At 35.2% G+C, this 57,671-nt stretch carries 49 protein-coding genes (1 of these 49 running past the window's edge); 26 read left to right on the top strand and 23 right to left on the bottom strand.

The annotated features are described in order from the left end of the window. The 6 genes from IRZ80_RS18610 to IRZ80_RS18585 all read left to right on the top strand — a co-directional run. Positions 1 to 714: the 3' portion of a TolC family protein gene (locus IRZ80_RS18610; protein WP_194643483.1), read on the top strand. 534 nt of this gene lie to the left of the window's left edge; 714 of the gene's 1,248 nt are visible here — the last part of the coding sequence; its start codon lies off the left edge, out of view; it ends in the stop codon at positions 712 to 714. Between the two features lie 12 nt (positions 715 to 726). Further along, positions 727 to 1,812, top strand: coding sequence for an efflux RND transporter periplasmic adaptor subunit (locus tag IRZ80_RS18605; protein WP_194643481.1), 1,086 nt, complete (start codon positions 727 to 729; stop codon positions 1,810 to 1,812). A 3-nt stretch (positions 1,813 to 1,815) separates the two neighbouring features. After that, entirely contained in the window at positions 1,816 to 4,914 is a 3,099-nt protein-coding gene (locus IRZ80_RS18600) for an efflux RND transporter permease subunit (RefSeq protein WP_194643479.1), read from the top strand. A gap of 234 nt (positions 4,915 to 5,148) precedes the next feature. Continuing rightward, positions 5,149 to 6,501, top strand: coding sequence for a cytochrome ubiquinol oxidase subunit I (locus IRZ80_RS18595; protein WP_194643477.1), 1,353 nt, complete (start codon positions 5,149 to 5,151; stop codon positions 6,499 to 6,501). An 11-nt stretch (positions 6,502 to 6,512) separates the two neighbouring features. Then, positions 6,513 to 7,550 carry a cytochrome d ubiquinol oxidase subunit II gene (gene cydB / locus IRZ80_RS18590; RefSeq protein WP_194643475.1) on the top strand — a complete coding sequence of 346 codons (1,038 nt, stop codon included), beginning with the start codon at positions 6,513 to 6,515 and terminating at the stop codon, positions 7,548 to 7,550. A 22-nt stretch (positions 7,551 to 7,572) separates the two neighbouring features. Continuing rightward, positions 7,573 to 8,169, top strand: coding sequence for a DUF2238 domain-containing protein (locus IRZ80_RS18585; RefSeq protein WP_194643473.1), 597 nt, complete (start codon positions 7,573 to 7,575; stop codon positions 8,167 to 8,169). 85 nt (positions 8,170 to 8,254) lie between these two features. On the opposite strand, the gene IRZ80_RS18580 is transcribed toward IRZ80_RS18585, so the two are convergent. From IRZ80_RS18580 to IRZ80_RS18540, 9 genes are all read right to left on the bottom strand, one after another. After that, positions 8,255 to 8,791 carry a hypothetical protein gene (locus IRZ80_RS18580; protein ID WP_194643471.1) on the bottom strand — a complete coding sequence of 179 codons (537 nt, stop codon included), beginning with the start codon at positions 8,789 to 8,791 and terminating at the stop codon, positions 8,255 to 8,257. A gap of 71 nt (positions 8,792 to 8,862) precedes the next feature. After that, entirely contained in the window at positions 8,863 to 9,243 is a 381-nt protein-coding gene (locus IRZ80_RS18575; protein WP_194643469.1) for an ankyrin repeat domain-containing protein, read from the bottom strand. Between the two features lie 338 nt (positions 9,244 to 9,581). Beyond that, positions 9,582 to 11,492 carry an acetate--CoA ligase gene (gene acs / locus IRZ80_RS18570; protein WP_194643467.1) on the bottom strand — a complete coding sequence of 637 codons (1,911 nt, stop codon included), beginning with the start codon at positions 11,490 to 11,492 and terminating at the stop codon, positions 9,582 to 9,584. A gap of 427 nt (positions 11,493 to 11,919) precedes the next feature. Next, positions 11,920 to 13,392, bottom strand: a complete 1,473-nt coding sequence (gene ilvC / locus IRZ80_RS18565) for a ketol-acid reductoisomerase (RefSeq protein WP_194643465.1) — start codon at positions 13,390 to 13,392, stop codon at positions 11,920 to 11,922. Positions 13,393 to 13,478: 86 nt separating this feature from the next. Next, complete coding sequence (gene ilvN, locus IRZ80_RS18560; protein WP_194643463.1) at positions 13,479 to 14,000, bottom strand: acetolactate synthase small subunit; 522 nt, start codon at positions 13,998 to 14,000, stop codon at positions 13,479 to 13,481. Positions 14,001 to 14,006: 6 nt separating this feature from the next. Further along, positions 14,007 to 15,704 carry a biosynthetic-type acetolactate synthase large subunit gene (gene ilvB / locus IRZ80_RS18555; protein WP_194643461.1) on the bottom strand — a complete coding sequence of 566 codons (1,698 nt, stop codon included), beginning with the start codon at positions 15,702 to 15,704 and terminating at the stop codon, positions 14,007 to 14,009. A gap of 83 nt (positions 15,705 to 15,787) precedes the next feature. Next, positions 15,788 to 17,461, bottom strand: coding sequence for a dihydroxy-acid dehydratase (ilvD, locus tag IRZ80_RS18550; RefSeq protein WP_194643459.1), 1,674 nt, complete (start codon positions 17,459 to 17,461; stop codon positions 15,788 to 15,790). Between the two features lie 276 nt (positions 17,462 to 17,737). Then, positions 17,738 to 18,853, bottom strand: a complete 1,116-nt coding sequence (gene leuB / locus IRZ80_RS18545) for a 3-isopropylmalate dehydrogenase (protein WP_194643457.1) — start codon at positions 18,851 to 18,853, stop codon at positions 17,738 to 17,740. Positions 18,854 to 18,888: 35 nt separating this feature from the next. Next, a complete protein-coding gene (locus tag IRZ80_RS18540) occupies positions 18,889 to 20,052 on the bottom strand; it encodes a 2-isopropylmalate synthase (RefSeq protein WP_194643455.1) in 1,164 nt (387 codons plus the stop codon). Between the two features lie 154 nt (positions 20,053 to 20,206). Here IRZ80_RS18540 and IRZ80_RS18535 point away from each other — a divergent pair, with 154 nt between their 5' ends. Continuing rightward, positions 20,207 to 21,751, top strand: coding sequence for a hypothetical protein (locus IRZ80_RS18535; RefSeq protein WP_194643453.1), 1,545 nt, complete (start codon positions 20,207 to 20,209; stop codon positions 21,749 to 21,751). Between the two features lie 53 nt (positions 21,752 to 21,804). Then, positions 21,805 to 23,904 carry an LTA synthase family protein gene (locus IRZ80_RS18530; protein ID WP_194643451.1) on the top strand — a complete coding sequence of 700 codons (2,100 nt, stop codon included), beginning with the start codon at positions 21,805 to 21,807 and terminating at the stop codon, positions 23,902 to 23,904. 269 nt (positions 23,905 to 24,173) lie between these two features. Here the strand turns inward: IRZ80_RS18530 and IRZ80_RS18525 are convergent, their stop codons facing one another. Next, positions 24,174 to 25,175 (bottom strand): zinc dependent phospholipase C family protein, encoded by a 1,002-nt coding sequence (locus IRZ80_RS18525; protein WP_194643450.1) that lies wholly within the window; start codon positions 25,173 to 25,175, stop codon positions 24,174 to 24,176. A 97-nt stretch (positions 25,176 to 25,272) separates the two neighbouring features. Between IRZ80_RS18525 and IRZ80_RS18520 the strand changes: the two genes are divergently transcribed. Then, the gene (locus IRZ80_RS18520; protein WP_194643448.1) at positions 25,273 to 26,004 is read left to right on the top strand and encodes a YoaK family protein; all 732 of its coding nucleotides are present in this window, start codon (positions 25,273 to 25,275) and stop codon (positions 26,002 to 26,004) included. Here IRZ80_RS18520 and IRZ80_RS18515 read toward each other — a convergent pair. From IRZ80_RS18515 to fabG, 5 genes are all read right to left on the bottom strand, one after another. After that, entirely contained in the window at positions 26,001 to 26,963 is a 963-nt protein-coding gene (locus tag IRZ80_RS18515; RefSeq protein ID WP_194643446.1) for a YeiH family protein, read from the bottom strand. The two genes, IRZ80_RS18520 and IRZ80_RS18515, sit on opposite strands and share 4 nt — an antisense overlap. Before the next feature lie 72 nt (positions 26,964 to 27,035). Then, on the bottom strand, positions 27,036 to 27,932 hold the full coding sequence (locus tag IRZ80_RS18510; RefSeq protein ID WP_194643444.1) for a LysR family transcriptional regulator: 897 nt from the start codon (positions 27,930 to 27,932) through the stop codon (positions 27,036 to 27,038). Positions 27,933 to 28,295: 363 nt separating this feature from the next. After that, entirely contained in the window at positions 28,296 to 29,984 is a 1,689-nt protein-coding gene (gene ilvD, locus IRZ80_RS18505) for a dihydroxy-acid dehydratase (protein ID WP_194643442.1), read from the bottom strand. A gap of 71 nt (positions 29,985 to 30,055) precedes the next feature. Then, positions 30,056 to 32,083 carry a hypothetical protein gene (locus tag IRZ80_RS18500; protein WP_194643440.1) on the bottom strand — a complete coding sequence of 676 codons (2,028 nt, stop codon included), beginning with the start codon at positions 32,081 to 32,083 and terminating at the stop codon, positions 30,056 to 30,058. Between the two features lie 78 nt (positions 32,084 to 32,161). Beyond that, positions 32,162 to 32,908: a 3-oxoacyl-[acyl-carrier-protein] reductase gene (fabG, locus tag IRZ80_RS18495; RefSeq protein ID WP_194643438.1), complete on the bottom strand. Its 747-nt coding sequence runs from the start codon at positions 32,906 to 32,908 to the stop codon at positions 32,162 to 32,164. A gap of 288 nt (positions 32,909 to 33,196) precedes the next feature. Here fabG and IRZ80_RS18490 point away from each other — a divergent pair, with 288 nt between their 5' ends. Both IRZ80_RS18490 and IRZ80_RS18485 read left to right on the top strand, forming a co-directional pair. Further along, a complete protein-coding gene (locus tag IRZ80_RS18490) occupies positions 33,197 to 33,631 on the top strand; it encodes a MarR family winged helix-turn-helix transcriptional regulator (RefSeq protein WP_194643436.1) in 435 nt (144 codons plus the stop codon). A gap of 1 nt (position 33,632) precedes the next feature. After that, the gene (locus IRZ80_RS18485) at positions 33,633 to 34,961 is read left to right on the top strand and encodes a serine hydrolase (RefSeq protein WP_194643434.1); all 1,329 of its coding nucleotides are present in this window, start codon (positions 33,633 to 33,635) and stop codon (positions 34,959 to 34,961) included. 52 nt (positions 34,962 to 35,013) lie between these two features. On the opposite strand, the gene IRZ80_RS18480 is transcribed toward IRZ80_RS18485, so the two are convergent. Beyond that, positions 35,014 to 35,868: an EamA family transporter gene (locus tag IRZ80_RS18480; protein WP_194643433.1), complete on the bottom strand. Its 855-nt coding sequence runs from the start codon at positions 35,866 to 35,868 to the stop codon at positions 35,014 to 35,016. 170 nt (positions 35,869 to 36,038) lie between these two features. Here IRZ80_RS18480 and IRZ80_RS18475 point away from each other — a divergent pair, with 170 nt between their 5' ends. The 5 genes from IRZ80_RS18475 to IRZ80_RS18455 all read left to right on the top strand — a co-directional run bounded on the left by IRZ80_RS18475 (position 36,039) and on the right by IRZ80_RS18455 (position 40,407). Then, positions 36,039 to 37,592 (top strand): bifunctional response regulator/alkaline phosphatase family protein, encoded by a 1,554-nt coding sequence (locus tag IRZ80_RS18475; protein WP_194643431.1) that lies wholly within the window; start codon positions 36,039 to 36,041, stop codon positions 37,590 to 37,592. 140 nt (positions 37,593 to 37,732) lie between these two features. After that, complete coding sequence (tsaE, locus tag IRZ80_RS18470) at positions 37,733 to 38,140, top strand: tRNA (adenosine(37)-N6)-threonylcarbamoyltransferase complex ATPase subunit type 1 TsaE (protein WP_194643429.1); 408 nt, start codon at positions 37,733 to 37,735, stop codon at positions 38,138 to 38,140. 8 nt (positions 38,141 to 38,148) lie between these two features. Beyond that, positions 38,149 to 38,625 (top strand): GNAT family N-acetyltransferase, encoded by a 477-nt coding sequence (locus IRZ80_RS18465; RefSeq protein ID WP_194643427.1) that lies wholly within the window; start codon positions 38,149 to 38,151, stop codon positions 38,623 to 38,625. An 89-nt stretch (positions 38,626 to 38,714) separates the two neighbouring features. Beyond that, on the top strand, positions 38,715 to 39,908 hold the full coding sequence (locus tag IRZ80_RS18460; RefSeq protein WP_194643492.1) for an alanine dehydrogenase: 1,194 nt from the start codon (positions 38,715 to 38,717) through the stop codon (positions 39,906 to 39,908). 124 nt (positions 39,909 to 40,032) lie between these two features. After that, positions 40,033 to 40,407, top strand: a complete 375-nt coding sequence (locus IRZ80_RS18455; RefSeq protein ID WP_194643426.1) for a DUF4258 domain-containing protein — start codon at positions 40,033 to 40,035, stop codon at positions 40,405 to 40,407. Positions 40,408 to 40,755: 348 nt separating this feature from the next. Here IRZ80_RS18455 and IRZ80_RS18450 read toward each other — a convergent pair whose 3' ends face one another. The 4 genes from IRZ80_RS18450 to IRZ80_RS18435 form a co-directional block, all read right to left on the bottom strand. Continuing rightward, positions 40,756 to 41,709: a phosphoribosylaminoimidazolesuccinocarboxamide synthase gene (locus IRZ80_RS18450; RefSeq protein WP_194643424.1), complete on the bottom strand. Its 954-nt coding sequence runs from the start codon at positions 41,707 to 41,709 to the stop codon at positions 40,756 to 40,758. A gap of 98 nt (positions 41,710 to 41,807) precedes the next feature. After that, positions 41,808 to 42,647 carry a Cof-type HAD-IIB family hydrolase gene (locus IRZ80_RS18445; protein ID WP_194643422.1) on the bottom strand — a complete coding sequence of 280 codons (840 nt, stop codon included), beginning with the start codon at positions 42,645 to 42,647 and terminating at the stop codon, positions 41,808 to 41,810. Positions 42,648 to 42,847: 200 nt separating this feature from the next. After that, entirely contained in the window at positions 42,848 to 43,801 is a 954-nt protein-coding gene (locus IRZ80_RS18440; RefSeq protein ID WP_194643420.1) for a PhoH family protein, read from the bottom strand. A 145-nt stretch (positions 43,802 to 43,946) separates the two neighbouring features. Beyond that, the gene (locus IRZ80_RS18435; RefSeq protein WP_194643418.1) at positions 43,947 to 44,204 is read right to left on the bottom strand and encodes a hypothetical protein; all 258 of its coding nucleotides are present in this window, start codon (positions 44,202 to 44,204) and stop codon (positions 43,947 to 43,949) included. Positions 44,205 to 44,331: 127 nt separating this feature from the next. On the opposite strand from IRZ80_RS18435, the gene IRZ80_RS18430 reads away from it, so the two are divergent. The 5 genes from IRZ80_RS18430 (at position 44,332) to dnaN (ending at position 49,394) form a co-directional block, all read left to right on the top strand. Beyond that, complete coding sequence (locus IRZ80_RS18430; RefSeq protein WP_194643416.1) at positions 44,332 to 45,162, top strand: S-adenosyl-l-methionine hydroxide adenosyltransferase family protein; 831 nt, start codon at positions 44,332 to 44,334, stop codon at positions 45,160 to 45,162. A gap of 178 nt (positions 45,163 to 45,340) precedes the next feature. Beyond that, positions 45,341 to 45,637, top strand: coding sequence for a putative quinol monooxygenase (locus IRZ80_RS18425; protein WP_194643414.1), 297 nt, complete (start codon positions 45,341 to 45,343; stop codon positions 45,635 to 45,637). Between the two features lie 120 nt (positions 45,638 to 45,757). After that, positions 45,758 to 46,483 carry a gliding motility-associated ABC transporter permease subunit GldF gene (gene gldF, locus IRZ80_RS18420; protein ID WP_194643412.1) on the top strand — a complete coding sequence of 242 codons (726 nt, stop codon included), beginning with the start codon at positions 45,758 to 45,760 and terminating at the stop codon, positions 46,481 to 46,483. Beyond that, a complete protein-coding gene (gene gldG, locus IRZ80_RS18415) occupies positions 46,483 to 48,168 on the top strand; it encodes a gliding motility-associated ABC transporter substrate-binding protein GldG (protein WP_194643410.1) in 1,686 nt (561 codons plus the stop codon). The genes gldF and gldG overlap by 1 nt, the downstream gene beginning before the upstream one ends. A gap of 107 nt (positions 48,169 to 48,275) precedes the next feature. Continuing rightward, positions 48,276 to 49,394 carry a DNA polymerase III subunit beta gene (gene dnaN / locus IRZ80_RS18410; protein WP_194643408.1) on the top strand — a complete coding sequence of 373 codons (1,119 nt, stop codon included), beginning with the start codon at positions 48,276 to 48,278 and terminating at the stop codon, positions 49,392 to 49,394. 220 nt (positions 49,395 to 49,614) lie between these two features. Here the strand turns inward: dnaN and IRZ80_RS18405 are convergent, their stop codons facing one another. From IRZ80_RS18405 to IRZ80_RS18395, 3 genes are all read right to left on the bottom strand, one after another. After that, complete coding sequence (locus IRZ80_RS18405) at positions 49,615 to 51,387, bottom strand: MutS-related protein (RefSeq protein WP_194643406.1); 1,773 nt, start codon at positions 51,385 to 51,387, stop codon at positions 49,615 to 49,617. Positions 51,388 to 51,540: 153 nt separating this feature from the next. Then, positions 51,541 to 52,380, bottom strand: coding sequence for a universal stress protein (locus IRZ80_RS18400; RefSeq protein ID WP_194643404.1), 840 nt, complete (start codon positions 52,378 to 52,380; stop codon positions 51,541 to 51,543). Between the two features lie 231 nt (positions 52,381 to 52,611). After that, a complete protein-coding gene (locus tag IRZ80_RS18395) occupies positions 52,612 to 53,439 on the bottom strand; it encodes a universal stress protein (RefSeq protein WP_194643402.1) in 828 nt (275 codons plus the stop codon). 201 nt (positions 53,440 to 53,640) lie between these two features. On the opposite strand from IRZ80_RS18395, the gene mnmE reads away from it, so the two are divergent. The 5 genes from mnmE (at position 53,641) to IRZ80_RS18370 (ending at position 57,583) form a co-directional block, all read left to right on the top strand. After that, the gene (mnmE, locus tag IRZ80_RS18390; protein WP_194643400.1) at positions 53,641 to 55,053 is read left to right on the top strand and encodes a tRNA uridine-5-carboxymethylaminomethyl(34) synthesis GTPase MnmE; all 1,413 of its coding nucleotides are present in this window, start codon (positions 53,641 to 53,643) and stop codon (positions 55,051 to 55,053) included. A 974-nt stretch (positions 55,054 to 56,027) separates the two neighbouring features. After that, positions 56,028 to 56,783: a hypothetical protein gene (locus IRZ80_RS18385; protein WP_194643398.1), complete on the top strand. Its 756-nt coding sequence runs from the start codon at positions 56,028 to 56,030 to the stop codon at positions 56,781 to 56,783. 1 nt (position 56,784) lies between these two features. After that, entirely contained in the window at positions 56,785 to 57,180 is a 396-nt protein-coding gene (locus IRZ80_RS18380) for a DUF5675 family protein (protein ID WP_194643396.1), read from the top strand. Positions 57,181 to 57,191: 11 nt separating this feature from the next. Then, positions 57,192 to 57,407, top strand: coding sequence for a hypothetical protein (locus tag IRZ80_RS18375; protein WP_194643394.1), 216 nt, complete (start codon positions 57,192 to 57,194; stop codon positions 57,405 to 57,407). Then, complete coding sequence (locus IRZ80_RS18370; RefSeq protein WP_194643392.1) at positions 57,407 to 57,583, top strand: hypothetical protein; 177 nt, start codon at positions 57,407 to 57,409, stop codon at positions 57,581 to 57,583. The genes IRZ80_RS18375 and IRZ80_RS18370 overlap by 1 nt, the downstream gene beginning before the upstream one ends. The last annotated feature ends 88 nt before the right edge of the window (positions 57,584 to 57,671 follow it).

Genomic DNA, 57,671 nt, shown 5'->3' with positions numbered 1-57,671 from the left:
CAATCCCTATATCTGAATTTTAAAAACGAGCGAATGGAAGTTGTAAATAATAATATTGAAGAGCAAGGCAATTTAAGACTACTGCTTAATTCTACTGAGAATGTGATCCCGGAAGTTTCAAAAGCGGAGTTCAATAAATACCTAAAAACTATTGATTTTAATTTAAAATCATTTGAAGAGGAAGCTATTGCCAACAGACCTGATTATTTAGCTAAACAAAAAGAAATCGAAGCAAATGAACTAAATGTAAAATGGCAAAAATCACTTGCTGTTCCCGATCTTACGCTGGGAGCAAATTACGATCAAAGAAGTGGTGCTTTTGAAAAAGAAGCAAATGTAACCATTGGAATTCCGCTGCCTCTTTGGAACAAAAACAAAGGAAATATCAAATATGCCAAAACCATTCTGGAACAATCTAAAGTTGAAAAGCAAAATTTTGAACTTCAATTACAAACCGAAATTACTTCGGCTTGGAATAAATGGGATGAATCCCGCAAAAACTATACGGTCATAAAACCAACCGTTAATGCAGATTTTGAAGCCGTCTACAATGGAATGCTGACGAATTTCCAAAAAAGAAATGTCAGTTTATTAGAATTCACCGATTTCATGGAAAGCTACAATCAGGCAACTATTCAGGTTAATGAGCTAAAGAAAAAGCTGGCACTTTCTGCCGAAGAATTCAATAGTACAATCAGTAAAGACTTATTTTAAAACTAAATACTAATGAAACATACACTAATTATAGGAATTGCACTTGTAAGTTTAACTGTTACAAGCTGTAAAAAGGAAGCCGAAAATCCTCAGACCAATACTTCCTTTGCTTTAAGCGATACGATGCTAAAAACCACTACAACCGCCATAGCACAAACTCAAAAAGTAAAAAACGAATTGAGTTTTTACGGAAAAATTACGGCCGATAACAACAAAATGATTGACGTGTACCCTCTTGTGGGCGGAAACGTTGTCAAGGTAAATGTCGAACTTGGCGATTATGTAAAAAAAGGACAGGTTTTAGCTACCATAAAAAGCACTGATATTGCCGATTTTGAAAAACAATCGCTCGACGCAAAAAGTGATTTACTGGTTGCCAAAAACAATCTGAAAGTTGCTCAGGAATTATTTGACGGAAAATTAAATTCTGAAAGCGATGTACTTCAGGCAAAATCGGAGGTAGCAAAAGCGCAGTCTCAATTGAGCAAAATTCAGGAGACTTATAAAATCTACAATATCAAAGCGGGATCTATTTATGAAGTGACGGCGCCAATCAGCGGTTTTATTATCCAAAAAAGTATTAATCAGGATATGCTTCTGCGCTCGGACCGTTCAGAAAACATATTCGATATTGCCGAAATCAGCGAAGTTTGGGCCATGGCAAACATCAACGAAATTGATATTAATAAAGTAAAATTAGGAATCGATGCCGATGTAACAACTTTGAGTTATCCCGATAAAATTTTTAAAGGGAAAGTCGATAAAATCTTTAATGTAATCGATCCCGAAACCAAAGCCATGCAGGCAAGAATTAAACTGCAAAATCCAGGATATCTATTGAAACCCGACATGAATGCAAATATTAAACTGTCCTATAACGAAGACAAATCGATGATAGCTATTCCGAGCAATGCCATTGTTTTTGATAAAAGCAAAAACTTTGTAATGATTTTTAAAGACCGTCATAATATAGAAACCAGAGAAGTTGAAGTCTATAGCGTTGTAGGCGACACCACCTATATTTCGAGCGGTTTAAAAGAAAATGAAAAAGTTATTACCAACAATCAGCTATTTATTTATCGCTCTTTAAACGATTAAACCATGAACAAATTCATCAGAAACATTATTGCTTTTTCGCTTAAGAATAAAGCATTTACCTTTTTTTGGGTCGGAATACTGGCTGTTGCAGGATTTCTTTCTTTCAAAAATATGCCAATTGATGCCTTTCCGGATGTCACCAATACTCAAATCATCATTATTACACAGTGGAATGGTAAAAGTGCTGAGGAAGTAGAACGATTTGTAACATCACCGATCGAAATTTCGATGAACTCGGTGCAGAAAAAAACCAGTGTTCGCAGTATTACAATGTTTGGACTATCGGTTATCAAAATTATTTTTGATGACGGTGTCGATGATACTTTTGCCCGCTTGCAGGTTAATAATTTATTAAAAAATGTCTCTCTTCCCGATGATGTCGAACCCGATGTACAGCCTCCTTATGGACCAACTGGGGAAATTTTCAGATATATTGTAAAAAGTAACAGCAGAGACAGCAGAGAATTATTAACCTACCAAAACTGGGTAATCGACAAACAGCTTCGTGCCGTTCCCGGTGTTGCCGATTTGAATGTTTTTGGCGGTCAGACAAAAACGTATGAAGTAGGTGTTGATCCTATTAAATTAGCCAAATACAACATCACTCCTTTGCAGGTTTACAATGCCGTAAATGCCGGAAACTTAAATGTTGGCGGTGATATTATCGAAAAAAACGGTCAGGCCTTTGTTGTTCGAGGTGTAGGGCTCTTAAAATCGATTCCGGATATTGAAAACATTATTGTTGATGATGCCGGAGGAAATCCGATTTTGGTCAAAAATGTAGCCTCGGTTTATGAAAGTTCAATGCCAAGAGTCGGGCAGACAGGAATTGGAAAAAATGATGATGCCGTTGAAGGAATTGTCGTAATGCGCAAGGGCGAAAATGCTCAGGAAACATTGGCTTTAATCAAAGATAAAATCAAAGACTTAAATGAAAATGTTCTTCCAAAAGATATAAAAATTGAAACTTTCTATGATCGTGATAATCTGATGAATTTCACGACCGAAACAGTAATGCATAATTTGTTCGAAGGAATTATTCTGGTTACCTGCGTAGTTTTTCTTTTCATGGCCGACTGGAGAACAACTTTTACGGTTTCAATTGTTATTCCGCTTTCGTTATTGTTTGCTTTTCTGTGTTTGAAACTAATGGGAATGAGCGCCAATCTGCTGAGTTTGGGTGCAGTCGATTTTGGAATCATCATCGACGGCGCTGTAGTCATGGTCGAAGGATTATTTGTCGTATTGGATCATCGGGCGCATCAGCTGGGAATGACAGCATACAACAAAATTGCAAAAGGCAGTCTGATTAAAAAAACGGGAACTGAAATGGGAAAAGCCATTTTCTTTTCTAAATTAATCATCATAACTGCTTTGCTGCCAATATTCGCATTCCAGAAAGTAGAAGGTAAAATGTTTTCGCCCCTCGCCTATACACTTGGCTTTGCATTAATTGGAGCTTTGCTTTTTACTTTAACATTAGTTCCGGTTTTATCGCACATTCTTTTGAATAAAAATGTAAAAGAAAAAAACAATCCGTTTGTAAACTTTTGGGACCGAATAATAAGTAAAGGTTTTGCCTGGACATTTAAACATAAAATAAAAACATTAATTGCTTCGGTTGCGATATTAGTTACCGTTTTCTTTTCGGCAACATTTTTAGGAACGGAGTTTTTACCACAATTAAATGAAGGGGCTTTGTGGGTAACAGCAGAATTGCCAATGAGTACCTCCCTGCCCGAAAGTGTACAGACTGCATCAATAATCCGAAAAGATCTGGAAAGTTTTCCCGAAGTAAAAAAGGTGCTGTCACAAACCGGCCGAAGTAATGACGGAACAGACCCGAACGGATTTGGGTTTATTCAGCTTCAGGTTGATTTAAAACCAAAATCAGACTGGACCCGAAAAATTTCGATGAATGATTTAATTAATGAAATGGATACCAAATTAAAAGTACATCAGGGAATTACTTATAATTATTCACAGCCTGTTATTGATAATGTAGCCGAATCGGTAGCTGGGTTTAAAGCTTCAAATGCGGTAAAAATTTATGGTGACGATTTAGACAAACTAGATGAACTTTCGAATGAAGTTTTAGCAAAAATAAAAAATATCCCTGGTATCAAAGATGCCGGAATTCTTAGAAATGTTGGACAGCCGGAAATCAGTGTAATTTTAGACAGAGAAAAAATGGCCGCTTATGGCGTAACATTAAGCGATGCACAGGCTGTTTTAGAACTGGCTTTTGGAGGAAAAACAGCCACTCAAAAGTATGAAGATGAAAAGAAATTTGATGTAAGAGTTCGTTTCTCCAAAGAATACCGCAAAGATGAAGAAGATTTGGCAGAGCTAAAAGTTCCAACAATCAGTGGTGCCAAAATTCCGCTAAAAGAAATTTGCGACCTTAAAACAGTTACTGGGCCGGCTTTTATTTACAGAGATAATACCAAACGCTTCATTGGGGTAAAATTCTCTGTCCGCGATCGTGATTTAGGAAGTACAATAGCCGAAGCACAACAAAAAGTGGCAGAAATCAAAATGCCGGCTGGCTACACAACAGGATGGACAGGAGAATTTGAAAATCAGGTTCGTGCCAGTGCCCGACTAGCTCAGGTTGTACCGATAAGCTTACTGGGAATATTTGTTTTGTTGTTTATTTTATTCGGAAACATTAAAGATTCTTTGCTTGTTTTAGCAAATGTACCTTTTGCGATCATCGGCGGAATTTTGGCTTTGCATATTACAGGAATGAATTTTGGAATTTCGGCTGGTGTAGGTTTTATTGCTCTTTTGGGAATTTGTATTCAAAATGGAGTAATCCTGATATCAGAATTTCATCATAATCTGAAGGCAAAATTCTCGCTCGAGGAATCGATTTTCATGGGAGTAAAAGCCAGAACAAGAGCTGTAATTATGACCGCTTTAATGGCATCTATAGGTTTGATGCCTGCAGCAATTTCAACAGGAATTGGTTCTGAGTCTCAAAAACCTTTGGCAATCGTGATAATTGGAGGTTTAGTTACCGCAACTATACTAACATTATTAGTTTTCCCGATTATATTCTGGGTATTCAACCGTAAAAAACACGCTAGAATTGAATAATGGTTTTGAAATAAGTTAATTGGTTAAATATTTTTTCGACAAAAGCATCATTTTTTTAATGGTGCTTTTTTTTGTAATCTTTTTAAATATTGTGATTCTTTTTTACATAAAAACATTTTCTTTTAAAGGAATAAAAGAATATCAAAAAACAGAAATAAAATTAATTTTTAAGCCTAATAAAGTTAGCTTTCTGTCGTAAATTTACACATACTTTTTAAACAAAATACTTTCCTCATGGATGTAGAAATACTAGCCCGCATACAATTTGCCTTCACAATCGCCTTTCATTATATCTATCCTCCATTAAGTATCGGCATCGGCTTAATAATGGTAATCATGGAAGGACTTTATCTCAAAACCGGAAATAAAGATTATGAAATCCTGACTCGTTTTTGGATCAAGATATTTGCTATAACTTTTGGAATCGGGGTTGCTACCGGAATTATAATGGAGTTTGAATTTGGAACCAACTGGGCAGTTTATTCGCGTTATGTTGGTGATATTTTTGGAAGTGCATTAGCCGCCGAAGGTTTGTTTGCTTTTGGTCTGGAGAGCACTTTTCTGGGAGTACTGCTTTTTGGATGGAATCGCGTAAAACCTTGGGTACATTTTGTATCGGCATTGGGTGTTTTTTTAGGATCAATGTTTTCTGCGGTTTGGATTGTAGTTGCCAATTCCTGGCAGCAGACGCCTGCAGGTTATCATATTGTTGGAACAGGTTTACATGCCCGGGCTGAAGTGACCGATTTTTGGGCCATGGTTTTCAATCCGTCTAGTGTGGACAGAATTATTCATACTTGGCAGGGGGCAATTTTGGCAGGAGCTTTTTTAGTTTTAAGTGTTCATGCTTATTACATTAGGAAAGGCCGTTATGTCGAAATATCAAAAAAGGCATTCAAAATTTCTTTAGCAGTTGCTGCAATTTTTTCGCTTACCCAATTGATTTCTGGCCACAGCACAGCTGATGGAGTTGCGGTAAATCAGCCTGCAAAACTCGCTGCTATGGAAGGACATTTTGAAAAAGATAAACCTGCCGATTTATATCTTGTTGGCTGGGTTGATAAAGAACAGCAAAAAGTTACCGGAATAGGAATTCCCGGCGGATTGTCTTTCCTTGTACATCAGGATTTTGATGCCCAAATAAAAGGCTTGAATAATTTCCCAGCTGAGGACAGACCGAGCCAGATAAACGCTGTTTTTCAATTCTACCATATTATGGTTGTAATTGGAATGTTTTTAATTGGACTCACATTGTACTCCAGTTTTTTATGGTGGCGTGGCAGATTATTTGAAAAAAAATGGCTTTTGTGGATTTTTTCTTTTTCCGTTATTTTGCCTCAAATAGCCAATCAGGTTGGATGGTTCACTGCCGAAATGGGAAGACAGCCTTGGGTTGTTTACGGGCAGTTAAGAACCAGCAAAGCTTTTTCTCAAGAAGTTTCTTCACAGCAGATTGTTTTTTCTTTGGTTATGTTCACTGTAGTTTATTCATTATTGCTAGCTTTATTTCTATATACTGTAAATAAAAAAATAAAGCACGGCCCTTATGACGAATCAGAAAAAGCAGTAACATTCAAATCCTTTTAATCTTTATAGTTATGGAAACTTTTTTAGGGATTGATTATCCAACATTGTGGTATTTAGTAATAGGATTACTGTTCTCTGGTTATGCAATATTAGAAGGTTTTGATTTTGGCGCCGGTGCCTGGCATTTATTTTTCAGAAAAGATTTAAGCCGCAGAATTGCAATCAATGCAATTGCTCCCGTTTGGGATGCCAATCAGGTCTGGCTCATTATTGGAGGCGGTGCATTATTTGCTGGATTTCCTATAATGTATGCGGCTATGCTGTCAGCAATGTATGTTCCGTTTATGCTTTTTTTGATGCTAAATGTACTTCGTGCTGCTGCCATTAAATTTAGAAGTGTCGAAGAAATGACGTGGTGGAGAAAAAGCTGGGACATAATCTACAGTATTTCCAGCATATCGATTGCTTTCCTGCTGGGTGTTGTTTTAGCTAATATTTTACAGGGATTTGCATTGGGGCCTAATTTCAGTTACCAGGGCGGTGTGTTTTTTTCTTTTTTAAATCCATACGCCATAATGGTTGGTTTTACTACACTATCTATTTTTATGACACAGGGTGCTATTTATCTATTACTGAAAACTGAAGGCAGACTTCACGCCAGACTTACATTTTTACTAAAAAAAGGAATGATATTCTTCATCATCAGTTTTGGAATTACAACTCTTTATACTTTGATTTTTATTCCTGAAGTTACTGCTAATTTCAGAGCCAATCCTATTTATTTTATTGTTCCTGTAATATCATTTTTGGCTGTAGCCAATGTTCCTCGTCTGGTTTCAAAAAAACAATACATGAGGGCATTGATCTTTTCGTCATTGACAATGGCTTTTTTACTGATTCTTGTTGCGCTGCAATTGTATCCGACGCTTTTAATTTCTACAATTGACCCAAAATTTAGCGTAACCATTTACAATGCTGCTTCTTCACAAAAATCTTTAGGGATAATGCTGACTATTGTTGCCATTGGTGCACCGTTATTAGGAGCTTATTTTTTCTTTTTGTACAGAACATTTAACGGGAAAGTAAAACTAGATGACACCAGCTATTAAATTATGCTTTAATTTCCAAAAAATGAAATACATATACTTATTACTTGCTATATTCAGCATCGTTTTACTTTGGTCAGTCATAAATCCAAAAGAAGGCTTTACCTGTTTCCTTGAAATTATTCCGGCGATAATTGGGATTACCATCTTGGCTTTAACTTTTAAAAAATTTCGTTTTACGAATTTTACTTATACTCTGATTTTAATTCATTGTATTATTCTCTTCATTGGCGGTCATTACACCTATGCTGAAGTTCCTTTTTTTGATTATATCAAAGAGGTATTTCATCAAAGCCGTAATAATTATGATAAAATTGGCCATTTTGCACAAGGTTTTGTGCCTGCAATGATTATTCGGGAACTCTTTATCCGAAAGAAAGTAATTTCAAACCAAAGCTTTTTCAAATTCATAATTGTTTCCATTTGTCTGGCAATCAGTGCTGCTTATGAATGGATTGAGTGGTTTGTTTCAATTGCTTCTGGGGACGGCGGAGATGCTTTCTTGGGAACACAAGGATATGTTTGGGATACACAGTCGGATATGCTGTTTGCTGCAATTGGTGCTGTTACTGCTTTATTATCACTTTCTAAAACACAGGACAGACAGCTCATTACAATGTAACTTCTGTTCACAAAAAAAAGCATCCTTATACTCTTTATAACGGTGCTTTTTTTTATAACCTCACTAAGTTTTACTGCATTTAACATTAATTCATTCCGATAATTTTTTTAGAATTAAATGAATTTATCAATACTGGTATTCTGTTGATTTTTTTAAAGTCTAAATCTCTAACTTCATTATTTTCTTTACTTTCAATAATTAGTTCTAATTCAGCTATTTCATCTTCCATTGTTCTTTCAACAAAAAGTGGACATCTCACATCCGATACCTTACTTTCTATTATTAAATCTGATTGTGCTATTATTTCTTTCATTGATGCTTCAAGAGCTAGAAATTCCGCTTCCTCTGTGTTAGAATTCTCTGTGATCTTATCTCCTTCTGCAATAATCTCATTCACTGTTTTACGATTAAAAGCAATGACTGTTTCAGGATTAAAAACTTCTCCTTCATCCTTTAAAGAAGGTTTTGCTAATTGTGTATCATCATTTTGTTTTTCAATATCATTATCCGACAAAATGATATTTTGAAATAAACTGCTTGATTTATTACCTCTATTTTCTGCATTACAAATATTTGAAAATAAAACTAATACTATTCCTGAAAGTAAAACTGATTTTTTCATGATTATATTTTTTTGATTGATTTAATTTAAATGAGACTCCATCAAGTATGAAGTCTCATTTTTATTTTTTATTATTTTTTTAAAAGCTGAATAGCCTCACTTGCATTTGATAATTCAGCATGTTTCAAAGCAGTGAATCCGTTTTCATCTTTTTCTTTAAGACGAGCACCTTTTTCCAATAAAATTTTGATAATTTCCACTTTATTGTAACGAGCTGCAAACATTAACGGAGTCATGCCATTTGATTTCTCATTTACATTCGCGCCATATTCAATAAACTTCTTCACAGATTCTACATCTCCTTTGCTTATAGCGATACAAAAAGGAGAAACTGTTATTTCATTAAATTCAACACTGTCTTTGAATACTGGAAATGAATTCAAATTTGAAGCCAAAGAAACACTTGAAAAAGCTACTAAAGCTACCCCTAAATAAACGATTGATTTTTTCATAATAATTGATTTTTGATTGATGATTATAATTAAACTTGGATCATATAATAATATCCTATGCAAATATATATCTTTTAAAAGGTATTATGTATTACAAAGTATTAAATATTAACATAAAATTAACACATGAAACGTTTCTATTGATAAAAAAACTGAAGAAATATCTTAATAGAACTATCATACAATTTAATTTTATTAAACCAAGTAATCAATAGACTTAATTTAAAAAGTAATGTTACTGCATTATTCATGAATTAACATTTATTTAATTTTTGGGCAAAAAAAAACTGCTTCATAATTTGAAGCAGTTTTATTGAAAACTTAAGTTTTCTGCTTATTTAAATGATCTTACCATTTACTATTTCATCAACAATTTCGGGATTTAGTAAAGTTGTGGTATCACCAAAATTAGAATAATCGCCTTCAGCAATTTTTCTTAAAATTCTACGCATAATTTTTCCAGATCTTGTTTTTGGCAATCCAGTTACATATTGAATTTTATCTAATTTAGCAATTGGACCAATGTGATCTGCAATATGCTGGTTAATCTCTTTCGACAAGTTATCCCTGTCTCTGTATTCACCAGACTCTTTAAGAATAACATATCCATATAATGCATTTCCTTTAATATCGTGCGGGAATCCAACAATTGCTGATTCAGCAACAGCTGGATGCTCATTAATTGCATCTTCAATTGGTGCAGTACCTAAATTATGTCCTGAAACAATTACAACATCGTCAACACGTCCTGTAATTCTATAATATCCTACTTCGTCACGCAGAGCTCCGTCTCCTGTAAAATATTTACCTGGAAAAGTAGAAAAATAGGTGTCTTTATATCTTTGATGATCTCCCCAAATAGTTCTTGCAATACCTGGCCACGGAAATTTAATACACAAACTGCCTACTACCTGATTACCTTCAATTTCATTGCGTTTGTCATCCATCAGCACTGGCTGAATTCCAGGTAACGGCAATGTAGCATAAGTTGGTTTTGTTGGGGTTGTAAATGCTAACGGAGCAATCATAATTCCGCCCGTTTCAGTCTGCCACCAGGTATCAACTACCGGACAGCGCTTCCCTCCTACGTGGTCATTATACCAATGCCATGCTTCCTCATTAATTGGTTCTCCAACTGAACCAATCACTTTTAATGATTTAAGCGGAAATCTTTGAACATAAGATAAATTTTCTTTTGCCAAAGCACGGATAGCCGTTGGTGCTGTATAAAATTGAGTTACTTTGTGTTTTTCAATTGTTTCCCAAAAACGGCTAAAATCCGGATAAGAAGGAATTCCTTCATAAATTACAGTTGTTGCACCATTCAATAATGGACCGTATAAAATATAGGAGTGACCTGTAATCCAGCCAATATCTGCGGTACACCAAAATATATCATTCTCTTCATAATTGAAGACATTCTTAAAAGTATAAGCAGTATAAACCATATATCCTGCTGTAGTATGAACCATTCCTTTAGGTTTTCCAGTAGATCCTGATGTATACAATATAAACAAAGGATCTTCGGCATCCATAATTTCGGCAACACTATTGTTAATTGCATTATCAAGTAGCGGTGCTAACCATTGGTCACGACCAGCTTTCATCTGAATTTCTGCATTCGTTCTTTTAGCAACTAAAACAGAGGTAACACTAGGACAATTCTGCAAAGCATCGTCAACAATTCCTTTCAGGTCTATGGTTTTATTCCCGCGGTATCCGCCATCAGATGTTATTACCATTTTGCATTGGCTGTCATTTATTCTTGAAGCAACTGCCGATGATGAGAAACCTGCAAAAATAACCGAATGTATAGCACCAATTCTAGCACAAGCTAAAACAGCTACTGCCAGTTCTGGTATCATTGGAAGATAAATACAAACACGGTCACCTTTCGTAATTCCCTGTTCTCTCAAAACGTTAGCCATTTTTGATACACGCTCGTAAAGCTCATTATAGCTTATGTGCAATGCTTCTTCAGAAGGATCATTTGGTTCAAAGATTATTGCCGTTTTATCACCTTTTTTTGCTAAGTGTCTATCAATACAGTTCTTAGTAATGTTAACTTTTGCATCAACAAACCATTTAACTTCGGCATCAGCCATATTAAAATCGACAACTTTGTCCCAGTATTGATACCATGTGAAGTTTTCTTCAGCTATTTTCCCCCAAAACTTTCGAGGCTCGCGTATCGATTTATTATAATGTTTAAAGTATTGTTCTAGACTATCAATTTTAAAATAACTCATCTTTTTAAATTTTTTATAAAAGTATTAAATCTCTTCGGTTTTAAAAACTATTAATTTGTAAAATACACTAAAAAAATAATAAAAAAACGCAGTTCTCCAAATTTTAATGTTTTTTTCATAACGTTTTAGATTTATTACCAAATTTAAAACAAGAAAAGGGCATATCTACAAAGTAAAATGCCCTTTTATTAACAATATTAAATAACAATTTTTTTCTTCTTTATTCAAAAACAAAAAAATCCAAAATAACTAGGATTACTTCACTTAACTTACAGCTCATTTGAAGTTAAGTGAATGTAACTATGCATAAATATCTTTCAATTGTCCAATAAGTGCTTACTAATTCAAAATATTTAAACCTTTATGATATTTTATGCAAATCCCAGCACACCCTCATGGTGTGGTAATCCCTAATTTATTATTTTTATTATACAATTTTTTTCATTGCAGTCATTGATTCTCTCAACCATGCTCCAACTTCTTCAACAGGGTGATTTCTGATAACTGCATTAATTTCAATTAACTCTTTATTATCAACTCCGTTATTTCCGTTATTAAAAGGACGCCCAACTAAATTGCTTGGTGCATTTTTCACGTACTCAGCGATTAATGGCTTACAAGCGTGATCAAATAAATAACAGCCGTACTCAGCAGTATCAGAAATAACGCGGTTCATTTCGAATAATTTCTTTCTTGCAATTGTATTAGCAATAAGCGGTGTTTCGTGTAATGACTCATAGTATGCAGACTCTTCGATAATTCCTGAATCTGTCATTGCTTCAAAAGCTAATTCAACACCAGCTCTTACCATTGCAACCATTAATACTCCGTTATCAAAATATTCCTGCTCAGAAATTTCAACATTTCCAGCTGGAGTTTTTTCGAAATTAGTCTCTCCTGTTGCTGCTCTCCAAGTTAACAAATTAACATCATTGTTTGCCCAGTCTTCCATCATTGTTTTAGAGAAGTGACCTGAGATGATATCATCCATGTGTTTTCTGAATAATGGACGCATAATATCTTTTAATTCTTCAGAAACTTTATATGCTTCAATTTTTGCTGGATTAGACAATCTATCCATCATATTAGTAATACCACCGTATTTCAACGCTTCAGTAATAGTTTCCCATCCGTATTGGATTAATTTAGAAGCATATCCTGCATCTACACCTTCAGCTACCATTTTGTCAAAACACAAGATAGAACCTGTTTGTAATAAACCGCAAAGAATAGTCTGCTCACCCATTAAATCTGATTTTACTTCAGCTACGAAAGAAGAACGCAATACACCTGCTCTGTTTCCTCCAGTTGCAACAGCATAAGCTTTTGCCTGATCTAAACCTAAACCATTAGGATCATTTTCTGGGTGAACCGCAATAAGAGTCGGTACACCAAAACCTCTTTTATATTCTTCACGAACCTCAGATCCAGGGCATTTTGGAGCACACATAATAACTGTTAAGTCTTTACGAATCTGCATCCCTTCTTCAACGATGTTGAAACCGTGAGAGTAAGCCAAAGTAGCTCCTTGTTTCATTAATGGCATTATTGCTGTAACTACAGCAGTGTGCTGTTTGTCTGGCGTAAGGTTACAAACTAAATCAGCTGTTGGAATTAATTCTTCATAAGTTCCAACTTTGAATCCATTATCATTAGCATTTTTAAAAGAAGCTCTCTTTTCAGCAATAGCTTCTGCACGTAATGCATAAGAAATATCTAAACCTGAATCTCTCATGTTAAGACCTTGATTCAAACCTTGAGCTCCACAACCTACAATAACTACTTTTTTTCCTGCTAATGCATCTATTCCATTTGCAAATTCTGATTGATCCATGAATTCGCAAACTCCTAATTGTTCTAATTGTAATCTAAGTGGTAATGAATTGAAATAATTTGCCATTTTTTTTAATATTTAATGAATGTAAAATTTATAATTGAAAATTGTAATCTGCATTCCTCTTATCCAATTGCAGATTGATTTTATTTTTATTTAAATGCTTCCAGTATTGCTGAAATTTCCATTTTTTCTTTCGAAATAGATATTCTTCCTGAACGAACAAACTGCATGATTCCATAAGGTTTCAGTTTTGCGTATAATTCCTCAATTTCAGATCTTTTTCCAGATTTTGAAATCACAAAAAACTCTCTAGATACCGTAACAATTTCAGATTTACTGTCTTTTATGATATTCTGAATCTGTCTTTCGTCAAAAAGCAGACTAGACGCAATCTTGAAGATGGCGCTTTCCAAAAAGATAGTCTCTTCATCAACATGATAGAAAGCTTTAATAACCTCAATTTGTCTCTCTATTTGGCCTACGATGTTTTGTACCCACTTTTCAGTGGTATTTACAACTATCACAAATCTTGAAACATTTTCAATTTCAGATTCAGAAACATTAAGGCTTAATATATTTATATGGCGTTTCAAGAATATACCCGATATCCTGTTTAATAAGCCAACGTTATTTTCTGAGTAAACAGAAATGGTGAACATTTTATTTTCCATAATTTTTTAGCTTAATCTCATGTCAGAAACCGAAGCTCCTGTCGGAATCATTGGGAATACATTATTTTCTTTCTCTACCATAACTTCTAAGAAATAAGAGTCTTTTGAAGCCATCATTTCTGCAACGGCTGCATCCAAATCTTGTCTTTGAGTTACTTTTTTAGATTTAATATGATATCCTTCAGCGATGGCAATGAAATTTGGATTAATCATTTTAGTTGAAGCATAACGATTATCAAAAAACAATTCCTGCCATTGACGTACCATTCCTAAAAACTCATTGTTCAGCACTACTATTTTTACTGGAACCTGTGATTGAAAGATAGTTCCTAACTCCTGAATGTTCATTTGAAAACCGCCGTCTCCAATAATAGCTACAACTTCACGGTCTGGTCTTCCCATTTTGGCACCGATAGCGGCTGGCAAAGCAAACCCCATTGTTCCTAAACCTCCAGAAGTAACATTACTTTTGGTTGAATTGAATTTAGCATAACGGCAGGCAAACATTTGATGCTGACCAACATCTGAAACAATAATTGCATCACCTTTTGAATGCTTATTAATCATTTCCATGGTTTCGCCCATTGAAATTCCTTTTCCATTTGATGGAGAAAGCTCTTCTTTTATAACGGCATCTAATTCAATTTTGTATTTATCTTTGAACTCATTATGCCAAGAATCATGTACTTTCTTGTCAATTAATGGAATCAAAGCTGTCAATGCTTCTTTAACATCGCCCAAAATAGCAATATCTGTTTTTACGTTTTTATCCACTTCTGCAGGATCAATTTCGAAATGAATTACTTTGGCTTGTTTAGCATAAGTTGCCAAATTCCCTGTAACCCTGTCATCAAAACGCATACCTAAAGCAATCAGTACATCACATTCATTAGTCAAAAGATTTGGACCGTAATTACCGTGCATACCTACCATACCTACATTTAAGCGATGATCCGTAGGCAATGCTGAAAGACCTAAAATAGTCCAAGCAGCAGGAATTCCAGATTTTTCTACTAATCTTTTCAATTGTTCTTCTGCCTGACTTAGTATAATCCCCTGACCAAAAATAATGTATGGCTTTTTGGCATTATTAATCAAATCTGCAGCATCTTGTACTTTTTTAAGATCTAATACAGGTTTTGGATGATAACTTCTAATTCCAGTACATTTTTCATAACTAAAATCTAATTCATCAAACTGGGCATTTTTAGTAATATCAATTAAAACTGGACCTGGACGGCCAGATTTAGCAATATAAAACGCCTTGGCAATAATTTCTGGAATTTCATGAGCTTCTGTAATCTGGTAATTCCATTTTGTTACCGGAGTTGAAATTCCGATAATGTCAGTTTCCTGAAAAGCATCAGAACCAAGCAAATGTTTTCCAACCTGCCCTGTAATACAAACTAAAGGCGTTGAATCGATTTGAGCATCTGCTATACCAGTTACTAAATTTGTTGCTCCTGGTCCTGAGGTAGCAATTGCAACCCCAACTTTACCTGTAGCTCTTGCAAAACCTTGTGCTGCGTGAGCTGCACCTTGTTCGTGACGCACCAAAACATGATGCAATTGATCTTGAAATTTATATAATTCATCATAAACCGGCATAATTGCTCCGCCCGGATAACCGTAAACCAAGTCTACACCTTCTGCCAATAAACATCTAATAACGGCTTCTGCCCCTGATATTTTATTATTTTCCATTTTATATTTTTTTAGCTTTTTGCAATTTCTGTTTGCTATAGCCTTTTTTGTCTCTGTTTTATTACCACCAAAGTGGATTTTTATTATTTATCGGTAACACATCCTGTTGATGCGCTTGACACAGATCTTGCATATTTTAAAAGAACACCTTTAGTTGCTTTTAAAGGTGGCTGCACCCAATTGGCACGTCTTTCTGCAAATTCTTCTTCACTAATTTTTAAATCGATGGTATTCTTAACTGCATCAATAGTAATTACATCACCATTTTTAACTAACGCAATTCCTCCGCCATCATAAGCCTCTGGTGTAACGTGGCCAACCACGAATCCATGTGAACCTCCAGAGAATCTGCCATCTGTAATTAAAGCAACACTGCTGCCTAAACCGGCGCCAATAATGGCTGATGTAGGTTTTAGCATTTCAGGCATCCCTGGACCACCTTTTGGTCCACAATACCTAATGACGACTACATTACCAGGTTTTACTAATCCTTTTTCTATACCTGGAATCACTTCGAATTCACTTTCGAAAACGACAGCTATACCTTCAAAATATTCTCCTTCTTTTCCGCTAATTTTAGCAACAGCACCTTCTTCTGCAAGATTACCGTATAAAACTTGGATATTTCCAGTAGATTTTAATGCTTTTTGAATTTCAAATACTACCTCTTGCCCATCTTGCAGATCAGGAACGTTAGCTAAGTTTTCAGCAATTGTTTTTCCAGTCACAGTTAAGCAATCGCCATGAATGAGACCAACTTTCAGTAAATATTTCATTACAGCTGGAACACCACCAACAGCATGCAGATCCTCCATCATATATTTACCGCTTGGTTTCAAGTCAGCAAGTACGGGTGTTCTATCATTTATTGCCTGAAAATCATCTAATGTGATTTCAATATCTACTGAATGAGCCATAGCAATCAAATGCATAACCGCATTCGTTGAACCTCCAAGAACGGCAACAATTGTAATCGCATTTTCAAAAGCCTTACGAGTCATAATATCTCTAGGCTTGATATCTTTTTCCAGCAATATTCGGATGGCTTTTCCAGCATCATCACATTCTTTTCTTTTTTCTTCGCTCAAGGCAGGGTTTGACGAACTGTATGGCAGACTCATTCCCAAAGCTTCAATAGCTGAAGACATGGTATTAGCAGTATACATTCCCCCACAGGCCCCAGGACCAGGACAGGAATTTTTAATCACTCCAGTAAAATCTTCGTCTGAAATTGTATTTTGGAACTTTTTTCCTAATGCCTCAAAAGCAGAAACAATATTTAAACTTTCTCCTTTCCACTTTCCAGAATGAATAGTACCTCCATAAACCATAAGAGCTGGGCGATTTACTCTTCCCATAGCAATTAAGGCACCAGGCATATTTTTGTCACAGCCAGGAATAGCAATCAAACTATCATACCATTGCGCTCCCATAACCGTTTCAATAGAATCGGCAATTACATCACGGGAAACCAATGAATAGCGCATTCCTTCAGTTCCATTTGAAATTCCATCACTTACACCTACAGTATTAAATATCAATCCAACAAGATCAGCATCCCAGACTCCTTTCTTTACATCTTTAGCCAAATCATTCAAGTGCATATTACAAGTATTTCCTTCATATCCCATACTTACAATTCCAACTTGTGCCTTTTTCAAATCCTCCTCAGTCAAGCCGATTCCGTACAGCATAGCCTGAGCCGCTGGCTGCGTTACATCTTGCGTAATTGTCTTGCTGTATTTATTTAATTCCATTCTGTATTAATTAGTGTATTTAATTTTTTATTTAAAAAAAAGCCTCCCAAAATTATTTGGGAGGCTTCACATATTTTTACATATATATCTATACCAATCCCTTTTCATATGTGATAATCACAATGACACTTAATACTAAAAGGACGTTGATAATGTGTTTCATTTTTGTTTTTTTGACTTTGCAAAAGTACAAAACAATTCCAAAATAAAAAACTTTTTTACCAACAAACTAACAGCAATTAGTGATAAAACGCAACCTTTTATGATTTTTATTAATTAAACGATAGTTGACTGTCCTATTTGAACATTATCATTTTTAAAATATAAATCATCTTTACTTAATATGACATTTGAAATAAAATCTCCAACATCATTAGTACCAAATCTTGAATCTGGATTCAGATCAATAGTAACTACTTTATATTCAATAGCTTTTTCAACAGCTTCGTAAACTTTTCTCGCTTCTTTCTGCAGACCAAAATGTTCTAACAGCATTGCAGCAGATAAAATTGAAGCAATCGGGTTAGCAATATTTTTCCCTTTTGCCTGCGGGTAAGAACCGTGTATTGGTTCAAAAAGAGCTTTGCTTTCTCCAACTGATGCAGATGCCATCAAACCTATAGATCCCATAATCGCACAAGCTTCATCTGATAATATATCACCAAATAAATTTTCTGTTAAGATTACGTCATATTGTTTAGGATCAGTAATAATCTGCATCGCAACATTATCAATGTATTGACATTCTAATTTTACATCTGGATACTGCTTAGCAATTTCTTTAACTAATTTTCTCCACAATCTAGATGTTTCCAGCACATTAGCCTTATCAACTAATGTTACTTTTTTTCTTCTGCTCTGAGCCGCTTTAAAAGCCTGGTGTGTAATGCGGTTAATTTCATTTTCTGAGTACTCACATATATCAGAAGCAAAAGTTCCTTCGTCATTTATGACTTTATCGCCATAATACGATCCACCCGTTAATTCTCTGTAAATCACAAAATCAACGTTTTCGATTACTTCTTTTTTTATTGGAGAAGCATCCAGAAGATTTTTAAACGGTCTTATAGGCCGAATATTTGCAAAAAGCCCCAATTCCTGTCTTAACTTCAATAATCCCTGCTCCGGACGTACTTTAGCTTCGGGATTGTTATCATATTTAGGATTTCCAATAGCACCGAACAATACCGCATCTGTGTTCAGACAAAGATTTAAAGTCTGCTCAGGCAAAGGATTTCTGGTCTTTTCTATAGCAACAGCGCCAATTAAAGCATCTTCAAAAATAAATTCATGATCATAGGCAACACTTATAGCATAAAGCGCTTTCTTAGCTTGTAAGATAACCTCTGGACCGACACCATCACCTGAAAGTACTGCTATTTTTAAGTTCATAATTATTTATTTTTAAGTATTATTTCTGCTAAAATTTAATTAACATATATATTGCTGGCTTCAATAATCTGATGAATATCACTATCCAATACTTCTTTTTTAATATCAGCAAATTTTAAAAACTCAATATATACGATATCTAATTGTGTTTTTGTAAGCTCATAACCAACTTTTTTAGCTCTGTATGCCAAAGCTGCTCTTCCGCTTCTTGCAGTAAGAATAATAGACGACTCATTGACACCAACATCCAATGGATCCATGATTTCATAAGTGGCTCTATTTTTAATCACACCGTCCTGATGAATCCCAGAACTGTGAGCAAAAGCATTAGCTCCAACGATTGCTTTATTCGGCTGAACGATCATCCCCATACTTTCAGAAACCAATCGGCTCATTTCGTTCAGTTGCTTACTGTCAATATCTGTATATAAATTCAAATAAGGATGCTGTTTAAAAATCATAACCACTTCTTCAAGTGCTGTATTTCCAGCTCTCTCCCCTATTCCGTTAATAGTACACTCAATTTGGCGGGCACCATTTACAGCTCCTGCAATAGAATTTGCAGTTGCCATTCCCAAATCATTATGACAATGACAAGAAATAGTAACATTATCAATTCCTTTTACATTTTCTTTAAGGTATTTTATTTTTGCACCGTACTCTTCTGGCAGACAATATCCTGTAGTATCCGGGATATTAAGAACTGTAGCTCCAGATTTGATTACTTCTTCACAAACTTTAGCCAAAAATGCATTATCAGTTCTACCTGCATCTTCTGCATAAAACTCTACATCTTCAACATACTTTTTTGCGTGGGCAACAGCGTGTTTTGCTCTGGCAATCACATCCTCTGGCGTAGTCTGCAGTTTATGGATAATATGTGAATCAGAAGTTCCTATTCCTGTATGGATTCTAGGTCTAACTGCATGTTTTAAAGCCTGAGCCGCTACATCAATATCATTTTCTACTGCTCTGGTAAGACCACAGACAGTTGCGTTTTTTACAATTTTACATATCTCTGAAACAGATAAAAAATCACCTGGACTAGAAACAGGAAAACCAGCTTCTATGATGTCTACTCCCATTTCGTCAAGGCGGTTGGCTATAACGAGTTTTTGATTGGTGTCTAATTTACATCCTGGGACCTGTTCACCGTCTCTTAAAGTGGTATCAAAAATTTGGACTTTCTCTCTATTCATTTTAATTTATTTAATGTAATTTCACATCTTAAAACAAAAATAGTTTTCATTTACTCAAAACTAAACCTACTTTTAAGTAAATATACTATTTGTAACGCAAAAAATAACAAATCATTAATCTGATAATCAACAAGTTAAACACTTTTATAATACAATGGCTAACCATCAAAAAGATTTTTTATTTGTATTAATAAAATCCCTTTCCAAATCTGAAAAAAGACAATTTAAAATTTTTGCCAGCCGCTTAGAGACAAGTTCAAACACTAAGTTTATCGAATTATTTAATATTCTGGACAAATCGGAAACATATGATGAAAAACTGATATTAAAGAATGGCTTGATTAAAAAAGTACAGCTGTCGAACCTCAAATCGTACCTGTACAAACAAATTTTGGTGAGCATTCGCTTAAATATTCCCAGTCAAAACATCCGTTATCAGCTTCGCGAACAGATTGACTTTGCAGTAATCCTATATAATAAAGGACTTTACAAGCAAAGTTTAAAAATATTGGATAAAACCAAACAGCAGGCTATCGAAAATGATGAAAAATACATGGCTTTTGAAATTGTTGAATTTGAAAAGCTGATCGAATCACAATACATCACCAGAAGTATTCAAGGACGGGCTGACGAACTGGTTATACAAGCCAAAGAATTGAATTACCGCAATACTATTTCGAGCAAATTATCCAATTTGTCGCTTCAGCTATACGGGACAATGCTTAAAACAGGATATGTAAAAAGCGATGCCGAATACAAGTACATAGATGATTATTTTGTTAAGCACATTGCGCGTTTGGATCAGTCAAAATTTGGTTTTAGAGAAAAATACTGGTTCTACAATGCCAATCTGTGGAGAAGTTTCTTGGTGCAGGATTTCCTTTCCTGTTATAAGTTTGCTACTAAATGGGTGACTCTATTTTATGACAACAAAAATATGATTTTCCTAAATCCGGTTTTTTTTCTAAAAGGAAATCACTATCTGCTTGAATCATTATTCATGCTAAAATACAAAACCAATTTTAAAAAATATTTAAATCTTTTGGAAGAAACCATCAGTGATCCGCGATTCCCTGTCAATGACAATATTGCTTCACTTTCATTCCTATATATTTATAACAACAAATTAAACTATCATATACTGGAAGGAACTTTTGCCGAAAGCGAATATCTCATTCCTGAAATTCTGAAAAAAATTAAAATACACAATGAGCATTTAGACGAGCATCACGAAATGATGTTCTATTACAAAATTGCCAGTATTTATTTTGGAAATGAAAAGTACCAGGAATGTATTGTGTATTTAGAGAAAATCATCAATAACAAAAATCTGTATGTTCGGGAAGATTTAGCATGCTTCGCGCGTTTATTGTGTTTAATCGCTCATTATGAATCAGGTAAAGATTTTAATTTAGAAAGTCAGCTGTTAAGTACTTATAAATTTTTAATCAAAATGAACGATTTACATGAGGTGCAAAAAGAGATTATACGTTTCCTGAAAAACTTAAGCAACTTATATCCAAGTGACATTAAGAAAGAGTTCATCAAAATGAGGGAACGCTTTATTGAATTAGAAAAAAGCACTTATGAAAAACGTGCTTTCCTTTACCTTGATATTATTTCTTGGCTGGAAAGCAAAATTGAGAACCGTAAAATAAGCGACATCATAAAAGAAAAAGCAAAGCTGAGCAACAGGTAAAGAAGCAAAATCATCAAAAAATAAAATCCTTATTTTTACAAAAAAAACATCATATGAATTTTCTAAAAAAGTTTTCTCCTTTTTATAATCTTGCGCTTTTCTACATCGCAGTAAGTTTTGTTTTGCGCATTGTCTTGATATTTCATCCTATAACGCAGACTAATTTTGTTTTTCTGGATACCATGAAAATTTTCTTCATTGGCTTGATTTCAGATGCATTTGTGTTTGTTATAGCTTCTGCTTTTTTATGGCTGTACCTTATTTTTATCTCCAATTCCAAATATTATAAACCTTGGGGTTATATTATTTTTGGAATTTTCATTGCACTGCTGCTTTATATCGCCTCAGGAAAAACAATTCTGAATGAATATGGCGGTGCTCTGCCAAAAATCGGAATGATTTTCGTTGGTCTTAAAACACTGTTATTTGGACTTCTTCTATTTTTACCAAAACACCGAGATAAAATTAGATTTTGGCTGTTCTCATTTGTAATGTTTTTATACGTTGTGCTTATTCTTCAAAATGGCATCAGTGAATACTTTTTCTGGAATGAATTTGGGGTTAAATACAATTTCATCGCTGTAAATTATTTGGTTTACACCAATGAAGTAATCGGAAATATTATGGAATCGTATCCAGTGATTCCTCTGTTTTCAGGATTGTTTTTAATCGCTGGAATTGTGACTTATTTTATTGTCAAAAGAACCAGAAATTATATTGACGAAATTCCATCTTTTACCGATAAATTAAAAGTATCTGCAATTTATCTTGCCTTGTTTGCTTTGGCTTTATTTGCAGTTCCTTCGTTAGCCAAAAAAGAAAACTCTCAAAATGTTTTTACCAATGAACTGCAGGCAAATGGAATGTATCGTTTCTATTTGGCGTTCATGAACAGTGAATTGGATTATTTTAAATTCTACAAAACGCTGCCAGAGAAAGAAGCTTTTGCTTTGTTAGGAAGACAAATTCCGTCCATTTCGGGTGAAACTACTTTACGAACAATTAAAAGTGATGCTGCCGAAACTCCAAAAAATGTAGTTTTAATCACTATAGAAAGTTACAGCGCCGATTTTATGAAAGCATACGGTAACGATCAAAATATCACTCCTTTCTTAGATGATTTAGCATCAAAAAGTTTACTATTTACTAATTTATATGCAGTGGGGAACAGAACTGTCCGCGGTCTTGAAGCGGTAACTTTATGTTTTCCTCCTACTGCCGGCGAAAGTGTAGTCAAAAGAAAAGATAATAAAGACAAATTTTCTACGGGTTCTATTTTTAAACAAAAAGGATATAACGTAAAATACCTTTACGGAGGTGATGCTTTTTTTGATAATATGGAAGACTTTTTTACCGGAAATGGTTATGACATTATAGATAAAAAAACATTCACCCCAGAAGAAATTACTTTTGCTAACATTTGGGGAGTTTGTGACGAAGATATGGCTAATAAAGCCATAAAAACAATGAATACCGAAGCTAAAGAAGGTAAACCTTTCTTTAATCATTGGATGACTGTGAGCAATCACCGTCCATTCACGTATCCAAATGGCAAAATTGACATTCCGGGAGATGCAAAATCCCGTGACGGAGGTGTAAAATATACCGATTATGCTTTGAGAAAATTCTTTGAGATGGCGAGCAGACAGCCTTGGTTCAAAAATACGGTATTTGTAATTCTTGCTGATCACTGTGCATCAAGTGCAGGAAAGACTGAACTTCCTGCTGATAAATACAGAATTCCAGCAATGATTTACAGCCCAGGATTTATTCAGCCACAAAAATATACCAATTTGATGTCGCAGATCGATGTTATGCCTACACTTTTCGGTTTACTGCATTTTAATTACCAAAGTAAATTTTACGGTCAGGACGTTTTAAAACCCGATTATAAACCAAGAGCCTTAATTGCAACGTATCAGGATTTAGGATTAATAAAAGATAATGTTTTAACCATTATTTCTCCGAAACAAGCGGTAAAACAGTTTCAACTGACATTAAAACCAGATCAAAAAACAGCTCCTGAGTTCCAGATTTATTACGATCAGGTTCCTTTGAAAACAGAACGAACTGATCTTGTAAACGAAACGATTTCATACTATCAGACAGCTTCGGATATTTTGAAGAAAAAGAACTATCAAAAGCTGAACTAAACCACTATGGACTGAAAGTCCATAGATTTCAGACTGAAAGTCTCAAGTTTGTATTATGAAAATTAATGAAATTTTGCCACAGATTACAGATAAAAAATGATTTTAAAATCTGTAATCTGTGGCAAAAACTTTTTTAGAAGCTAAAGCGAGATGCACTGAAAGTGAATAGTTTTAAACTCTATTTGAGACCAATAAATCATCAAATTTAAAAACACAAAAAAGCCTGTAAATATTGAGATTACAGGCTTTTTTGTGTTTCTTAATTCGGCTTAAAAATCATTCTCACTTTCCAAACCAAAAAGTTTACCGGTTTTCCAAAGCTTTAAATCACTTTTCAGATTCTTTTTATTGCGCTCTGTCAATTCTTTAGAATCCAGCTCTTCAAGATTTGGTTTTCCTGCATTAACCCAGGCTGTGTACCAAAAATTAGCTGTAGAAACAATTGCTTTGCGCATTTGCTTTTCAACCATCCCATTCAAAGCTGTATGAAGCTGCGTTACATATTCTTTTGAATATATTAAATCGCCATACTTATTTTTTGCAGGATTTCCTTTTTCATCTTTGTCAAATACCTTGTCAGGTGCAAAGCTTGCGCGAAGTGTTCTATCGATCAGCAAAAGTGGTTCAACTTGACTATGCGAATCATTTATCATGTCCCAAGTCGCTTTTTCAATATTATCAATATATTTAGCTTCGCCTGTATAAAAATTATAATCTTTACCAAACATTTCCGGCATACGGGATTCAAACATAGAGTGAATTCCTTTTTGATTGGTAAGCTGTCCATCATGATTCGCAGAAGTATGCAAAGGCATGTTAGCATCGCCAATATAATGAGCCAAATCGCCAGCTATAAACAAAATCTCAGTCTTTCTTTTGTCTTTCATAGCTTTGGTCAGCTTGGTCATCATTTCCTGAATATACCATCCTACAAAACCATTATCATTCAAAAACTTCTCACTGTATTTTTTCTTAGCGTCTTCAAATGAATGCGGAATAGAATCCATAGATCCAAAATTCTCCATATCCATATAATGACGTGGCCCTTCTGCTTTATCACGAAGCGTATATTTGCGTAAATCCGGCACAGTTGATTCCTGAGTTATAAAATCAATATGATTGTAAAAAAATGTCTGCATTGGTTTTGGCAAAGCCATAACCGCAGCGTTATTAATATGTTCGTGACCAAAAATACCCCAAGATAAACTGACAAAAGCAAGACCGATTGCTGAGAAAGTAAGAACTCTTTGTTTTAATTTAAATTTTTTCATTATATTTATTTAATTGAAATACAAAAGTATTTTTTTTAAACATAAATTAAGCATTTTGTGTTTAATTTTATGTTAAGCCAAAGAAAAATAAATTAAAATGTTTAAACATCAAGGCAAAAACAGAACTTCAAAGCATAATTTACGTCTTGCCATACTATTATCTTTCATAGCTGGTATTGTTAATGTAACTGGAGTTTTAGCTGTAAAGACGCTGACAACAAACGTCACGGGACATTTTGCCTATTTTGCAGAAGAAGTTACTAAAAAAGATTATCAAGCTGCTATTGTGTTTTTAATTTATACGCTGTTCTTTTTAGCGGGAGCTTTTACATCTAATTTTTTGGCCGAATTGGTTTCCGAAAAAAAGCAGAATCTTTCCCATCTTCCAGCAATAGCTATCGAATTTATTATTTTGGTCACCTTGGGGCTTTTAGAAATTAGAACTGATTTGAATTTACTTGATGAAAAATGGATTGCTTTTGGTCTGCTTTTTGCAATGGGAATTCAAAATGCATTAGTCACCAAAATTTCAAAATCAACCGTAAGAACAACGCATTTAACTGGACTCTTTACAGATTTAGGCATTGAGCTGTCTCAACTGTTTTTTTACAAAAAACCAGAAGAGCGAAAAGCCTTAAAAACCAGCATTTATTTAAGACTGTCTATTATTTCTTTTTTCTTTCTGGGGTGTTTCTCTGGCGGTTTTATTTACGGATATTTGGCTCTAAAAACATTATTAACCGCAGCAGCTTTTCTATTGATCGCCCTTTATTACGATTACATCCGATTGCATTTTATTGCGATTAAACGAAAGAAAAATCCGTTTTAGAAATACAAAATCACTAATAAAGTTCCAACAGCAATGCTTATCCAAAGTAATACTCCCTGAAGTAAAGGCATCAATCCTACCGATTTCAAGACGGAGCGATTCAAGCCCGCTCCTATCAAAAACAGGGTAACAACAAGTCCTGTTTTGGCAGCCGAAACCAAATGTGGAGCAGCATTCGCAACTGGAGAAAAATAAGTATTGCAAACCATTGCCAAAATAAACAATCCAATAAAATATGGAATTTTCACTTTGCGGGTCTTATTTTTAAAAACAAATGCGGTTATCAAAGTAACTGGAATAATCCACAAAGCTCTGGCTAATTTTACTGTTGTGGCTGCCTGTAGAGCTTCCGCTCCGTATTTATTTGCAGCACCAACCACAGAACTCGTATCATGAATCGCAATTGCGCACCACAAACCAAAATCGTTCTGTGACATTTGCAGCCAATGTCCAATTACTGGAAATGCAAACAACGCAATAGAATTCAGAATAAAAATCACTCCCAACGCAACTGATGTCTGCTTATCATCTGATTTTATAACTGGAGCGATTGCAGCAATGGCGCTTCCGCCGCAGATGGCAGTTCCGCAGGAAATAAGATGAGCCGTTTTCTTCTCTATTCTAAACCATTTACCCAGTAAAGTTCCTAAAACGATAGTTGCTGCAATAGAGCCAACCGTAAAAAAAAAACCTTCTCTTCCTGCTGCGGCTGCACTGTTAATATTCATACCAAATCCCAGTCCCACTACTGAAACCTGCAATAATATAGTCGTTGCCTTATGATTTAAATGCAAAAAAGGATGTCCGGAAAGATTAGCTGCAATTAAACCTAGCAGCAAAGCTATCGGAGGAGAAATAATTGGAAACAAGCAAAGAATTAACAGCAAAACAAAAATAATCTGCTGTACTGTCGGACTGATTTTTAATAAAATTGGGGCATTAAAGCTTTCGGTTTTCATTCTATGTCGCTTTTTTAACAAAACAAAGGTCTCTATAAAAAAGCGGGAACACCAATCGTTAAAAATAATCCACTATAACTTTAGATTATAATAACTCGAAATGTTTTTTATTAATAATTCAGAAAGAGAATCTGATTTTCCCTGTAACGTAATGATATAAAAATAACGTTCAATCGTCAGACCATCAATATCAATTACTTGCAATTCTTTATTTTTTAACTCCTTAGACACAGCATGTATTGACATAAAAGCAACACAATCTGAATTCAGCAGATACGATTTTATACTTTCGGTACTTCCTAACTGCATTTCGATCTGCAGCTGATCAATTTTTATATTGAAAGGTTTTAAAGCATATTCAATAACTTCAAGTGTTCCAGAACCTTGCTCCCGGACAAGAAAACGCAGCGATTTAAGATCAGATGGAGCAATTTCCTTTCTCTTAACCAGCGGATTATTGGAATTACAAACCAAAACCAGCTCATCTCTAATGAACTGCGTGTATTTTATGGACGGATTCTTGGACTGCCCTTCTACAATTCCTATTTCAATTTCTTTGTTCAGCAGAGCGTTTTCAATTTGCTCTGTGTTTCCGTTAAGCAAATTTACTTTGACTGCTTCGAGTTTTTGGTGAAAACGGGCCAAAAGCGGCGAAATAATGTATTGTGCAATTGTTGTGCTGGCACCTAAACGCAGCAGACCTTTTCGCTCATTACTAAAAGTGCTTAAATCAAAATCGATTTCCCTGTAAATTTCAAAGATATTTTTGGTATGCTTCAATAAAGTTTCACCGGCATTTGTCAATGCAATCTTCGAACCGTTTCTTTCAAAAAGCTTGGTTTTGTATTCTTCCTCCAATTCCTGAATGTGCTTGGAAATGGCTGGCTGCGTGATAAATAATTCCGAAGCCGCTTTAGTAAAACTCAATCGGGTTGCTACAGTGAAAAAAACTTTTAGTCTGAAATCCATTATTGTATTATTTATTAGCTGATAGCGATTAGCTGATAGCCATATCAAACTTAATATTTTAATATACTTGTTGCTATCTTATCCGCTCTGGAAGAATAGGCCACAGATTGTACAGATTAAACTGATTGACACCGATTTTTAAATTATTTATAGTGACAAAAATTCCAATTCTCTCCCTTTAGCCCCGATTGCAGTGAAAATCCTTGTATGCCGGGGTTCGGCATACAAGATTGCAACGGAAAGCGGGCCCATATTTACTGAAAATGCCTAATCTTTCTGCTCCAAAAAAGAATCTAAATTGATAATCTTTGAATAATACCTAACAGGTTTTGAAAACCTGTTAGGAGATCGCAATCTGTTTTATTACAAATCAGTTTTTAAAACCGCGCCGCTGCTGGCATTAGTAACCAAACTTCTGTACTGTCCTAACCATCTTGAGGTTAATTCTTTTTTCAAAGGAACAAATACCGCTTTTCTTTTGGCAATTTCTTCATCTGTTAAATTCACAGACAAAATGTATTGGTCAACATCAATATGAATCTCATCACCATCTTTCAACAATCCAATCATACCGCCTTCGGCTGCCTCTGGGCTTACGTGCCCGATACTTGCTCCTCTTGTTGCACCGCTGAATCTTCCATCGGTAATTAAAGCAACTTTGGCTCCTAGTCCCATCCCCATAATCAATGAAGTCGGCGCGAGCATTTCCTGCATTCCCGGACCTCCTTTTGGCCCTTCATATCGAATAACAACAACGTTTCCAGCTCTTACTTTACCGCCTAAAATTCCGTCAATCGCTTGCTGCTGTCCGTCGAAACATACGGCAGTACCGGTGAAAACTCTATCGCCCGTAATTCCGGCAGTTTTAATAACAGCACCCTGTTCTGCAAGATTACCATATAAAATTGCAAGACCGCCCACATTTGAATACGGGTTATCAATGGTGTGAATGATATTGGTGTCTTTGATATATGCGTCTTTGATTTTTTCTAGTACCGTTTCGCCTGTAATTGTAAGGTTATCCAATAAAATATCATCGCCGCGTTTTGTCATTTCTTTCATAACGGCATTAACACCGCCGGCTCTGTTGATGTCTTCCATGTGAACGGTTGACAAACTTGGAGAAATTTTGGCAATATGCGAAACTCTTTTGGAGATGCTGTTGATATCCCCAAGGTTAAAATTAACATCGGCCTCATTGGCAATTGCCAGCATGTGCAAAACCGTATTGGAACTTCCTCCCATCGCCATATCTACCGCAAATGCGTTTCTTACAGCATTTTCATTAAGAATATTTCTAAGTCTGAACTTCTTAGTTTGTGCCTCATCTTTTGCAATTTCACAAATTCTTCTGGCAGCACTTCTGTAAAGTTCTTCACGCTCCTTTGTTAATGCCAGAATCGTTCCGTTTCCAGGAAGCGCAATTCCCATAGCTTCCATAAGCGTATTCATTGAGTTTGCTGTAAACATACCCGAACAGCTTCCGCCGCTAGGACAGGCATTACACTCAATATCTTTCAATTCTTCATCGGTCATTTCTCCTGCTTCGTGCTTTCCAACAGCTTCAAAAGCAGTAGCTAAATCAATCGGCACACCGTCTTTGGTATGTCCTTTTTTCATTGGTCCTCCGCTCACAAAAATTGTCGGAACATCGACTCTTAAAGCCCCCATTATCATACCCGGAACAATTTTATCACAGTTTGGAATTGCAATCATAGCATCCAATTTATGTGCATTCATAACGGTTTCGATAGAGCTTGCAATAAGCTCACGTGAAGGCAATGAAAAAAGCATTCCGTCATGTCCCATCGCAATTCCGTCATCGACACCGATTGTATTAAATTCAAAAGGAACACAGCCGTTTGCTTTAATTTCTTCTTTTATAATTCTTGATACCCTGTCCAGAAAAAAGTGCCCCGGAATAATCTCAATATAGGAATTTGCAACGCCAATAAACGGTTTATCAAAATCTTCATCAACCAATCCAGTTGCTCTAAACAATGATCTATGCGGGGTTCTTTGGTTTCCTTTTTTTACTTCATCACTTCTCATAATTATACTCTCCTAAAATTCTTTTATTATAACTTAATTTATTTTTTCAATTGTATGACTAATCATTTAAACTACAGCATCCCGTTATACTTGCGGACAAACCATTCTGCTGAAAGAAAAACAGCAATCAAAATCAGCATCCATTTCCAGTCAATCAAAGGCGATTTGGTCACAACATCTTTCTGAATCGCTTTGTATTCTTCGTTTTCCAGCAATGTTTTAATTAATGTATCGATTTGATTCGGGTAAAAAGCTGTCCCTTTCGTTTGTGTAGCCAGTTGCTTCAATTTCTGAACATCCGGATTTACAAACTGTTTTTCAATATCGAAATCCAGAATCTCAAAATGCCCTGAATATGATGCTTTTGAATTCAGTTCTTGTACCGAAAAATTATAACTGCCAGCAGCAAGTCCGTCAAGATTTACTTTGAAAGTATTGTTTCCTTTCAAAAAATCAAAATTTTTGGTCTGTTTGGTTTTAACATTTGTTACAGCGATTGTCAAACTCGCTTTATCATCAAAATCATAATTCTTGTTGAAATATTGAGCTGTAATCTCTATAAATTCACCAGTGTTGTAAAAATTTTCGTGATTGACAACCAATGATTTTTTAGCATTCGTAGAAGCCAAATACTGCATAATCTTATTGACAAAAACATCATATTTATCAAAAGACTGGTTATCAACATGGCTTTGCAGACGCCATTTCCAGCTGTTTTCTCCGAATAAATAAGCAGATCTTCTGCCTTGATTTTCCGTAAATGAAAGCAAAGGCGCTTTGGTATCTATATTTCTAATTTTAGCAGAAAGCAAGACATCGACATTTCCATTTGTGCTAATTGAACCATAGCTGTTCTGCAAAGGAGGAAAACTTTCGAAACCAAAATTATCAACTGCAAAAAGATTGAACTTCGAATCAAAACCAGCCAGATAATCTTCTGACTGACCACTCATTTTGAAAACAAAATTGCTTTGTCTTTGGTTCAAAAATGAAAAATCTGTTACTGTTCCTGTTATGATAAACGTATTCAGGCGGGCTTTTTCATTAGCATCAAAAACTGATTTAAAAGCTGTAGTCGGCTGATATAAAATCAAAACATTGTAATCCTGTAAAGACTTTATTTCGTTTGGCTTAACAACAGTTACTTTGTGCTGTGAATTAGATTCAATTGCTCTTTTTAAAGCTCCAATATCTGGATGATTTATTACCGAAACAATGGCTACAGACGTTTTTTGATCCATAACTTCCACAGCAAAATTTTTACTGTTATTGAAGGTGTTTTTTTCACTTTCCTTAGAATCAATTTTCGCTTTATAAATCTGCAGTCCTACTTTCTCGGCAGGCAAAAGCACATTTACAATTGCCGTTTTCTTTGATGGTGAAAAAGAAATATTTTGTTTATGCAGTACCTCATTTCCTTGACTTATACTAAAATTGGCAGTCACATTTTTAGTCCCGGAATACTGCAAAAATACTTCTGCCGGAAATTTATTCTTCAAAAAAGCATATCTATTTACATTCAGCTGATTGATTTTTAAATCCAGAACTTTGGTCGTATCGCCCAAAACCACAGGATACACTTTATTGTTTTCACCAAAACTGTAAACATAATCATTTCCAGAAGTCTGGTTTCCATCAGTAATAATAACCGTTGGATAAAATGCGTTTTTGTAGATACTCTTTAAGTTTTTGGAAACCAAATCTATATTGGTTTGATTTCCTTTAAAATTCAGACTGTCCGACTGCCGAAAATCAGTATCAAAAAGATACGTCTGCACCTCAAATTTTTCCTGAATCGCTTTATTCGAAGTGATTTTTTTAAAAATTTCTACAGCATTTTCGTTCGCTTTTAAAAACGAAACAGAACTTGAATTATCAGCCACAATAGGCAGCGGTGTTTTTATAATTTCCAGTTTACTCGTTGTGATAATTGGATTTATCAGCAACAGCAGAACTAAAAAAACACTTAAAAAACGCAAAAAAGCCAAAAACAAACCAACTTTCGATTTGCTTTTGACTTTGTATATATATTGAAAAAACGACAAACTACCCGCTATTAATAAAGAAAGTAGAAGTAATAGAATCGTGCTTGCTGTCATATTTATTTAGTTTAAGTTTGTTGTTTATAGTTTTTAATTGCAGGACAATAAACAACAAACCATAAAACAATTAACTTTCTAAGTAAGCATACCTCCGCAAACATTCAGTACCTGGCCAGTAATGTAAGCACTCATATCAGATGCTAAAAACAGACAGGCATTGGCAACATCTTCTGTAGAACCGCCTCGTTTCAAAGGAATGCCTTCTCTCCATCCTTTTACAACATCTTCACTTAATTTGGCAGTCATTTCAGTTTCAATGAAACCTGGAGCAATAGCATTGCAGCGAATGTTACGAGAACCCAGCTCCAAAGCTACAGACTTTGTAAAACCAATAGCACCTGCTTTTGAAGCAGCATAATTTGTTTGACCTGCATTTCCAGAAACACCAACAACCGAACTAATATTAATGATAGAACCTGCACGTTGTTTCAAAAACGTTTTTTGAATTGCTTTTGTCATATTGAAAACTGACTTCAAGTTAACATCGATAACTTGATCAAAATCAGCTTCTGACATACGCATTAATAAATTATCTTTTGTAATTCCAGCGTTGTTTATCAAAATATCTACTGTTCCAAATTCAGCCAAAACAGCATCCACAAAAGTCTGCGCTTCATTAAAATCAGCAGCATTGGATTTGTATCCTTTAGCTTTAATTCCCAATGCATTCAATTCGTTTTCTAATGCCTGTGCAGATTCTGCAGATGAACTATAAGTAAAGGCAACATTTGCTCCGTTTTTTGCAAAAACTTCAGCAATTCCTTTTCCAATTCCACGACTTGCGCCAGTAATAATGGCTACTTTTCCTTCTAGTAATTTCATATTTCCGTTAATATTTATTTTTTATTAAGAGCTATTCCTGCTATCCGCTTCAATCTTTTTATTTTTAAAGAAAAAACAAAAAGGATTTCTACTGCTATCAGGGCTAGTTTACAAAGGCCAAATATAACAATAAATTACGGATAGCAAAAAATTGCTGTTTCAATTAATAAGCGGTAATCTGAAGCCTCAATTAAATTTACCTGCCTCTTTTTTAAAATTTTAAAAAAAAATAAAATAAATACAAATATAATTGATACAACAACTATATTTGCGTCAAATAAATTTTATATGAAAAAAAATCCAACCGGAACCGTTCTTTATACCATTGAATTAGCAATAAAAGAGTATAGAAAAATAGCACAGAGAAATATTGGAAAAATTGTAAGTGATATAACTGTTGATCAATGCTTATTGCTAATAATCCTAAATAAAAATCCAGACTATTCTCAAAAAGAATTAGCAAAATTAATTTTTAAAGATAATGCTTCAGTCACCAGAATAATTGAATTGATGGTAAAAAAAGATTACATAACTAGGAAAATCAACGAATTAGATCGAAGAAAATTTAGCCTTGAAATCACCGAAAAAGGAAAAAACACAATAGAATTATTATCACCAATTATACTACAGAACAGAGAAACTGCTCTCGATGGTTTAACACAAGATGAAATAGATTTACTAGACAAAACACTCCATAAAATAATCTTAAACTGTAAAAAATAAAATGGCAAAAATCAATCAATTCCTTAAATCAGCTCAAACTCTACTATTTTTCTTTTTCCCACTATTAATCTTTGCACAAAAAGACGTATCAGCTAATCTTGCAAAATATATGCAGGCGCAGGTTGATGTAAATAATTTTAGCGGAACGGTTCTTGTGTCCAAAAACAGCACCATTTTATTAAAAAAAGCATACGGTTTAGCTGATTATGAGTGGAATATTAAAAACACCATAGACACAAAATTTCAATTGGCTTCGGTAACCAAACAATTTACTGCTACAGCTATTCTTCTACTAGTAGAACAAAAAAAATTATCCCTTGCTGATAAACTAAGCAAGTTTTTTCCCGATTATCCAAAAGCCGACAGTGTTACCATTCATATGTTATTATCGCATACTTCAGGACTGGCTTTAGGCTTTAAAGAATTAGCCTTAAGCACTATTAATGCTGATTCTGCCTATTCTGAAATAAAGAAAATACCTTATGAGTTTTCCCCAGGAACTAAAAGCGCTTACAGCAATATAGGGTATTACTTGTTGGCTAAAATTATAGAAAAAGTTTCAGGCGAAAAGTATGCCGTTTTTTTAAGGAGAAATATATTTGAAAAGGCAGGAATGAAAAATACAGGTATTAGCAATAATGATTCGATAATTTCAAAAAAAGCGAAGATTTATTGCCGAACAGAAAAAGGTTTCATTCATAATCCTTATATCAATTGGACGGTTAACATAGGACATGACGGCGTTTATTCCACCGTTGAAGATTTGGCTTTATGGGACAAAGCGCTGTACGGAACGACAATTTTATCAGCAGAAATGAAAAATCTCATGTTTACTCCCCATAGCGACGAAAATTGGGGATATGGTTTTATAATTAATCCGTTTTACAATCACGGACATCAATTGATTGCTCACGACGGAGGTTTTTTTGGCACAATGACTTCTTTTAACCGATTTACAGATGACAAAATATTTGTGACAGTACTTTCTAACAACGAATCCTTTTCATATATTATTGGCTATGGACTTTCAGCAATTGCATTGCAAAAAGAAGTAGAACTTCCATACAAACATCATCAAATACAAATAGACACTGCAGTATATGATAAATACACAGGCAAGTATGGCAAAATTGAAATACTAAAAATTAACGGTAAACTTTACTATAACGATACCGAAATGGAACTACTGCCTGAGTCCAAAACGAAATTTTTCAGAGCAGACAATAACGACAGGACATTTGAATTTATTCAGGATAAATCTGGTACTTTCAATTCTATACTATTAACTAAAGGAGGAGTTAAAGAAAAAGTGAAGAGAAATATTCCTTAAAAAATAGTGCCTAATTCATCATTTTAATTCTACAGTCCAGTAAAATCATTATTTAATTCAACTGGGATGCCACAATAAAAACAATAGCAAGTAAAGCCAGAAACAGTCCAATAATATTGCGTTTAGTAACTTTTTCCTTAAAAACAAGAATTCCTGCAAGACTGCCAATGACAATAACTCCCATATTCATTCCTGCAAAAACGGTTGATGGATTTTGGGCAAATGCTTTGTGGGCATTAAGATAAAAGAAAATATTTCCGAAGTTGAAAACACCAACTAAACCTCCGAAAATGACACTTTTGAAATCTATTTTTACTTTTTGAAAAAGTATTTCATACCCGTTGAACAGCATCATTATAACAAGTGAAATAAAGAAAAGTACAAATAACGAAGTAGTAAAAGAAAGTGCAGCTGTGAGTGCAATCTGCTTAAACAGAATATCAATTATTCCAAAACCAAGCAGTACAAGGGCCGGATAAATCCATTTGTTTTCCTTGTTATCTGCGGGTTTATCCAAAATGAGCACTATCGCTGGAAAAGCAAACAAAAGCGCTGTCAGTTTGAATCCGCTGAATTGCTCGCCAAAAAAAAGCCAGGCTCCTAAAATAGAAATAATCAGTGATAACCGCTGAGCAGCATCAGTCTTTACGATTCCCATATGTTTTATTGAAGCTGCAAGAAAAAGAAACACCACCGGAAGCAAAACGCCTAACGGAAGCAGAATTTCCCAAGGTGAAGAAGCATCCAAAACAGTTAAATCCGGACTAAAGAAAAAGTAACACAGCGCCAAAGCAAAGACATAATTATAAGCCACAATTTGTGCTGAAGGTACTTTATAGGTTCGGGCAATTTTGAAAATCGCTCCCACTGTCACACTGCAGATCACACTCAGAATAAGAAATAGCATAGTTCCTGTTTTTTGTTTCCGCAAAAATAGTGTTTAAACCTAGAATGAACATTAAATTCAAGTATCAACAATTGCAAATCATAATTATTGCAATTGTTTTTAATCAATTTTATACTATTTTTAATATTATTTAAGTTCTATACAACTAAATTGCACTAAAATAAACTGAAATGGAGAACATAAAAATACTTTGGGTCGATGATGAAATCGATTTGCTCAAACCACATATATTATTTCTGGAGAAAAAAAACTATAGCGTTACTACCTGCAATAACGGCCGTGATGCGGTAGATATTTTTGAAGAAGACAATTTTGACATTGTTTTTCTGGATGAAAATATGCCCGGAATGAGCGGTTTGGACACTCTTTCTGAAATGAAGGAGAAAAAATCATCAATTCCTGTGATTATGATTACCAAGAGCGAGGAAGAACATATAATGGAAGAAGCTATTGGTTCAAAAATTGCCGACTATCTTATCAAACCAGTAAATCCAAACCAGATTTTGCTGAGTTTGAAGAAAAACTTAGACAATTCCAGACTGATTTCGCAGAAAACAACTTTGGATTACCAAAAAGAATTCCGAAAAATTACGATGGAATTGGCTATGGTCAATTCCTATGAAGACTGGGTGGAATTGTACAAAAAACTGCTGTTCTGGGAATTGGAACTCGAAAACATCAATGATCAGGGAATGATCGAAATTCTGGAATCCCAAAAAGCAGAAGCCAATTCACAATTCGGGAAATACATTGAGCGCAATTACGAAGATTGGTTTGCCCCAAAAGCAGACAAACCAGTTCAGTCTCATAATTTATTCAAAGAATTAGTTGTACCGGAAATTCAGAAAAAAGACAAGCCTGTACTTTTCATTGTAATCGATAATCTGCGTTATGATCAATGGAAAGCTTTTGAAAGCGTGGTTGGCAACTATTATAAACTCGAAAAAGAAGTTCCGTATTTCTCCATACTCCCTACTGCTACCCAATATGCCAGAAATGCCATTTTCTCAGGATTACTGCCGCTTGAAATGGAAAAACAGTTTCCGCAGTATTGGAAAAACGATCCTGACGAAGGCGGTAAAAACTTATACGAAGCCGAGTTTCTAACAGCACAAATCAAGCGTCTGAGACTGGACATAAAAGAAGATTATTTTAAAATCACCAATGTCACCGGCGGAAAAAAACTCGCCGAAAGCTTTAAATCATTGAAGGATAACGATCTTGTGACCGTGGTTTATAATTTTGTTGATATGCTTTCACACGCCAAAACCGAAATGGATGTGGTAAAAGAGCTGGCTTCGGATGACAAAGCATACCGTTCTCTTACATTGAGCTGGTTCAAAAACTCTCCATTACTGGAAATCATTCAGCAGGCACAAAAACTGGGATTCAAATTGATTCTGACCACCGATCACGGTACTATCAATGTAAAAAACCCATCAAAAGTAGTAGGTGATAAAAACACCAGTTTAAATCTTCGTTACAAAACAGGACGCAGCCTGACTTACGAACAAAAAGACGTTTATGCCGTAAAAGAACCAAAACTTATCGGTTTACCTGCTATAAATATGAGCAGTTCTTATATTTTTGCAAAAAATGATCTGTTTTTGGCCTATGTAAACAACTACAATCATTATGTGAGTTATTACAAAAATACATATCAGCACGGCGGAATCTCACTGGAAGAAATGATTATTCCTTTCTTGGTTTTTAATCCGAAATAGCGAAAAAAATAACGATTTTCAGTTTTCATAATATTAAGATAATATTGAGAACTGCAATTAATATAAATTTATCAATTAAGAGAAGACCTAACAGGTTTTAAAAACCTGTTAGGTCTAAAAAATCACAATTAATAAAAAAAATGACCATCATATTTTCAATTGAACAGCTTCCAGAAACCGCACAGCAGATTTTAGACCAAAATCCAAATAAAGTAATCCTTTTTAATGGAGAAATGGGTGTTGGAAAAACCACTTTAATCAAACAGCTATGCAAAACACTGGGTGTTCAGGACGCTACCAGCAGTCCCACTTTTTCATTAGTAAATGAATACCAAACCAGCAATAATCAGACAGTATATCATTTTGATTTTTACCGATTGAACAAAGAAACCGAAGCTTTGGATATGGGCGTAGATGATTATCTGTACTCAGGAAACTGGTGTTTTATCGAATGGTCTGAAAAAATTGCTAATTTGATTCCAAAGGAACATACTGTAATAAATATAGAATTACTGCCAACAGGCGAACGTTTATTAGAATTAAACTAGAAAAAATTATGGTATCAGATGCCAATAAAGTCGAGATAATTCCTTTTTCAGCCGAATTAAAAGAACATATCAAAATCTTAAATCTGGAATGGCTTCACAAATACTTCAAAGTGGAGCCAAAAGATGAAAAAGTTTTATCCAATCCTCAAACCGAAATAATAGACAAAGGCGGAATGATTTTCTATGCTCGGTACAATAACAAAATTGTCGGTACAGTTTCTTTGCTGAAAATTGATTACGCAGTATTTGAACTTACTAAAATGGCTGTTTCTGATGGAAATCAAGGATTAGGCATTGGTAAAAAGCTGATGGAACATTGCCTCAATAAAGCAAAAGAAAATGGTATCCAGAAATTAATCCTGTATTCCAATCGAAAATTACTGCCGGCACTCGCTTTATATGAAAGTTTTGATTTCATGGAAATTCCATTGGAAGAAGGTATATACGAAAGGGCTGATATCAAAATGGAAAGAAATTTATTCTAAATCCATACTGCTTGTGTATTTAATTAGGCGTTCCAAATATCATACTTTGAATCTTTTTTGTAAATTGTACCACTAATTACATGAAATCAATGTCTCTAAGTCCATTTACAAAAGAACAATTACTGCCTCAGGAAGAAAAACTGGAAATAGCTAAACACAAAGGCCAGCTTTTTATCGGAATTCCAAAAGAGAATAGTTACCAAGAAAGACGCATCTGCCTTACACCTGATGCCGTGAATTCCCTTACCTATCAAGGACATAGAGTAATGATAGAATCCGGAGCCGGAGTAAGTTCCAGCTATAGTGACAAAGAATACAGTGAAGCTGGTGCGGAAATAACACAGGATACTAAAAAAGTTTTTAGCTGTCCGATGATTTTAAAAGTGGAACCGCCAACAATTGCTGAAATTGAAATGATACAGCCTAAAACAATTATTTTATCTGCCATTCAATTAAAAACCAGAAAAAAATCATATTTCGAAGCTTTATCCCGAAAAAAAATAACAGCCCTTGCTTTTGAATATCTAAAAGACGGCGAAAGCTCCTACCCTGCCGTAAAATCATTAAGCGAAATAGCAGGAACCGCATCCATACTGATTGCTGCGGAATTAATGACTACAGATGAGTTTGGAAAAGGCTTACTATTTGGCAACATTACTGGTGTTGCGCCTACAGAGGTTGTAATAATCGGAGCTGGTACCGCCGGAGAATTTGCTGCCAAAACCGCCATCGGACTTGGAGCCAGCGTAAAAGTTTTTGACAATTCAATAACCAAACTGCGCCGATTACAGAACAACCTGCATCAGCGCATTTTTACATCTACAATTCAGCAGAAATCATTACTTAAAGCACTCAGACGCTGCGATGTTGCGATCGGTGCCATGCGCGGATTGGAACGCTGTCCGGTAGTAGTAACAGAAACAATGGTCGAGCACATGAAAAAAGGTGCCGTAATTGTTGATATCAGCATCGACACAGGAGGCTGTTTTGAAACATCTGAAGTGACCACTCACGAAAAACCAACATATATAAAACACAATGTACTGCATTATTGCGTGCCTAATATTCCTTCCCGTTATTCTAAAACAGCATCGCTTTCCATAAGCAATATCATCACACCTTATCTTTTACAGATTGCCGATGACGGTGGTATCGAAAGCGCCATCCGATGTAATTCAGGGTTAAAAAACGGTGTTTACTTATATCACGGAATTCTCACCAACAAAGCAATTGGCGACTGGTTTGATTTACCGGATAACGACATTAATTTAATTGTTTTTTAAACAAACTTTCCCATACCTTTGCGGAAATTAAAATATAAGATGAGCATAAGCTTCAATAGGCTGTTAATGCCAAAAGTAACTATGCAAATTTCATATAACCAATAAAAAACAATAAATATTATATATGAATTTCATACATCGTTTTGCATACTATTTAGTAGGTTTAATTATGGGATTATTTGTGGTCGCTGCAATTTTCAGCGGAAAAGATACCCGCTGCAATTATTTCCCAAACGCCAGGGTTTTAAATGATCTGAGAAACAAACCTTTTCACTATTCTGATAAAGCCTCACTCATTTTATCTCAAAAATGGATTGACACCACCGATATCAAAAACACATTAAAACTTGGAGACGTTGATTTTGACAAAAGCAATATTCCATTCAAAAAAGGAAAACTCTACGTCATAGAAGGCAAAACAAGAAAAAATCAGCAGATTATAATTAAAGTGATTAATTACGAAAACAAAGCGGTTCTCGAAGACATCACTAAAAAATAAGATCACAAACTCTTCTCACGAGGAGCTTTTTTATTGGTCTCAAATAGAGTTTAAAACTATGCACTTTCAGTGCATCTCGCTTTAGCTTCTAAAAAAAATTTACCACAGATTACAGATAAAAAATGATTTTAAAATCTGTGAATCTGTGGCAAAATTTCATCAATTTTCGCAATCCAACCTTGCAGACTTTCAGTCTGCCTAACCAAATCTATGACTTTCAGTCCATAGTGGTTTAGTTTTTTTTTGAGAAAAAAAAAGAACAATATTATTGACACTAAAAAAACCATAATTCAATTAGATGAATTATGGTTTTTCTATAATAACGCAATATTACGATTTGATGTAATTTTATCTTTGTGCTAAATAAGCCAAAACATTTTTCTCAATTCTTTCATTAATACTTGAAATATCAGCTTTTACAAATTTTTCACCGATAATATTTTCATACAATTCAATGTATCTATCTGAAACGGTTTCGATATACTCATCAGTCATATCAGGAATCTGCTGTCCTTCCTGTCCTTGAAATCCATTTTGAATTAACCAGCGTCTCACAAACTCTTTGGACAATTGTTTTTGTTCTTCACCATTTTTCTGTCTTTCCTCATATCCTTCAGAATAAAAATAACGGGAAGAATCCGGAGTATGAATTTCGTCAATCAATACAATCACACCTTCTTTAGTTTTTCCAAATTCATATTTGGTATCAACCAAAATCAAACCACGGCTTGCAGCGATTTCAGTCCCTCTTTGAAACAAAGCACGGGTATATTTTTCTAAAACTAAATAATCTTCTTCCGTAACGATTCCTTTAGCCAAAATATCTTCACGTGAAATATCTTCATCATGAGAACCATTATCTGCTTTAGTAGTCGGAGTTATAATCGGTTCTGGAAATTTATCATTTTCTTTCAGTCCTTCTGCCATTGTTACACCGCAGATTTGTCTTTTGCCTAGAGCGTACTCGCGTGCAGCATGACCTGAAACATAACCTCGAATCACCATTTCTACTTTGAAAGGCTCACATAGATGACCAACAGCTACACTTGGATCCGGCGTTGCAATTAACCAGTTTGGTACAATATCCTGAGTCAATTCCATGAATTTGGTAGCAATCTGATTTAGAATCTGGCCTTTGTAAGGAATTCCTTTTGGCAGAACAACATCAAATGCCGAAAGCCTGTCAGTAGCTATCATTACTAGTAAATCGTCATTGATATTATAAACTTCTCTTACTTTTCCGCGGTAAACTGATTTCTGATTCGGAAAATTAAAATCGGTAGTGGTAATTGTATTGCTCATTAGTAGTGTGTTGTTATTTTTTAGTATGCAAATTTAAAACTAATTAATAGAGAACGCAAGGAAAACCAAAAGTTCTATTTATAGATCAAAAATAAATTCTATGCATTTATTTCTTTAAACTTGGTACCAATATTTTCTAAATTTAAAGACAAATATCTGGCCACTCCGTCTTCATTATTGGTAGAAATCACTTTTAAATGCGGTAATTTATTTTTTAAACTCTGTGGTGCATTCCCCATAATTAAACCGATTCCCGCGGCGTCTAACATTTTTTCATCATTAAAACCATCCCCAAAAGAAACAGCCTCTGCAAAAGTATAGCCTTCTTTCTCCAGAATCCTGCTAATGGCAGCACTTTTGTCTACTGATTTATCCATAAATTCCAAACAGATAGGCAGACTAAAAGCATGACTAAATTCATCTGAATGGGTTTCAAGAATTTTCTCTTTTAAATCTACTAATTTTTGATGATCTTCGTGCGTGAAAAAAATTTTTATTGCATTAAAATCTTCCAGCTCTGCAAAATTAACCACTTGAGGAGGATATGCTAAATCTTTTTGAAAAGCATTTAATTTTTTATTCGTTTTAGAAGTCTGCCAGACAGTTTCCCTAAACAAAACAGTTGTAATTTCGGGGTCAATGTCCAGTGCTAAAACTGATTTTACCGAATCCCCATTCATATCAAGAGAATACAATAATTCTTTTTGAGGCGAATGAATTCTGGCTCCGTTTGATGTTACTAAATAAATTGGAAAATCCAAACTGTCGATGATTGCCATCGCATCAATATGATGGCGCCCAGTGGCAACAATAATTAAATAATTCTGCTTGTGCAGTTCTTGAAAAACAGATTTAGTATACGCTGATATTGTGTGATCTGAGTTGAGTAATGTTCCGTCTAAATCGCTTATTACTACTTTAATTTTTTGTTTTGGCATTTTAATTCAATTTCATTTTAACCGCTGCAAAATTATTGCTTTTCAATAACATACCAAAAAAGTTAGTTTTATATAAAATTCATTTAACTTAATTATATACATCTGTTAACTTTAAAAACAAGATACATTCTTTCCTATATAGAAAAGGAGAAACTCAATTGCGGGCTTCTCCTTTAAATTTTAATTATCTTGTTTTAATTTTAATAATCATTATTTTCGATTTGTTTATAAGCATCAATTACTTTTTTAACCAATCGATGACGTACAATATCCTTATCATCAAGGTAAATAATACCAATACCGTCAATATCTTTTAAAACCAGTAAAGCTTCCTTGAGTCCGGAAATTGTTCGGCGCGGTAAATCTACCTGCCCAGGGTCACCGGTAATCATAAACTTAGCATTTTTACCCATACGCGTCAAAAACATTTTCATCTGCGAATGTGTTGTATTTTGTGCTTCATCCAGAATTACAAAAGCATGATCCAGAGTTCGTCCGCGCATGAAAGCCAAAGGTGCAATTTGAATAATTCCCTTTAAAATATAATCTTCTAATTTTTCGTTGGGAAGCATATCCCGCAGTGCATCATACAAAGGCTGCATGTAAGGGTCCAGTTTTTCTTTCATATCACCAGGAAGAAATCCTAGATTTTCTCCAGCTTCTACAGCAGGTCTGGTCAGAATAATACGCTTGACCTGTTTTTCCTTTAATGCTTTTACAGCCATGGCAACACCTGTATAGGTCTTTCCGGTACCAGCAGGACCAACGGCAAAAACCATATCATTTTTTTCCATGGTATCCACCAGCAGCTGCTGATTGGGAGTCATCGGTTTAATGATTTTTCCGCCTACGCCATGAACCAAAATTTTGTCATGTCCCAAAGCTTTTCTGTCATCCTGATCGTCACTTTGAATAACTCTTTCTATTACATTATCATCTATGGTATTGTATCGTGTAAAATGCAGCATCAGACGCTGAAACCGCTTTTCAAATTCGTCTAAAACATCTTTGTCTCCAAATGCTTTAAGAGTAGTGCCTCTTGCGACAATTTTCAATTTTGGATAATATTTCTTAATTGACTCTAGGTGTGAGTCTTGAGTACCCCAAAAATCTTTTGGAGCAATGTCGATTAGCTCGATGATTCTTTCGTTCAAAATAAGAAGTTTTTAAGTTAAATAATTGAGTTAAATCAATTTCAATATTTACGCTGTAACACTTCTATTACAGTTTTTAATTTCTAAATCGGTAAATAACACTAAAAAACATCTTTTTCTGGAATTTGGGTAATTCCAGTTCTAATTATACGTTAGCTTTTAATTTTTTCAACATTTCTTCATTCAATAGATCAGAAGGCTTAATTGATAAAATTTCACAAAGATTATTATTAAGAAGTAATTCAATATCAGTCTCATTAAATACTTGCTTTTTGTCTTTTTTAACTTTAATTTTTTTGTCTAAATTATCTGACTCAGCCGTTTTTTTATCCGAAATATTTTCTTGACCAAATGAATTAATTGTAGTAAATAAAAGAAATAAAATAAAAATAAACTTTGACATAGATTTTGTTTTAATTCAAATAAAATTGTGTTTAAATAAAGTATAAAATACTTTAGCTTTGCATTTTTCAAATTTAAGAAAAAATAAGTTTCGGTCGCTTCAAAACTCAATAGTTATAAACAATTTTATGTCAATAATTACCCTTACCACTGATTACGGCTTAAAAGACCACTTTGTCGGTGCGCTGAAAGGGAAGATATTATCTGAGTATTCTGACGCCGTAATTATTGACATTTCTCATTACATCGATCCATTTAACACTGTTGAAGCCAGTTATGTTATTTCGGCCTCTTATGACAGTTTTCCAAAAGGCACTGTTCATATTATTGGAGTCGATTCAGAAGCCAACAATGAAAATCAGCATATTGTTATGCAGTGGGACGATCATTTCTTTATTGCATCCGATAATGGAATCTTAAGCATGCTTTCGCAAAAGATCATTCCGCAGAAAATTGCCGCCATTACCGTTCATGACCGTCTGCATAATGAAGCAACCGATCTTGATGTTTTTGTAAAAACAGCCTGCCATATTGCCAAAGGCGGAGCTCTAAGTGCAATTGGCAAAGAAATCACTAGTCTAAAACAAGTAACCGATTTGCAGGTGATTCTCTCCGAAGATGGAAACCAGCTAAAAGGAAACGTAATTTATATAGATCATTTTGGCAATGTGGTGACCAATATTTCTAAAAAGCAGTTTTTAGAATGTTCCAAAGGAAGAGCTTATGAAATTGCCTTCAGGAACCAAACCATCAAAAACATTTTGCCGTATTATTCAGCGATTGCAAATTCGGATAAATATCCTGTAAAGTATTACGAAGGCCAAAAATTAGCCATTTTTAACGAAGCCGGTTTTCTCGAAATTGCCATTTTCAGAAGCAATCCGCTGACAGTGGGGTCTGCGAGTACATTATTAGGCCTTAATTACAGGGATGTGGTTTCGATACAGTTTAAGAATTGAGTTTTAAGATTTTAGAGAAAAGAGTATAGAATATAGATTTTTGAAAGAAGATTAAAAATATCATTTGAAAAAGAAAAAAGAATACAAAAAAACTGCATTCACTAGTAAAAAACGAGTAATATATCAGGCAGTTATTAAATCATAAATCGTTAATCAGCGATCTAAAATCAAAAATCAAATGTTTGTACGAATTGTAAAACTGAGTTTTCACGAGGAAAATATTCCTGCATTTTTGGAAAACTTTGAATTAATGAAAGACCAGATTCGAAATGCTCCCGGAAATCGTTTCCTCGAACTGTATCAGGACAAAGAAAACAAAAGTATTTTCTTTACCTATAGTTATTGGGAAACAGAAGCAGATTTGGAAAACTATCGAAATTCAGAGCTTTTCAATAAAGTTTGGACATTTACGAAAAAATTATTCAATGCAAAACCTGAGGCTTGGAGTGCCGATAAATTAGTAAGCCTGCCGTAACCAGTATACAGATTTTAGATTTCTGTTTCCAGGCTGCAGATTTCAGATTAAAAAACTTAGTATATTTGCGCCTCTTTGTGGCAAATAAACGATTAAACAATAAACGAATTAACATAAAAAATGAAGTCAATCGTATTTCGCGAAATAAAATCCTTCTTTGGTTCACCAATCGGGTATTTAGTAATCGCCTTGTTCTTAATTGGAAACGGCTTATTCCTTTGGGTCTTTGAAAGTGATTATAACATCCTGAACAGCGGTTTTGCCGATTTAACTCCTTTTTTTACTTTGGCACCCTGGATTTTAATTTTCCTGATTCCAGCAGTAACCATGCGCAGTTTTTCGGATGAAAAAAAGCAGGGTACATTAGAATTACTACTCACAAAACCTATCAGCGTTTGGGAAATTGTAAACGGAAAATTCTTGGGAGCATTTTTGCTGATAATAATGGCTATCATCCCAACTTTTATCTATGTTGAAGTAATTTATAATTTGGGGTCGCCCGAAGGAAATATTGACATGGGAAGCACTTTGGGCTCTTATTTTGGTCTGCTGTTTTTAATTGGTGCTTATTCCGCAATCGGAATTTTTACTTCCTCAATATCAGAAAACCAAATTGTATCCTTTATAATAGCCGTTTTTATGTGTTTCTTGTTCTATTTTGGGTTTCAAAGCTTAGCTTCTGTTTTTCCAGATTTCTCTTCATTTATATCTTATTTCGGAATGCAGGATCATTACAAAAGTATGAGCCGGGGCGTTATAGATACTCGAGATGTAATTTATTTCATTAGTATTGCCGTTTTATACCTTTCGTTCACAGTGTTTAATTTAAAATCTATTAAATCCTAATGAAAGCTTTCAATATAAAAAATGCCAAATCATTATTGATCACTATTGCGGCAGTATTCATATTAAACATTATAAGTAATTTCTTTTTTCATCGTTTTGATTTAACGCAGGATCATAGATATACGCTGTCACCAACCACTTTAAAAATCATCAAAGATGTAAAAGCTCCTTTGTCTATAAAAGTATATCTGCAAGGTGAATTACCAGCTGAATTCAAACGTTTACAGCTGGAATCCAAACAGCTTTTGGAAGAATTTCAAGCCTATAATTCTAACATTATTGTCGAATTTGTAGATCCATTGGAGAACAAAGACGAGAGCATGGATAAAATTAAGGAGCTGTATCGAAAAGGATTGACACCAATAAATATCACTGTAGACGACAAAGGAAAACAATCCCAGTCAATGGTTTTTCCATGGGCAATTGCCGTTTATAATAATAAGGAAGTCAATATTCCATTGCTGAAAAACATTATGGGAGCCACTACTACTCAAAAAGTGATTGGATCTGTACAGCATCTTGAATATTCTATTTCGGACGGAATCAATAAAATCTCGAAAGACAAACAAAAGAAAGTCGCTATCATCAAAGGAAACGGTGAACTTCAGGAACGTCATATTGCCAAATTCCTGATGCAGGTACGCGAAAGCTATTTCATTGGTCCGTTTACTTTGGATTCAGTTGCCAAAAATCCGGAAGGAACACTAAAATCACTGCAAAATTATGATCTGGCTGTCATTGCCAAACCAACGGAAGCTTTTACCGATGAAGAAAAATTGGTTTTGGATCAATTTATTATTCACGGAGGAAAAACCCTTTGGCTCGTAGAACAAGTTAATGCCGAAATGGACAGCTTGTACAATCCAACTGGAGCAACATTAGCATTCCCGAAAGACCTGAATCTTAATGATATGTTTTTCAAATACGGCGTACGCATCAATCCAGATTTGGTAAAAGATGAACAGGGAAGCCCGATAAAACTGGCGTCCGGAGAGCAGGGAAGCGCAACGCAATATCAGGATTTCATCTGGAAATTTGCTCCTCAGGTATATCCTGCAAGCAAGCACCCGATTGTAAAGAATCTGGGGGGCATCAAATTTGATTTTGCTAATGCGATGGATACTTTAAAAAACGGTATTAAGAAAACTGTTTTACTGCAGTCGTCCGCTTATTCAAAAAGGATAGGAACTCCTGTGCCAATCAGTCTGAATATGGTTTCTGAGCAGACTTCAACCTCTGACTACCTAAATAAAGGAAATATTCCTATGGCAGTTTTACTGGAAGGAAATTTTCATTCGATGTTTGAAAACCGTGTATTACCTTTTGAAGAAAAATCTTTTGTTACCAAAGCAAAAGAAAGCAAAATGATTGTGGTTTCGGACGGCGACATTATAAAAAATCAATTAGACAAAACAGGACAGCCTGTAGAATTAGGTTATGACCAGCGATCTGGTAATTTGTACGACAACAAAGATTTTATGATGAATTGTGTGAATTATCTGCTGGATGACACCGGACTTATTAACATTCGAAGCAAAGATGTTGACCTGCCTTTGTTGGACAAAGAAAAAGTGTATGAAAACTATACCTTTACCCAGTTCCTAACTATCGGGCTTCCAATCTTAATTTTACTTCTGTTTGGTCTCGGATTTACGTTCCTAAGAAAAAGAAAATACAGTAAATAGATGTTAATAAAAAATTTGGAATACTCGAATAGTTTACAATATATTTGTAAAGCCTATTCTTAATTTTAATTCAGAAAAAGCACACCATTAAAAACAAAACAATACAGATGAAATTTATAGTATCGAGTTCGTACTTATTAAAACAATTACAAGTTTTAGGTAGCGTTATCAACAGTAACAATACTTTGCCAATTTTGGATAACTTTTTATTTGAATTAAATAATAACGAATTAACTGTTTCGGCATCCGATTTGGAAACTACCATGTCCGCCACATTGTCGATCGACTCCAAAAGTAAAGGAAGTGTTGCAGTACCTGCAAAATTATTATTGGAAATCCTTAAAACTTTTCCTGAACAGCCCTTAACTTTCACAGTAGAAGAAAACAGTACTATAGAAATCAGTTCTAACTCTGGAAAATATGCCTTGGCGTATGCACCAGGGGAAGAATTCCCAAAATCTGTAAACTTAGAAGATCCGTCTGTAACGCTTGTTCCTGCTGATGTTTTGGCAACAGCGGTAAGCAAAACCATCTTCGCAGCTGGAAATGACGATTTGCGTCCGGTAATGTCTGGAGTATTTTTCCAGTTTTCTCCAGAAGGTTTGATTTTTGTAGCAACAGATGCTCATAAATTGGTAAAATACGCACGTTCTGATGTAAAAGCATCGCAAGTGGCTGAGTTTATCATGCCAAAGAAACCATTAAACATTTTAAAAAGTATCCTAAGCACATCGGATGCTGAAGTAAAAATAGAATACAACGATTCGAATGCTACTTTCTCTTTCGACAACTACATTTTATTATGTCGTTTAATCGATGGAAAATACCCGAATTATGAAGCGGTTATCCCAAAAGAAAACCCAAACAGATTAATGATGGACCGTTCCCAATTTTTGAGTTCGGTACGTCGTGTTGCTATTTTCTCTAATAAAACAACACACCAGATTCGTTTGAAAGTTGCCGGAGCCGAACTGAATATTTCTGCCGAAGATATTGACTACTCCAACAAAGCAGAAGAAAGATTAACTTGTGATTATCAAGGTGACGATATGCAGATAGGTTTCAACTCCCGTTTCTTAACAGAAATGCTGAACAACCTGCAATCAGACATGATCATGCTTGAAATGTCATTACCAAACAGAGCCGGAATCCTTACTCCTATTGATGGACTGGAAGAAGGCGAAACCGTAACAATGCTTGTAATGCCAGTAATGCTAAACAGCTAGTTACCTCTAAAATACGAAACTAACCAAAACCATTTTTATATTTGAAAAGCCAAAATTCCTAACCAGAATTTTGGTTTTTTGCTTTTAGTCATGGTCATTGCGAGGCACGAAGCAATCGCAACGCATATCCACATTCCAAATGACTGGCTTCACATGCTAATCTGATGAGGCTGCTTCGTTCCTTGCAATGGCTTTGCGACTGAAAAACCGGCAGGAAAAACTAAATAACCCCCATCTTCTGCATTAAAAAAGTGGCGCTTTTGTTTTGACAGATGCCGTCACGGAGTTTATAATCAAAATGGAGTTCATTGCTGCTAATTTCGACTTCAAAACATTTATTAGTTAAAATATCAGGATACTCATTTGTGGTCAAGCAGACTTCTATGTCGTGTGTTGCGATGGCTCCGATTGCTTTTTTAGCAATTACTTTTTTGACCACTTCAATGGTTCCGTTTCGTTTATCATCGGAATTGGTGCCACGCAGAATTTCGTCCAGAAGGACAAAAGCAGGACTTAACTCCAACTCATCCATAATCTGCTTTAAACGCTTAATTTCAGCGAAGAAATAGGATTCGCTGTCGGACAATGAATCTGAAAGACGCATCGAAACTAAAACTGGCATCGGATGCACATTAGCTTCACGTGCGCAGACAGGCGACCCCATCCCTGCAAGCACCATATTGATTCCCAGACTGCGCAGGAAAGTACTTTTACCAGACATATTGGAACCCGTCAAAATCATAAACGACTGCGGATAAAACTGTACATCGTTACCTTTCCTAGTAGCTGGATTCAATAAAGGGTGACTCAAATTTGTGAAATCAATTTTATGATCGTTATTTAATACTGGGTATGCAAAATCGGGATTGTTATAAGAGAGATTAGCCAGACTGTTCAGCATTTCGAACTCCCCTATCACTTCCAGCCATCCCTCAATGACTGCTGCATGCTGTTTTTTCCAAACGATCAGCGATCTCAACACATGAAGATTGAAAAGAAATGTTCCGTTGAACAATAAAGCCGTTACAAAATTCCCAATGGTATCCATATTAGAAAATAATTCGGATAATTTCTTAAGGTGCACGCTTGCTTTCTGATTCTGGAAGTATAATTTTTGCTGTAAAGCAATTAATTTTTCGGACTGAAAGTTTTCATTTTCTATCTTTTGAACCAGTAAACTGTACTGTTTTACTATGACATCAATATTTTCAGCATTGGCAATTTCAATAGTTATTCTTTTGTAAAACCGGCCTAAAAATGACATGTTTAATACAAAGAAAAAAGTCAGATACGACAGGAATACTGGATTGGAAGTAAAAAAATATCCCAGCAGATTACTAAAAAAACCTATTGGAAACAGAAAAGATAAAAGCGTATCCGTTTTTGATAAAGAAGAACTTTCAAATCGGCTCCACTCCAGTAATGCTGAGTAAACTGACTGACTGTCCTTCCCTGCTTTGGCAAAAGCCAAAAACTCCTGACGCCACTCTAATTTTTCTTTTAACTCCTGAACAGCTTTATGATTCTGGATTATTTCACTGTTTGGCAAAAGCGTCAATAATTGTCTCGCTAATGTCTTCTTGCCGATATAAGTTGCGGTTCTGTTTAGGTTTTGGAACAAAGAATGCGCTCCAAATATATCCAGATCATAGGCATACGGATGGTGAAAATCATTGAATTCGGCACCATTTTCAAAAGGGATTGCTTTTCGTTCCAAATAGGCGGTTTCATTTTCGTTAATTTCCACCAGCGCTGTTTTTATCTTTTTTTGAAAAGACAGCTTTGAATGAATCCGCATCAAAATAATAAAACCAGCGAATAGTATAACTGCCATCATGACAAATACTATTTCACTGGTTTTTATGTAATAAAATAAGCTTCCTAAGAAAAGCAGAATACTGATAAGTCTAAAAAAACTTATGCTGTTGTACTTGCTGTTAATTTCCTTTAAATCCTCTGAATGGCTTTGACTATTGGTTTTATAAATTTCCATTGTTTGTTTTAATGATACACAAATGTAGGGAATCAGAAATTCAATGGCAATGGCAGATTTCAAATATCAACAGCAATGACAATGGCAGATTTTAAATTTTCAAATGTTAATGGAAGCCTCTATCGAAATGAAACTTAAATCTGAAATCTAAGATTACAGCTCCTCTTCGTGCAGAGCCAATACCGGCACTACAGAAGTGTTGGACATTTTTTGGGTCAGACTTGGATTGAACAGCTCAGAAAAGAAATTTCGTTTATGGGTGATCATGGCTAAGATATCGATGTTTTTGTGGGATACAAAATCGATAATCGTTTCTTTGACCAAATCACTGTTTACGACTGTAAACGTAATAGGTTCATTTAAGAATTCGGTTTCCCATTCCTTTATTGTTGTGTCCAAAACATCAGATTTGCTGGTTTTGACATACAGACATTTCACTTCGGCATTGGTTTTTTTGGCGATTTTGAGAACTTGCCGCAGCGGCGCTTTGTCTTTGTCTCTAAATCGGGTGGTGAAACCAATGGCTTTGACTTTGTCATATTGCGCTTCAACTGGTATGCTTAGGACCGGTACATCAACGGTTGTAAGCACTGCGCCTGTATTGGATCCTACAAAAAATGATTCCCAGCCTGATGCACCTGAAGTACCCATTACCACAAAATCGACTTTTTCTTCTTTGACAACTTTTTTGATTGCATAAATCAAGTCGCCGTCCATAAGTCTATGGCTTAGTTTTATATTTTCTAAGCCATTTTTCTTGGCCAGTTCCCGAAGTTTGGGAATTTCATTCTTGAACATATCAAATTGTGCCAACTGCAGAGAATCAAATACTGTGTAGTAATTCTCAGGCACAAACTGACTGTCAACTATTGGCAGTTCAAAAGTGTGCAAAAGCAGGAGTTCACCATTTACAATTTTTGCAAATTCCAATGCGTGAATAAAAGCATTATTGGCAACTTCTGAAAAATCGGTGGGCAATAAAATCTTTTTCATTTGTTTATGAATTATAGTTTACTTTTTTTTTAGGAACAATTCTGTTATTTCTATGACTGGCTGTTATTATGCTAAAATTGTTGTTTGCAGACGCCGCGTGAGGGATAGAAGCTGGCTGCCAAAGCAGCGCGGAAAGCCCGACGCAGCTGAGGAAAGGGGCGAATAAACGCTGCTATACTTTAGCCCCTTTGCTCAGCTGGGTCACGCCCAAATAATCATGATTCAGTACTTTTAATGAACGGATAAGAACGGAATATTGATATGAAAGGCCAGCTTTCCAGACAGGCTTACCTGAAAAAGCTTTTCAAAAAATCCTCTATGCCGTACATGGATTGCTGCCATATTTATAGCATTTTGATCGATATACTTGAAAATTGCTCCTTCGATATCATTCTCTATAACAGAATGAAAACTAATGTCTGCATCTCTGAAAATATTCTTGAAATCGGCCTCAAAATCATTGTCCTGAACGGTATGCGGTGTTTTTATGCTGAGACAGTCGATGTGTGCCCGAAATACATTGGCCAGCGCCGCTACTTTTTTCAGAGGCTCAATATCGTCCAGAAGATACCTTGTATTGAATAAAATTTTGGTTATCGGGGTATAAGTGCATTTCTCAGGAATGACCAAAACGGCCGTACTGCATTCGTTCATTATCCGGGTGGCTACTGTACCCAAAAAGACTTCACGCAAGTGGGTAACTCCCTTAGTTCCCATAACGATAAAGTCTATTGGCTCTTCTTTGGAAATCTTCGCGACTTCGTCCACCAGATAGCCCTGAATAAGTACATTGCTTATTTTGATGTGTTCCAAATCATGGGTTTGGGCAATGTTCCGCAGTACAGGCACTTCATCTTTGTAATTTTCGAAATCGCTCAATTCTTCATACTGATAGATTTCATGCAGATAGACTGAAACGTCCAGATAAGCCGGTGAATTCAATTCGTAAACATGAAGCGTAATAATCTCGGCATCTATAGCATCGGCGAGCTTTAGCGCATATATAAAAGCATTTTTTGAAGCTTCTGAAAAATCTGTTGGGAACAATATTTTTTTCATTTTACAGATAATTTACTGATTACCAATAACTAGTATAAATTTACAAAATTTCATACAGATAAAGTATGATAATTATCAATTTGATTTACATAATTTAAAGGCTGGGATATGTTTATTGTTTGTGGTTTATGGTTTGACTTTTAAATTTTCAATGCCTCCGGCTAATCACTAATTTGTTTACTTTTGCATAAATTTTTTGTTATGATCCAAAACGATTCTATAGTTGCCTTAGCCACTCCTTCGGGAGCTGGTGCCATTGCCATAATCCGTATTTCGGGCGAAAATGCCATAGCTATAGGCCATTCGGTTTTTAGATCCATAAAAAACAAAGATCTGACACAGCAAAAATCCCACACACTTCATTTGGGACATATTATTGACGGACAAAAAACACTGGACGAAGTTTTAGTGTCTGTATTCAAAGGACCTAACTCTTATACGGGCGAAAATACCATTGAAATTTCGTGTCATGGTTCAACTTATATTCAGCAGCAAATTATTCAGCTGCTGCTTCGAAAAGGCTGCCGAATGGCCGATGCGGGTGAATTTACATTAAGAGCATTTTTGAATGGGAAATTAGATTTATCTCAAGCTGAAGCTGTAGCGGATTTAATTTCGTCAGATAACGAAGCTTCACATCAGATTGCGATGCAGCAAATGCGCGGTGGTTTTTCTAATGAAATTGCTAAACTGCGCGAAGAATTATTAAATTTTGCTTCTTTAATCGAACTGGAATTGGACTTTGCCGAAGAAGATGTTGAATTTGCCGACAGAACGCAATTTCATGAATTATTGAACCGAATAGAATTTGTACTTAAGCGTTTGATTGATTCGTTTGCCGTTGGTAACGTTATCAAAAACGGCATTCCTGTTGCTATTGTAGGCGAACCCAATGTGGGGAAATCTACACTGCTGAATGCTTTATTAAATGAAGAACGCGCTATTGTTTCGGAAATTGCAGGGACTACACGCGATACTATCGAGGACGAGTTGGTGATTGGCGGCATCGGCTTTCGATTTATAGATACCGCCGGAATACGTGAAACCGCCGATGTGGTGGAAAGCATCGGAATCAAAAAAACTTTTGAGAAAATTGATCAGGCGCAGGTTGTTTTGTATTTAGCTGATGGCCGTCAGCTGTCAGTGAATGAAAAACTGGATAACTTACTTATTGAAATCAACAAAACACAAAATCTGTATCCGCAAAAGCCTATTTTGGTTATCATTAATAAAAAAGACTTACTTTCTAAAGAAATGACAGAAGTAATCGAAGCAAAACTAGCAACCAATAACCAGCAGCCAAAAACCATTTACATTTCTGCTAAAGAACGAATTGGCGTTGATGACTTAAAGAATGAACTGCTTTCTTTTGTTAACACCGGAGCACTTCGGAATAACGAAACAATTGTCACTAATACACGCCATTATGATTCGCTGCTAAAAGCCCTTGACGAAATTCAGAAAGTGAAATTCGGGCTGGAAAGTAATCTTTCCAGTGACCTTATGGCCCTTGACATTAAAGAAGCGCTGTACCAATTTGGGATGATTACGGGTCAGGTTACTAATGATGAATTACTGGGGAATATTTTTGCTAATTTCTGCATCGGAAAATAGGTTTTACAAAACATCCCAAACTAAAACAAAGAATCCCATTTAAAATACTATAAAACAGGATTTAGATTTCTGCTCATATCGTTTTATATGACTGTCGTTACTAATACCAAACAGATCGAATCAGCCTGCTAAGAAACTCCTGAGTTATAAAAGCCGTCTACTACCAACGGCATTCGCTTTTAAAAGTTTCTGACACGAATTATACCATTTAGAAATATAAAATAGTTTTTTTATTTATCCTCACCCCAACCCTCTCCAGAGGAGAGGGAGCCAAAATTGGAATATTTTATATTTCTAAATGGTATTACACTAATCTGCACGAATTAAGATTGCTATTTAATTACACAAAATATTCGAAACTGTAAAAAGCTGTAAAATTTGATTTCAATTTTGATAAGAATTAGTGTTAATTGGTGAAATTCATTTTTTTTAAATGCGAATGCCGTGGTCTACTACTCAATAATACTGATTTATTGCTAAACTACTTTTTCTTTCTTTATACATTCTTCATGCACTATCCATGCCTTTGGGTGGGCTTTACCCAGGAGTATGGTTAGGCAGACTGAAATTCTGCAACGCTGGACTGCGAAAATTGATTAAATTCTGCTACAGATTCACAGATTTAAAATCATTTTTTATCTGTGACTCTGTGGCAAAAACTTTTTTAGAAGCTAAAGCGGGATGCACTGAAAGTGCATCGTTTTAAACTCTATTTGAGACGAATGAAATTTAAACAGGCTCTTAAATTCTTATAATCATTCAGGACAATTAACGAGGTTTTTCTATAGGCAAAAAAAGCTATAATGATCTTTACAGCACTTATTGGCTGTTCCTGAACCCTATGCCTTTGATACTAAATACGATAGTAACACCTTTGCATTATAAATCCGCTTCTAGATGCATCGAAACTGATTTGTAAGGTTTGAAAAAATGTACCGAACATTTTAAACATCAACATTATACTAACAGAAATTATGGCTCAGCAAAAAGGCATTATTAAATTAAAAGGGACTATCGGGGATATTACTTTTTACAAAACTAAAGACGGACACATGGCTCGTGAAAAAGGAGGAATCGATGCAAAACGAATTGCAAATGATCCTGCTTTTCAGCGCACCCGTGAGAATGGTGCTGAATTTGGAAGAGCGGGAAAGGCTGGCAAAGTTTTGAGAACTTCCATACGATCCTTACTTTTAAATACTGCTGACAGCAGAATGGTCAGCCGACTGACGCAGTCTATGATCAAAGTAATTCAGGCTGACAGCACCAGTGAACGCGGGATGCGGAATATTATCGACGGAGAAGCGGAATTGTTAATTGGCTTCGAATTTAATATCAATGGAACATTAGGCACCAGTCTGTTTGCCCCGTATACCGCAGCAATTGACCGTGTCAGTGGTGCAATCACTGTTGATTTCGCTTCTTTTGTACCTGCCAATATGATAGCTGCTCCAGCTGGTACCACTCATTTTAAAATCATATCGGCAGGAACGGAAATAGATTTTGAAGCAGAAACATTTATTGAATCGCATTCGGAGACACTGCCACTGCCATGGGATACACAGCCTACATCAGCTATTTCTCATATTAATATGGTAACCCCTAATAGCGGAAAACCACTTTTTTTAGCCTTAGGAATGGAGTTTTACCAAGAAGTCAACGGCAAAATGTATTCCCTTAAAAATGGAACTTACAACCCATTGGCTCTGGCGGCCGTAAACGGTATATAAGATGGTTTTACTATTGACCAGAACGTATTTTCCAGGAGGTACAAATGGGAAACTTGTCTGCAATGGCAAAATAATCTGTTATACGATTGAATTGCCGTGGAAAGACAACGCAAGCCAGGTTTCCTGCATTCCAGAAGGGGAATATTTTGTATGTAAGCGATACAGCAGAAAATTCAGATGGCATTTAGAAATTATGGATGTTAACAATAGAAATTTAATTTTATTTCATCCCGCTAATGATGCCGTAAAAGAACTGAAGGGCTGTATTGCTCCAGTTACCCAACTTTCGGGTTCAGGAATTGGACTCCAATCCAGACCAGCTTTTCTAAAGCTTAAGAAATTGGTCTATCCAAAACTTGACGAAAAAGAGAGTGTTTTATTACTTGTTCAATCTTAAAAATACCTATTATGAGTATTCTAAAAAGAGCTACTGCTCCCACTCCAAAATTCTTTAAAGTTCTTCGCACTATCGGGCTTGTTCTCGCAACTGCTGGTGTCAGTGTTATTAATGCTCCAATAGCACTGCCACCTGCGCTGATTTCAATTGCCGGCTATCTGACAGCTGCCGGCACTGTATTATCTGCCGTCAGCCAATTGACTACTCACCCTAATTTCGAATCCTGATGCAAGCCAGTAACAGTCCATTGATGGGAACTATCAGTGGTACTTTTCTGAGTATGGTGCCCAATCTGCAGTCGGAAGATGTTTTGAAGACTGTTGTTCTAGCTATTATAGGAGCGGTTGTCAGTTTTGTCATTTCGATACTGCTCAAAAAGCTCGTTCGAAGGAAAAGGAAATGAAAAGAATTTTGAATTTTATAAGCCCATACCTAACGGTCTGGGCTTTTTCATTCAATACTTTTTTTTGCCACTGATTACACAAATTCCC

Source organism: Flavobacterium sp. HJJ (assembly GCF_015351475.1).
In the GTDB taxonomy this organism is placed as follows: Bacteria; Bacteroidota; Bacteroidia; order Flavobacteriales; family Flavobacteriaceae; genus Flavobacterium; species Flavobacterium marginilacus.
This window is presented reverse-complemented; position numbering and strand designations above follow the sequence as displayed.

Excerpts from the sequence above, each read along its gene's own strand:
- tsaE (WP_194643429.1), top strand. The coding sequence starts at position 37,733 with ATGACCATCATATTTTCAATTGAACAGCTTCCAGAAACCGCACAGCAG.
- mnmE (WP_194643400.1), top strand. The coding sequence starts at position 53,641 with ATGATCCAAAACGATTCTATAGTTGCCTTAGCCACTCCTTCGGGAGCT.
- IRZ80_RS18385 (WP_194643398.1), top strand. The coding sequence starts at position 56,028 with ATGGCTCAGCAAAAAGGCATTATTAAATTAAAAGGGACTATCGGGGAT.
- IRZ80_RS18600 (WP_194643479.1), top strand. The coding sequence starts at position 1,816 with ATGAACAAATTCATCAGAAACATTATTGCTTTTTCGCTTAAGAATAAA.
- IRZ80_RS18580 (WP_194643471.1), bottom strand. The coding sequence starts at position 8,791 with ATGAAAAAATCAGTTTTACTTTCAGGAATAGTATTAGTTTTATTTTCA.
- IRZ80_RS18595 (WP_194643477.1), top strand. The coding sequence starts at position 5,149 with ATGGATGTAGAAATACTAGCCCGCATACAATTTGCCTTCACAATCGCC.
- IRZ80_RS18525 (WP_194643450.1), bottom strand. The coding sequence starts at position 25,175 with ATGAAAAAATTTAAATTAAAACAAAGAGTTCTTACTTTCTCAGCAATC.
- IRZ80_RS18585 (WP_194643473.1), top strand. The coding sequence starts at position 7,573 with ATGAAATACATATACTTATTACTTGCTATATTCAGCATCGTTTTACTT.
- gldF (WP_194643412.1), top strand. The coding sequence starts at position 45,758 with ATGAAGTCAATCGTATTTCGCGAAATAAAATCCTTCTTTGGTTCACCA.
- IRZ80_RS18395 (WP_194643402.1), bottom strand. The coding sequence starts at position 53,439 with ATGAAAAAAATATTGTTCCCAACAGATTTTTCAGAAGCTTCAAAAAAT.
- IRZ80_RS18430 (WP_194643416.1), top strand. The coding sequence starts at position 44,332 with ATGTCAATAATTACCCTTACCACTGATTACGGCTTAAAAGACCACTTT.
- IRZ80_RS18530 (WP_194643451.1), top strand. The coding sequence starts at position 21,805 with ATGAATTTTCTAAAAAAGTTTTCTCCTTTTTATAATCTTGCGCTTTTC.
- leuB (WP_194643457.1), bottom strand. The coding sequence starts at position 18,853 with ATGAACTTAAAAATAGCAGTACTTTCAGGTGATGGTGTCGGTCCAGAG.
- IRZ80_RS18520 (WP_194643448.1), top strand. The coding sequence starts at position 25,273 with ATGTTTAAACATCAAGGCAAAAACAGAACTTCAAAGCATAATTTACGT.
- IRZ80_RS18455 (WP_194643426.1), top strand. The coding sequence starts at position 40,033 with ATGAATTTCATACATCGTTTTGCATACTATTTAGTAGGTTTAATTATG.
- fabG (WP_194643438.1), bottom strand. The coding sequence starts at position 32,908 with ATGAAATTACTAGAAGGAAAAGTAGCCATTATTACTGGCGCAAGTCGT.
- IRZ80_RS18435 (WP_194643418.1), bottom strand. The coding sequence starts at position 44,204 with ATGTCAAAGTTTATTTTTATTTTATTTCTTTTATTTACTACAATTAAT.
- dnaN (WP_194643408.1), top strand. The coding sequence starts at position 48,276 with ATGAAATTTATAGTATCGAGTTCGTACTTATTAAAACAATTACAAGTT.
- IRZ80_RS18500 (WP_194643440.1), bottom strand. The coding sequence starts at position 32,083 with ATGACAGCAAGCACGATTCTATTACTTCTACTTTCTTTATTAATAGCG.
- gldG (WP_194643410.1), top strand. The coding sequence starts at position 46,483 with ATGAAAGCTTTCAATATAAAAAATGCCAAATCATTATTGATCACTATT.
- IRZ80_RS18515 (WP_194643446.1), bottom strand. The coding sequence starts at position 26,963 with ATGAAAACCGAAAGCTTTAATGCCCCAATTTTATTAAAAATCAGTCCG.
- IRZ80_RS18375 (WP_194643394.1), top strand. The coding sequence starts at position 57,192 with ATGAGTATTCTAAAAAGAGCTACTGCTCCCACTCCAAAATTCTTTAAA.
- IRZ80_RS18575 (WP_194643469.1), bottom strand. The coding sequence starts at position 9,243 with ATGAAAAAATCAATCGTTTATTTAGGGGTAGCTTTAGTAGCTTTTTCA.
- IRZ80_RS18400 (WP_194643404.1), bottom strand. The coding sequence starts at position 52,380 with ATGAAAAAGATTTTATTGCCCACCGATTTTTCAGAAGTTGCCAATAAT.
- acs (WP_194643467.1), bottom strand. The coding sequence starts at position 11,492 with ATGAGTTATTTTAAAATTGATAGTCTAGAACAATACTTTAAACATTAT.
- IRZ80_RS18465 (WP_194643427.1), top strand. The coding sequence starts at position 38,149 with ATGGTATCAGATGCCAATAAAGTCGAGATAATTCCTTTTTCAGCCGAA.
- IRZ80_RS18510 (WP_194643444.1), bottom strand. The coding sequence starts at position 27,932 with ATGGATTTCAGACTAAAAGTTTTTTTCACTGTAGCAACCCGATTGAGT.
- ilvC (WP_194643465.1), bottom strand. The coding sequence starts at position 13,392 with ATGGCAAATTATTTCAATTCATTACCACTTAGATTACAATTAGAACAA.
- ilvN (WP_194643463.1), bottom strand. The coding sequence starts at position 14,000 with ATGGAAAATAAAATGTTCACCATTTCTGTTTACTCAGAAAATAACGTT.
- IRZ80_RS18540 (WP_194643455.1), bottom strand. The coding sequence starts at position 20,052 with ATGAATAGAGAGAAAGTCCAAATTTTTGATACCACTTTAAGAGACGGT.
- IRZ80_RS18450 (WP_194643424.1), bottom strand. The coding sequence starts at position 41,709 with ATGAGCAATACAATTACCACTACCGATTTTAATTTTCCGAATCAGAAA.
- IRZ80_RS18480 (WP_194643433.1), bottom strand. The coding sequence starts at position 35,868 with ATGCTATTTCTTATTCTGAGTGTGATCTGCAGTGTGACAGTGGGAGCG.
- IRZ80_RS18405 (WP_194643406.1), bottom strand. The coding sequence starts at position 51,387 with ATGGAAATTTATAAAACCAATAGTCAAAGCCATTCAGAGGATTTAAAG.
- IRZ80_RS18445 (WP_194643422.1), bottom strand. The coding sequence starts at position 42,647 with ATGCCAAAACAAAAAATTAAAGTAGTAATAAGCGATTTAGACGGAACA.
- IRZ80_RS18370 (WP_194643392.1), top strand. The coding sequence starts at position 57,407 with ATGCAAGCCAGTAACAGTCCATTGATGGGAACTATCAGTGGTACTTTT.
- IRZ80_RS18460 (WP_194643492.1), top strand. The coding sequence starts at position 38,715 with ATGTCTCTAAGTCCATTTACAAAAGAACAATTACTGCCTCAGGAAGAA.
- ilvD (WP_194643442.1), bottom strand. The coding sequence starts at position 29,984 with ATGAGAAGTGATGAAGTAAAAAAAGGAAACCAAAGAACCCCGCATAGA.
- cydB (WP_194643475.1), top strand. The coding sequence starts at position 6,513 with ATGGAAACTTTTTTAGGGATTGATTATCCAACATTGTGGTATTTAGTA.
- IRZ80_RS18535 (WP_194643453.1), top strand. The coding sequence starts at position 20,207 with ATGGCTAACCATCAAAAAGATTTTTTATTTGTATTAATAAAATCCCTT.
- IRZ80_RS18605 (WP_194643481.1), top strand. The coding sequence starts at position 727 with ATGAAACATACACTAATTATAGGAATTGCACTTGTAAGTTTAACTGTT.
- IRZ80_RS18485 (WP_194643434.1), top strand. The coding sequence starts at position 33,633 with ATGGCAAAAATCAATCAATTCCTTAAATCAGCTCAAACTCTACTATTT.
- ilvB (WP_194643461.1), bottom strand. The coding sequence starts at position 15,704 with ATGGAAAATAATAAAATATCAGGGGCAGAAGCCGTTATTAGATGTTTA.
- IRZ80_RS18475 (WP_194643431.1), top strand. The coding sequence starts at position 36,039 with ATGGAGAACATAAAAATACTTTGGGTCGATGATGAAATCGATTTGCTC.
- IRZ80_RS18490 (WP_194643436.1), top strand. The coding sequence starts at position 33,197 with ATGAAAAAAAATCCAACCGGAACCGTTCTTTATACCATTGAATTAGCA.
- ilvD (WP_194643459.1), bottom strand. The coding sequence starts at position 17,461 with ATGGAATTAAATAAATACAGCAAGACAATTACGCAAGATGTAACGCAG.
- IRZ80_RS18425 (WP_194643414.1), top strand. The coding sequence starts at position 45,341 with ATGTTTGTACGAATTGTAAAACTGAGTTTTCACGAGGAAAATATTCCT.
- IRZ80_RS18380 (WP_194643396.1), top strand. The coding sequence starts at position 56,785 with ATGGTTTTACTATTGACCAGAACGTATTTTCCAGGAGGTACAAATGGG.